This is a genomic window from Paenarthrobacter sp. 10N417 (genome assembly GCF_056394745.1).
Window position 1 is genome coordinate 57,672 of the sequence record NZ_JBFTIL010000014.1, and the last position, 56,307, is coordinate 113,978.

The window sequence follows — 56,307 nt, forward strand, 5'->3', positions numbered from 1 at the left end:
CCAACTCACCCTGCGTCAGGTTCTGCTCCTTCCGTGCGCCCCTGATCGCTGAGCCTAAGGACTTGGCATCGAAGGCTCTAAACCAGACTGTTTCAGACGGTTGTTCCATGGATTGACACTAACCGTCTGGGAGCCAGCCTTTGTTGAAGAACATGAACATTCTGACAAGAACAGCAAAAGTTCAATTTCTGCGACACGGACCGGATCATGTGCTTAGTTCGAGCAAGATAGGGGAACGGTAAGACTCAGGGCACCAAGTCGGGTGGAGCGTAGGCTGTGGAAATGGTTCCTGACGATACGGACAGGCTACGCTTCCGTGAGATGACGCCGGCCGACCTTGAGGTTATGGCCGACATGCTCGGCGATCCTCAGGTCATGGCTTACTACCCGGCTCCAAAGTCACGGGAAGAAGCGGCAGGTTGGATCGCCTGGAACCTGGCCAACTACGTCCGCGATGGGTATGGGTTGTGGATTCTGGAAACGCACGACGGCGGTTTTGTGGGCGACTGTGGGTTGACCTGGCAAACAGTGAATGGACGCCGCGAGCTGGAAGTCGGTTACCACGTGCGATCGGACCTTCAGGGGCGAGGCTACGCCAAGGAAGCTGGTCAAGCCTGCATTGATTTTGCGCGAGACGTAACCCGGGTCGAACGTCTCGTGGCCATCATCCATCCCGATAACATCCCCTCCCGGCGAGTGGCCGAACACATCGGGATGACTCACTTGGAGGAGGACGTCGGCGGCTCAATCGTTCGGATAGTGATGGGGATTGAGCTGAACGCCGTGGCTTCCTGACCTAGTTTGGGCCGAGTTCCAGCGATCCGCGCGTCCGTGTCAGGGTCTTGTCGGGTGCCAAGCATTCCAGCGATTCGGGCTTCGAGAGCTGCAAGGGTCGCTTCCGGAAGGACGATCAGGCCATCGAGTTCCTTGCGTGCACGCTTGTACGCCGTCTGCCGCTCTGCCGGGGTGGCTGCAGAGTCTTCTGCAATGCGTAGCAGCTTTCTCGCCGTTGCCAGTCTTTGACGTTCGGGCCCCGTGAAGTTGCTGTCCTTGATGCGCCTGGCCTCGCGTTCGGCCACGTCGAAAGCGAGTTCGAAGCTATGGACAGCAGCACGGTACTCAGCCAGCCCGACCGGCGTCGTTATGTCCTGGGGAGCGGCCGGGCGCAAACCGTCCGCTTCCTTTTTGGCGCGCAGGAATGCGACAGTAAGGGGTTCGCGAACGTCAGTCATCAGCGGGTAATCGATGAGCTTCCCAACATCCAGCTCGTAGTCCAGCCATTTATGGTTGACGGCATCGTGCGTTGCCATCAACGAGACGACCTCGGCCTGGTTAGCCTGCTCGTGCACCGCAAGCTGGTTCTTCAGCTTGTACAACTCCACCTTGCGGCGATGGCGCTCCTCGCTCGCTTTGGACCACGACCTTGCCCATCCGCCGGCCATCCCGCCAATAGGGAAGATGAGCCACCAGAAGTTGCCAAGGAAGTCGAAGAAGTGTTCCACAAATTCATCCTCCCACTTCGAAGCCCACCTCGTCCGTGGGCTTAGCCTGAGTCAACCGTGCCCGAGCATGAGAGATTCTTGCCCTCAACCGGTTTATTGATAAGACAGTCTGGATCACTCGATAGGCTCCTTCTGACCAGCTTTTCCCTTTGGAAGGACACACATGCCAATCACGAATGACCACAACGACGTGGCATCCGGCACCGAATCTACTCAGCCTCTCAACGTTGTAGTTGCCGGTTCCACCAGCGCGGCGGGTCAAGCAGTGGTCGGCTCGCTAGTTGCCTTGGGAGCCCGCGTCGCCGCCGTAGATCTTGACGCTGCGCGTCTTGAAGCACTCGCGGCCTCCCACGACGGCGTGGTGCCCTACACCTGCAACCTTTCGGACCCGGAATCGGTCGAGGCCCTGGCAGGTTCCGTCAGGAGCGAGTTCGGATCCGTGGATGGGCTTATCCACCTTGTGGGTGGATGGCGTGGCGGTGAGGGAATCGTCGGCCAGAATGACGAGGACTGGGACGTCCTGCACACGAGCATCATGACGACGCTCCGGAACACCTCGCGTGCGTTCTACTCCGACTTGGAAGCATCGCCGCGTGGACGCCTGGCCATCGTCTCGGCTGTCGCTGCAGCCAAGCCCACAGCGTCCGGCGCCAGCTACGCCGCAATTAAGGCCGCTTCCGAAGCATGGGTTATAGGTGTCGCAGATGGCTTCGAGGCAGCCCAGTCCGGCCACAAGACTGAGCCCAAGGAACAGACCTCGGCCGCAGTGGTCTTCGTGGTCAAGGCTCTCCTGGACGACGCCATGAAGGCGGCTGCTCCGCACCGCAAGTTCCCGGGCTACACCCACGTCGATGAGCTTGGCGACTACGTCTCTGCTCTCTTCGCAGCCCCGGCTTCCCACCTCAACGGCGCCCGTCAGCACCTTAGCTAAGTCCCGCCGTCGTACCCTGTCGCTAGCATGTCCGTATGGACCAGCGACTGCATTTCATCACGTTTGCCACCGCGGATCTCGATCGGGCCCGTTCGTTCTATAAGGACGGGCTCGGTTGGGATCCGCTCATGGACGTGCCCGGTGAGATCATTTTCTTCCAGGTTGGACCGGGCTTGATGCTTGGCCTGTTCGATGCTGAAAAGTTCGACGAAGACCTCAACAGCGGCATTCCGACCAGCAGCACCGTTCCGACGAGCAGCGTCAGCGGCGTGACGCTTTCGCATAACGTCGATAGTGCGGCAGAGGTGTCCAGCACCATTGACAAACTGGCAGCTGCCGGCGCGACCGTGCTGAAGCCCGCCCAGGCCAGCGCTTTCGGGGGCATTTTCCACGGCCACGTCAAGGATCCGAACGGCATTGTCTGGGAGATCGCGCACAACCCGGGCTGGAGAATCGACGACGACGGCACGGTGGTTTTCGGATGAGCGTCTTCCCGCCGACCTTCGCTGAGGATGTCATCAATCACGACGCCCGGGCCCAGTTCGATGCATTCCTTGATGAGCATCGGCGTGCACTTTACGAGTCCTTGGACGGGCTAACGGAGGAGCAAGCGCGGCGCTCGTTGGTTCCTTCGCGAACAACGCTTTTAGGGTTGCTGAAGCACGCCACTGTTGTGGAAAAGGTGTGGTTCGATGAGGCCATCTCATGCCGGTCCCGGAGCGAAATCGGCATCCCGGCTACGCCTGACGAATCGTTCATCCTTGACGACACGGACACCATCGCAAGCATTCAGCAGGCCTATCGCGAAGCGTGCGAGGCCTCGCGGCTGGCTGCTTCGGATTTGGGGCTGGACGACCTCGTGCTCGGAAATCGACGTGGCCCGCTCCCCCTCCGCTGGGTGTATCTGCACATGCTGCGCGAGCTTGCACAGCACTGCGGTCATGCGGACATCCTCCGGGAGCAAGTCACTAGCAAATAGCCGATATTTCCCGCGTTTCCTGATTCCAAACCAAGTCGAGCTAAAAATGTCAGACCCTGGTGAGAGGGTTTATTCATGGGAAGTATTGGGGAGATGTTGGCGCGTCGGGCAGCGATGTCTGGCGTCGCGTTGCGCCCCCGACGCGTTCCCCGAGGAAGCCACACCGTTCCTGCCAACGAGCTGGCGGCCCATGAAAGCCCGACGGCGGCAGTCCCCGGTTCGGAGAACGCCAGGGCCATTGCGCTAGTTCGCGGCATTGAACCACGGCCCTTCTCAGACCCTAATGAAGCCGTCCCTGACGTCGAGCCTGCTACCCAAGGACTTGAGGATGCGCCGGGACTTGAGGATGCGCGGGGGCTTGGGGATGCGCCAGCACCTGGGGCTGCGTTGGCACCTGAGCATGCGCCAGTACCTGAGCATGCGCCGGGACTTGGTGATGCGCTGGCTGAAAGCGCTCAGGCGTTGGAATCTCTGCGTTCCGCCACTGCGGCCGGTGCCCTGGTATTCGGCTTTACCGAGGCCGCGGGTTTCGCCGGGCGGCTGGAGGAGATTGCCCGGACCGTGGAGTACCTGCAGGTCATCGCGGCGCACGCCGTGGAGCGGACCCGCACTCAAGCCCAGCAGTCACGGCCCTCATCCGCGGCGGGCACGGGATGGCAGACAGGCTGGACCAACCCCGGAACCACCGGCTCGGACTCAGCCGGGGCTGCTGCTGGATCCGATGTTCCTGGTGGATCCGCTACTACTGCGGGGCCAGGTGTTGTGGCTTCGGCAGTAGTTGTTACTGCGGCAGACGCTGCTGCGGTGGCCGATGATGGCTACCGGAACGCCGCGGAATTCCTGCGCGCGAGCCTGCGGATCAGCAAAAGCGAAGCCAGCCGCCGCCTCGCCCTGGCCTCCCAGGTCCTACCCCGGACCGGAATCGCCGGGCAGGAGATCCCGCCCCGCCGCGAAATCCTCGCCCAAGCCCTCGAAACCACACAGATACCCACCCGGTCCGCGAGCATCATCAGCGCCGCCCTGGACAAAGTACGCCTCCTCACCGACGACGACACCCTCACCCGGATGGAACACGCCCTCACCGCAACAGCAGTGGAAACCGACCCGGACTTCGTCACCAAAATGGCCAAACGCTGGGTCGATTCGATCGACCAAGACGGTCCCGAACCCAGCGAAGAAATCCTCCGCCAACTCCAAGGCGCGTTCTTCCGCCGCCGACGCCGCCACGGGCTCCACCACATCGAAATCTTCGCCACCGCCGAACAATACGAAACCCTCACCACCGCCATGAACACCGCCACCAACCCACGACTCACCACCGGACACAGCAACATCACTGGGGAGGGCGGCGGGACGAACAATGCCAGCGGCGAAGGTGACGAGAGCGTTGACGGGAACGGCGGCGACACCGGCGAAGGCGACGAGAGGGTTGACGAGAGCGGCGGCGGGAACAAACCAGCGGGCGTGGACCTGGACCGGCGTTCCCGGCCCATGAAACTCCTCGACGGACTCGTCGGAGCCTGCGCAGTCGCCATGACGACCGGGAAACTGCCAGCCAACGGCGGACTCCGCCCCCAGGTCACGACCACCATCAACGTGCGCGACCTCTTCCAACAACTCAACGGCGCGGTCAACGCCACCACAACCGGCGCGGCAGCCACCACCCCGCCCGGCGCAGCCACCACCGCCACCACCGGATCTGGCGCGCAACACCCCCGGACCAGCACCGGCACAGCAACGTTCCTGGGTCCGATGCACCCGAACACCATCCGCAAAATCGCCTGCGACGCCGACATCCTCCCCGTCCTGCTCGGAACCGACTCCCGCGTCCTGGACATCGGCCGCACCACCCGGATCTTCCCACCCCACATCCGCAAAGCCATCACCGCCCGCGACGGCGGCTGCGCGTTCCCCGACTGCACCATGCCCGCCCCCTAGTGCGAAGCCCACCACATCACCTACTGGTCACACGGCGGCACCACAGGAACCGAGAACGGCACCCTGCTCTGCAGCCACCACCACGGCGTCATCCACAAAGAACAGTGGCGGATCGACATGAACACCGGCGTGCCCTGGTTCACCCCACCACCACACATCGACCCCAAACAAACACCCCGACGCAACCACCACCACACACCACTCAGAACATAAGAGGTCGTGGTTTGGGTATTGAAGTGCTGCCTATATGGCTGCCGGGAACTTGGCCTCAACAAGTTCAGTAGCGGTCAGGAATTCGTGGACATCAGGTAGACCAACGTGCCCGCAACAAACAGGATCAGCCATGCAGCGGTGAAGCATGCTCAACGCCCCAGCACAGGATGCAGATGCTCACTCTCAATCGCGACCCGGGCTTGAACCGCCCCTGCCTCGAGGGCATCAAAAACTGGTGCGCCCCGCAACGTCGCAGCAAGGAAGCCAGCCATGAATGCATCGCCGGCGCCGTTCGTATCCACTACGTCGGCGGGGACGGCTGGCACCTCATGCTGGGTGCCGTCCGCTTCCAAGGCGACGGCACCTTCCGCCCCGAGGGTACAGACGGCCAGCCGAGGCCCCCGCGCAAGGCAGGAATGCATGAGCGCCCACGGATCATCTGTCCTGTCGTCATTCATGAACACCACGCCGGCCGCCCTCAGGAACGGTTCATGGAAGGCCGAGGATCCGTCGTAGTCATGAAGGTCCACCCATTAAGGCGTCTGGTGAACCTCTTCGCGCTCCAGCAGCAGCACCCCAAATTCACTCAGGTCAATAACGGCAAGATTAGCTGCAGCCACCACGGCAGCCGCCCTAGCAACATCCTCCTCGGCCGGGGCGGAAGGCACCGAGACGTAGAGAGATACCCGGCTGCCGTCGTCGGTCATGAGATTGACGTGGCGCTCAGTTCGGTCGGAGGCAATCTTTTCTACGGTGACGCCGGCGTTGGTGAGCGCGCGGAGGACCCGCCCGCCGTCGTCGTCCGCCCCAAGTGGCGAGCACAAGCGCACGCCGATGCCCAGATCCGCAAGATGCACGGCTTTGCCCGCCGAGGTTCCGCCGACCGTCTCCCAGGCGCGTCGCGCGAACTGCATATGCGGGACGGGCTCGGGAAGGTGGTCCAAAAGGATGAGCTGGTTCCACGAGGCAGGGCCGCATACGGCAACGGTGGGAGTAGCAGGCATGGCACTATCCAAGCACGGTCCAGGTCCACGTTCCCGGAAACAAACCGGCCAGTTCAAAATCGTTGACACGTGACCAAATGGTCACCTATTCTGAAGCCATGGACGCCGTGTTTAAAGCACTGGCAGACCCCACCCGGCGGGAGCTGCTCGATGAGCTGTTCCGCGAGGATGGGCAAACCCTCACCGCCCTCGGAGCCCGGTTCGAGATGACCCGTTTCGGCATCGCCAAGCACCTTAAGTTGTTGGAGGATGCCGGACTGGTGGTCACGCGCCGCCGGGGACGCGAAAAGCTGCATTTCCTGAACCCCGTCCCCATTAGGCTCATCCATGACCGCTGGGTGAGCAAATACGCAGAACCATGGGCCGCTGCACTCAGCGACCTCAAATCCAGATTGGAAAGTCCCATGGAAAAGATCTTCGAGATTTACATCAAGACCACCCCGGAACGGCTCTGGGAAGCCATCACCAACAGCGAAATCCGCAGCAAATACCAGTTCGGGAACACGTTCACGGCGGACTGGACTCCTGGCGGCCGGTTTGAAATGCGGAACGTCAAAGCGGACGAGCCCTTGGGCGAGGGCGAGAACATCGAGGTCGATCCCCCGCGGCGGCTCGTCCAGACGATGCAAGCGCTGTGGGGCGAGGACGTCAAAGCTGAAGGAACATCGCGGATCACCTGGGAAATCGAACCCGTGGGCGATTCGTGCCACCTCACCGTCACGCACGATCAACTCCGCGAAGGCGCCAACGAGCAGCTGTACGGCGGCTGGCCCATGATCCTCTCCGGACTCAAGACCTGGCTCGAAACAGGCGAAACACTGACAACGCCCGGCTCGCTCATGTACGCCTAGCAGGTTAAGCCACGACGACGGCGGAACCTTCCCGCCGTCGTCGTCGCTACTTTTGCCTCCCGCCAGTCAGGCGACGGGAGAAGCCAGCTCCTCTTCAGAGAGCCATGCTGCCTGCATGGTGCCGAGCAGGTGCGGCGCGAAGTCTTCGCCGATTTCCAGCACCACGCGGCAACGCGCACCGCGCTGCTCCGGGAATCCCGCGTACTGGCCACGGAGGTCGCACACGGTCTGGCCACGGCTTGGACCGTTGGTTGTGTCTACCTCAACGCGGACGGTCGGCGCCACGGTCAGCTCCACTCCCCTCACGGCAATGGCAGCAGCCAGGGGATCGTGCATTGCTGAACACGCCCGCCCGAAGATGTCCACATAGAAGCCGAAGTAGTAGCCAAGCATCTCGCCGAGGGCCTGCAAAACGGGGTGCTCGGATTCCAGCAGTTCTTGGCGGTGGGTTTCCTCCAGGACGTTGGTCATGGTGACATCCAGTGGCACCAGCGTCACATTCCAGTCAGCAGCCAGTACTTCCGCCGCAGCCTCGGGGTCGTTGGCGATGTTGGCTTCCGCCACGGGCGTGATGTTTCCCGGGGCCAGGGCCGCGCCGCCCATGATGGTGATTTCGGCGATGAGCTCCGGCAGCTTGGGCTCCAACCTGAGAGCTTCGGCGATGTTCGTCAGCGGCCCGATTGCCACAACTCGCAGTTCCCCAGCATGCTTGTGCGCCAGCTGCACCAGGAGCTCAGCAGCCGTTGCCTTAACAGGCTCACGATCCGACGGAGTAAGCTCCACCCCGCCGATTCCGTTGCCGCCATGGACATGCGGCGCACCACCGTGGAAGGTGCCGACCTGCGGATCGTGCGCGCCGATCGCTACGGGAATGTCCGGGTGCCCGGCCAGTTTCAGCAGGTCCAGGGTGTTCCGGGCACCACCGGCGGCGCTGATATTGCCGCTCACGGTGCCGATGCCCACGAGTTCCGCTCTCGGGGTTGCGAGCAAATAGGCGAGGGCGAGGGCGTCGTCGATTCCCGTATCGCAGTCGAGGTAGAAGGGGGCGGCGGTGCGCTGGGTGGTCATGGTCTCTCGTTTCAGGATGTAGCGGTGTTGGGAAGAGGAGTGGCGCGGCGCGCGGTGCCGCGTGCCGCCGTCGGGCGTTAGATCTTTTCGCCCTTCGGCGCTGTGATGAACAGGCTGACGAGGAAGGCGAGGACGGTGATGGACACCGAAATCCATAGCGCCGCCGAGTACCCGGCTGCGGTGCCCTGACCGGCGAACGGTGCAACAACCACGACGCCGAGGCTCGCCCCGATGCCGAAGGAGGCGCCGTTGATTCCCGGCAGTGCGGCAGGTGCTTCCTTGGGCGAGAGCAGGACGGACAGCCCGTTGATGGCAGTAAGGAAGAAGCCGTTGTAGAAGATGCCCAGGGCCGCGATGGCGATGAGAACGGCCACTTGGTTATCGGCAAACAGTGCAGCAGCAATGGCGCAGACCAGGCTCGTGGCCGTGCCGACGCGGACGGTCTTGATCCAGCCACGGCGGTCGGCAATCCAGCCAGCGAGCGGTGCCGCGAACACGCCGATCAGTGCCGCCGGGGTCAGGAACAGCAGCGCTGCGACCGAGGCCGGCAGGCCGAAGCCGTTTTCCTTGTCCTGGCTGAGGAGCACGACGGTGAAGTTGATGATGGCGAAGATTCCCGCGAGCATCAGCACAGTGGTGGCGATGACCGGCCATACCTGGCGCGAACGGAGATGGTGGACGGCGACCAGCGGCGTGGAGCGTTTCTTCTCGATGAGCCAGAACGCGGTGAAGGAAGCGATGCTGCCAGCCAGCAGGCCAAGCGCGGCAGGTGAGGTCCAGCCGGCCGAAGAACCAGTAGAGACGAAGTAGGTAAGGAAGACCAGGAACACGGACAGGGAACCTGCGCCCCACCAGTCCATGCGACCGGGAGCCACGGCGGATTTCCCGCCCGGGACAACTTTGATGACGCAGACGACGGCGATCGCGGCCAGGGCGAGGACGGCAACGAAGATCGACTGGAAGCCGAGTGTTTCAGCCATAAGCCCACCGAAGTAGCCATCAACACCGCCCACACCACCGTTGATGGCGGCGATGATGCCGATGGACGTGCCGAAGAGTCGGGCGGGCAAGTATTCGTTGAGCACTATGTAGGAGAGCGCGAAGATGGCGCTCGAGACACCCTGCATGAAACGGCCAGTGACCAGCAGAGGCAGGTTCGGGGCGAAGATGCACAGCACAGTTCCAGCGCCCATGATGGCCAGGACCAGCAGCAGTGCGGTGCGGCGGCCGATGAAGTCGCTCCAGCGTCCAATCACGGGTCCGGAGATGGCGCCGGCCAGGAAGAACATCGACTGCACCTGCGCCACAGCTTCGGGCGTTTCGCCAAAGAAGGAGCCGATGTGCGGGAGTGCCGGCGTGATCATGCTGGCGTTGAGCTGGAACGACAATACGGCGAGAACCAGCGTGGTGATCAGCAGGACTGCAGCCCGACCGCCGGGGCGGGTGTCCGACGTCGCTTCTAAGGTTTCGGAAGACTGCGTCTCTACCGCTGTGTTGGGGATATTCACATCAAACTCCTTTGTCCGAGGGCGCTGGCGGCGCCACGAGATGTGAGTTGTTATACAAGCATGTATTACGAGCTTGTGCAACCTATCACATTTTTCGGGTACAGTGTCCGTAACCAAACCCAAGCGAGGCACCCTTGACCGACAATGCCGTCCAGTTCCTGTCCCGACCCATTGCGCCCCAACCCGGCCAGCCTTTGCGCGTTGCGGCATACTCACGCATCGCCGAGGCAATCAGGACCAAGCTCCTCCCTCCTGGCTCGTTGCTCCCCACGGAGACCGAGCTGGGCGTCATGATGGACGTCAGCCGCACCGTGATCCGGGAAGCGCTGATGCTGTTGGAGGAAGACGGACTCACCAGGGCACGGCGGGGAGTCGGACGATTCGTGGCTGACTCACTGCCCCGGATTGGCATCGAACACATCCGTCCGTTCGATCAACTCCTTGGCGGCCCGGACCAGGACATCCAGGTCAAACGCGTTGCTGCGGTCAAACAGCCTGCCTCGGAATTTGTGGCCCCCGGAATCGGCGTGGAGCCCGGCCAGGACGTCTGGTTTTGGGAAAGCGTGCTGATCCGCAATGGCGAACCTGTGGCCCACCTACAGGAAAACGTCGCGCAAGGCATCCCCGAGGCTGAGGCACTCTCAGAAGCAGCCGAAGCTCCCACCCTTTCGGCTTCCACGCTTTTGGAGGTCCTCAGCGGGCTTCCGGGGTCGTCGCTTGGACCTGGCGAATGCGAAATCAGCCTGAGTACGGCCGGTCCCAGCCGCGCAAAGTTGCTGGATCTTCGCCCCTCCGAGCCGGTTCTGGTGCTCACTCAATACGTCCGCCGCAAGGGCTCCCCGTTCTACCTGGCCAAATGCCTCGTGGCTGCCAAGGCCGGTCACCTCTCCGTTATCCAGTCCTCCTGAATCCTCCCGAAAGGGTCCTTCCATGAGCTCCTCCCCTCAGTCTTCCGCGCCCATTTTGCCTCCCACGAGCACCGCCCTCACCGTTGTAGGCAGCATCAACCTCGACATCACGGCTACCGCCAGCCGCCTCCCGACGCCGGGTGAAACCGTTGGCGGCGCCGTCCTCCGTCAGCAGCCCGGCGGCAAGGGCGCCAACCAGGCCGTGGCTGCAGCCCGGCTCGCAGGCACCTCCCGCATGGTGGGGGCAGTAGGCCGGGACGAAGCAGGCCGCAGCCTCCTGAACGCCATGGCGAGTGCCGGCGTCGACGTCCAGGACATCGCGCAGGTGGATGACGCCACAGGGACAGCATTGGTTCTGGTGGACGGCGAAGGCGAGAACCAGATTGTTGTGTGCCCGGGCGCGAATGCCGACGTGTCCGTGGAGGGAGTCTCCTTCGCGGAGGAAGAAGCAGTCCTCTGCCAACTCGAAGTTGACCAGGACGTGGTGCTGGAAGCCGCCCGCCGGACCAAAGGCTACTTTGCCCTCAACGCAGCGCCTGCTGCGCCCATCATTCCGGAGCTCCTGGAGCGCTGCGACCTGGTGATCGTGAACGAGACCGAGTACGCCCTTATCCCTGCCCTTCGCGCGGCGCCCCTGGTTGCCGTGACGTATGGGGGCGAGGGCTCGGCGATCTTTGAGCACGGCGAACGCGTGGCCGAAGCTCCTGCGGTTCGGGTCACGGATATCGCGAACACGATCGGAGCCGGCGATGCTTTCTGCGCCGCGCTGGTCCTGGCCCTCCGCTCCGGACTGGAGCACAGCCACGCCCTGGCAGTGGCCAACGCCGTGGGCGCGGATGCTGTCCGGGATGCTTCGTCACAGCCTGCGCTGAAGTCGCTGGAGCACTACGTTGAGGCGACGCGAACGTCTTTCGGGGCCTGATCAGGCGGTTTAGCCCACGATCCGGAACTCGTCGAACTCCCCCGTGGCATCGGAAACCTCGAATTCAATATTCGCAATGCGACCAGGTGCCCGTGGTGAATGGAGCCAACTCACCAGCGCCTCGGCATCGGCTACGGATCCCTCGGCGACCACCTGCACGGATCCGTCGCGATTATTCCGGACGGTCCCCCTCAGCATGAGCTCATCCGCTTTGCGAGCAGTCCAGTAGCGGAATCCCACGCCCTGAACCACGCCGGTGATGCGGGCTGTGACTCTTAACGTCTCATCGCCATAGCGGTTTTCCAGCGACTCAGTCATGGACCAAATCTAGCCGCGTGCACCCGTGATGCCGAGTGCTTGGCCAACGAAACCCGCCCTTGTCCGCTCTCCTCACCGTACAAGGGCGAGAGGAGCGAACAAGGGCGGGCCTGGCGTGGCTGAAGCGTTTTCTCCAAGTCCCAACTCCAACTTGGAGCAAATTTGGAGGTCGGACTTGGCTCCGCCCACGAAACCCGCCCTTGTTCGCTCTCCTCACCGTTCAAAGGCGGGGGTGGCGAACAAGGGCGGGTTTCAGCGGGAAAGGAGTCAGCCCACCACGATGTCGTGCGTCGCGTGGTCGTACGTGAAGGTGACCGGGCCGCCGTCGTGGTTCAACTCGTGGTTGGCACCGTCCCGGACTCCGAACGCGCCATAGTTCTCATCCCATGAACGGTTCAGCGCGATCTTGTACGTATAGAAACCGGCCGGCAGTTCAGCCGTCAGCGTCCACAGCTGAACCAGCGGGTTGAACTCCATCTGGACTTCGTCGTACTGGGGAGCCCAGTCTTCCGGAGCGCCCAGGATCTTGTTGAAGTCACCCGCGATCGCGACGGCGTCCGGCTGCGGCAGGGTCTCGACGGCGGGAGCCGCCGCTGCCTTCGCAGGAGCCTTCCGTGTGGAAGCCTTCTTCGCGGCCGGCGCAGCCTTGGTGGCGGTCGCTTTAGTAGCGGCAGCCTTCGGCGCAGACACCTTCGCGGCAGCTACCTTCGGTTCTGCGGCAGCCTTCGGAGCTGCAGCCTTCTTCGACGTTGCCGCACGCTTCGTCTTGGCCTTTGCGGGCGGGGCCGTAGGCACGGGAACATCGGCTGGTACCGGTGTTCCGGCGTCGAGGGCCTCGGCGAAAGCCGAAACGTCAGGGAAGGCGACCGTCGCCCGCAGTCCGTCGTCCGGGATGGTCCATCCCGAACGCCCCTTGACCAGCCAGCCGGCCTTGACCAGCTTTGCCGATGCCGACGTCAGGGTTTTGTGGCCGCGGGGAATGCCCCCACTGAGAAGTTCAGCCTCATGGTCGTTGAAAGGAACGCGTCCGATGGCCTCTGCCAGGACTTCCCCTGCGTTCAGCGAGGCTCCAGACCATACGCCCTCAGCGAGGATGTCCAGTACGGCCTTCAGACGAAGGTTGGTGTTCTCGGCGGTGTTGGCGCCCATGCTTCTCCTTCTACGGTGAATAATCCCTTGCAGTTTGCCAATGAATTGTTAATTCGCGCGACTGATATTGGTAAACACCGTGTGTCGTGACCGAGTATGACATTCCCGAGGCCGGAAGTGATCGACGGGTCTCGCCTCGAGCACCATTTCAGCGCTTATTGCGGCGGCACCGACGCCTTGACCCACTCGGTCACTTCGTCCAGCAATACGGCTTTCCGGGCATCGCTGGCGAACGAGGAGCGGATCGAGTTTGCCGCCAAAGTGGCCTGCTCCGGAACCGAGAACTCGAGGACCTTGGCCAGCTGCTCGAAGTTGTCGTCTACATAGCCGCCAAAGTAGGCGGGGTCGTCGGAGTTCACGCAAACGTTCAAACCGATGGCAAGCATCTCCGGCAATGGATGGTCGGCCAGCTTGTCCACCGCACGCAGGCGAACGTTGGATAGCGGGCAAACCGTCAGGGGCACCTGCTCGGCGACGAGCCGCTGCACCACTTCCGTGTCTTCCATGCAGCGGATACCGTGATCAATCCGCTCCACGTGCAGCACGTCCAGGGCCTCGGTGATGTAGGCGGCCGGCCCTTCCTCGCCCGCGTGGGCGATCCTTCGCAACCCGGCCTCACCTGCACGCTGATACAACCGCTCAAATTTCGACGGCGGATTGCCCACCTCTGCTGAATCCAGCCCGATGCCGACGATGGGCGCGTGCATCGCGAGGAGCTGGTCCAGCACTTCAATCGCGGAGTCCTGGGACATGTCCCTGAGGAAGGCCGCTATGAGGAGCGTCGAAACGCCGAAATCTTCCTCTGACGTCGCCAACGCATTCGCGATCCCATTGACGCACACCTCAAGCGGGACACCCCTGGACACATGCGCCTGGGGATCCATCATGATCTCCGCATGGCGCACTCCCCCGGCGGCGGCGCGCTGAAGATAAGCGCGGGTCATGTCGGTAAAGTCCTGCTCGGTCTGCAGGACGGCCATGTTGGCGTAGTACAGGTCAAGGAAGGATTGCAGGTCCGTAAATTCGTACTTTTCCCGCAGTTCTTCGATGTCCTCATACGGCAGTTCGATGCCGTTGCGCTCGGCCAGGGCAAAGATCAGCTCTGGCTGGAGAGTCCCTTCGATGTGCAGGTGCAGTTCGGCAACCGGGGGCGCCGTCGTCGTCGTTTTCTCGCCAAAAGTTTCCACTCGACAACTCTAGGCCCCATATCCGCACGTGTCCCGGAGCACTCAACTTGGTTCTTCGCCGCGGGACCCCCAAACTGAAAGGATGCAGACTTTCCTCCCTTTCGCCGATTTCCGTGAGAGCGCCGCGGCGCTCGACACCTCAAGGCTCGGCAAACAGCGCGTCGAAGCCCTCCAGGTCCTCCGCGCACTGGTCATCCCGGAGTACGGTTGGCAGCAGCACCCGGCCGTCCGTATGTGGATGGGCCACGTCCCCGCCCTCACCATGTACGGCCTGGCAATGGCCGACGAGTGGATCCAGCGCGGCCACCCGGACAACACCCGCAACAATATCGCGGAGTTCGCACCCCAGGCTGCACACCCGGATTACGCCTCCCGGATCATCATGCCGCCGTGGCTGGGCTACGAGGACCTGCACCTCAGCCACCGCTCCAAGCTCATTGGCAAGGACCCCAAGTTCTACGGACCGCTCTTCCCGGGCGTCGAAGAAAAGCTCGAATACATCTGGCCCGAGCCCAAGCACGAATTCCACCCTGAAGACCCTGAAGAGGACCGTCTCTGGATCCTGCGGGCCAATGTGGAAGACATCCGCCCGGAACAGCTCACCACTGTGAGCATGCCTCCTCACGGCAAGGCCAAGGCTGCCGCAGATTCAGAATCCGGCGAGTACCAATTTGTGTACGCGGAAGAGAAGTCCCGCCGCCAGCTCAAGGGCCCCAAAAAGCGTCCTGCCAAGGTACTGGAGAAGAAGCCCACGCGGAAACGCCAAGCCCAGGAAGCTGCATTCAATACTCTTCCCGGCAAGACCGAGATCGCCGTCCCGTTCGACGGCGGCCAGATCTTCGCCGTCGGGCTGGTCCAGGGACGGCCTATCACGGTTGAGGGTAAGTTCGCCCGGAACTTCGAAGTCACTGACGTGGTCAAGCGCTCCGACTTCGATTACCCGGCACTGCTGCAGGATCCGCGGGTCTTCTTCCCGATCCCCGCACCGGCACAGTAACCGCTGGAGACGGCCATGGATTTCCAGCACATCATCGAAGAAGTCGGCCGGTACATGGACTTCGCCGGCGTGGCAGTCATGGTGGTTGGGGCGCTGGTTTCCATCCCACTCGCCTTGCGCGGATACCAACCCAAGCGCGCCAGTGGCCTGGCCCCGTTTTCTCCTTATCGGGCCTACCGGCAATTGCTGGGACGGTCCATCCTCCTGGGCCTTGAGCTCCTGGTGGCCGCCGACATCATTAGGACAGTCGCTGTGACGCCCACGTTTGAGAGCGTGGGCGTCCTGGCGATCATCGTGCTGATCCGGACGTTCCTGAGCTTCTCGCTTGAGTTGGAGATCACTGGCCGCTGGCCGTGGCAGAAGGAAAAGGACCACGACGGCGGCAGTTCAGTTCCGGATGGCTCGTCGGTTCCGTCGTAGTCACTCCGTCGTAGCTTGCTCCGCTGTCAAAACCCGCCCTTGTTCGCCCATCATCCCGTAGTACGGCATGACAGGCGAACAAGGTGGGGTTTCGTCGGCTGCGGCTGGCTACTTCCCGAGTCCTGCCCGACGAAGTGCCTCGGCCATAGCTGTGTTGGCGGGAGCTTCAGACTGCTGCGGCTTGCCCTGGCGACGGTCACCCTGACCCGGCTGGCCACCACCGCGCTGACCAGGCTGACCACCGCCACGCTGACCCGGCTGACCACCGCCGCGCTGACCAGGCTGACCACCGCCACGCTGACCCGGCTGACCACCTGAGCGCTGCCCTCCAGCATCTCGTGCACCCGGGTTACCTCCGCCAGGGTTACCTCCACCCTGAGCACGCCCGCCGGAGCCGCGGCCGCCCGCGGTGCCGGGCTCGTCGTCGAGCCTTAAGGTCAGGGAGATGCGCTTGCGCTCGGGATCGGCCTCAAGCACCTTGACCCGCACTACCTGACCGGATTTCACGATCTCGCGGGGGTCCGAGACGAATTTGTTGGACAGTGCTGACACGTGGACCAGGCCGTCCTGGTGCACTCCGACGTCCACGAAGGCACCGAACGCGGCAACGTTGGTGACTGTGCCTTCCAGGATCATGCCGGGCTTGAGGTCGGAAATCTTTTCAATGCCCTCGGAGAACGAAGCTGCCTTGAACGCGGGCCGGGGGTCGCGGCCCGGCTTCTCGAGCTCGGTCATGATGTCCTTGACGGTGGGCAGGCCGAACGTGCCGTCAACGAATGTCTGCGGATCCAGTGAAGTGGTGGGCCCGCCGCCAGCCGCGACGAGGATCTTGCGGGCAACGGAGTAGGCCTCGGGGTGCACGCTGGAAGCATCCAACGGCTCCGCTCCCCCGGTGATCCGGAGGAAGCCTGCACACTGCTCGAACGCCTTCGCTCCAAGCCGGGGCACCTTCTTGAGGTCGCTCCGCTTGGCAAATGGCCCATTCTCGTTTCGGTACGCCACAATGTTTTCACTCAGCAACGGTCCGACGCCGGCCACACGGCTCAGCAGCGCGGGGGACGCCGTGTTGACGTCCACGCCCACGGCATTCACGCAGTCTTCCACCACAGCGTCCAGTGAGCGGTCCAGCTTGGCGGCGGTGACATCGTGCTGGTACTGGCCCACGCCGATGGACTTGGGTTCGATCTTCACCAGTTCGGCCAGCGGATCCTGAAGCCGGCGGGCAATGGAGACAGCGCCGCGGAGCGACACGTCCATGCCGGGGAGCTCGGAAGCTGCCAGGGCCGACGCGGAGTACACGGAAGCTCCAGCCTCGGAAACAACGAGCTTCTGGACACCCTTGGAACCTGCGGCTTCGAGGGACTTGATGAGCTCGGTTGCCAGCTTGTCGGTTTCACGGGACGCTGTGCCGTTGCCGATCGCCACGAGTTCCACGTTGTACTGCTTGGCGAGGCGGCCAAGGGTGGCCAAAGCCTCGTCCCATTTCCTTGCGGGCGCGTGGGGATAGATGGTGTCCGTGGCAACCACCTTGCCAGTGCCATCGACCACCGCCACCTTAACTCCGGTGCGGAGTCCCGGGTCCAGTCCAAGCGTCGAGCGGTTGCCGGCAGGCGCAGCGAGCAAGACATCACGCAAGTTCGCGGCGAAGACCCGAACAGCTTCATCCTCGGCGTCTGCAAACATGCGTCCGCGAAGATCCGTGGTGAGGCGGTCCAGGATGCGACCGCGCCAGGCGAGCTGGGCAGTCTGGGTGAGCCAGAGGTCGGCGGGACGGCCGTGGTTGGCGACCCCAAGGCACTTGGCCACAGCGTTCTCGTAGCGGCCGCGGGCGGCGGCCAGGGCGTCGTCGTCGGCGGGGTCTGCTTCGGCGAGATCCAGCTCAAGTACGCCATCCTTTTCACCCCGCAACAAGGCGAGCACCCGGTGCGACGGCATTCCGGACGGGACTTGCGTGAACTCGAAGTAATCCTTGAACTTCTGGCCTTCGGCCTCCATGCCCTTCTTGACACGGGAGACCATGCGCCCCTGCTTCCAGAGCCTCTCACGCAGGTCCTCGGCCAAGTCAGGGTCTTGGGCGACGCGCTCCACCAGGATCGCGCGGGCGCCCGCGAGCGCGGCGGCAGAATCCTCAATGGAGTGCTCGGCGTTGAGGTACTTGGCGGCTTCGGTTTCGGGGTCCAGCTGTGGGTTGGCGAGCAGGACGTCGGCCAGCGGCTCCAGCCCGGCTTCGCGGGCAATCTGTGCCTTGGTGCGACGCTTGGACTTGAAGGGCAGGTACATGTCCTCCAGCCGCGCCTTGGTGTCAGCACCGACGACGGCGGCTTCCAGTTCCGGGGTCAGCTTGCCTTGGGCTGCTATCGCCTCGAGAACGGTCCTGCGCCGCTCTTCCAGCTCACGCAGGTAGCGGAGGCGTTCCTCAAGGTCGCGCAGCTGGGTGTCATCGAGCGTCCCGGTGACTTCCTTGCGGTAGCGGGCGATGAAGGGAACGGTGGATCCGGCGTCGAGCAGTTCCACCGCGGCCTTGACCTGCCAGGCCTTCACGCCGAGTTCGTTGGCGATGAGGTCATGGATGGCAGAATCGGCTGACTGGTGCTGGAGAGATTGAGTCACCCTGACAGTTTGCCTCACATGACCGACAGTTTTCAGGTCCGGGTTCCGGAAAGCCTATGCCGGGAGCGCTGTTAGTGCTGTAGTTGGAGCATGCAGGAACTGCTCATCATCCTTCAGGACGGGTTTGTTTCCGATGACGTGAGCGTGACCGTCAACGGCAAGGAAGCTGTGTCCGAACGGGATGTGTCTACCAAGATGCTGTTGGGAATGGCCGACGAAATCACGGTGGAGCTGCCGGCGAAAGGCGCCACGGTGGGAGTTGAAGTCCGCAGCAGAAAGCTCAGCGCAACGAAAAAGCTCGCTGGTAAACCCAGGAGCCTGATTGTCTCCATAGAGGATGACGAACTCGTGCTGCGCGAAGGAACGGGCCGCGAGGCGTTCCTCTGACGGGGAGCGCTTCGCGGCGGCTGGATTACCTGGATTACTGGATTACAGCGGGCCGGTTGGCCGCTAGTGGGACATGTGCTCCTTGGAGGAGATGTGCTCCACCATTTCGCCCACGCGCTGTTCTGCGTAGTGGTTGCGGGCAATATCTCCCTGGCTGATGATGCCTACCAGCTTGTGATCCTTGATGACGGGAAGACGGCGAACCTGATGCTCTTCCATCATGTTGATGGCTTCGTCAACGTTGGCATCAGCGTCAATCCAGTACGGCTTACCGGTGGCGAGTTCGCTTGCCCGGACTTCGCGGGCGTCCCTTCCCTCGGCCAGACACTTGACCACGATGTCGCGGTCAGTGATGAAGCCGGTCAGCCTGCCGTCATTGCCGCAGATGGGAAGTGAACCGCAGTCCAAGTCCCTCATCATGCGGGCGGCGTCCTGAAGAGTCTGGTCCTCCGGAATGCACTGGGCATCCGTCGTCATGAATTCACGTACGACACTCATGGGTCCTCCTTCATCGAATGGGGTTCATCGACGCGGGGTCCTTCGGCTCCGACGCCGATGTTGCCAGCCTACGCTTGGCTGCTGCGGCTGACTAGGCGATCCGGCGGGTTGCCGGGCAGAAAATTTAGATGCCTCCCTAGATATAATCCATTCGGTGGAGTATCCTCGTTTTGGGTTACACACGGCTTCTGGGCATGGCCACTTTCACCCCCTTTGGGACTCCTCACATGCATCGCCCCGCCCTGAACCGTCATGCCGTCCATCTGGTCATCCTGTGATGGACGAACGCATATTGACTGCTTACAGAGCGAGAAAGATCCTCACATGGACACCCCCAACGTCCCCGGCACCCACTACAACCCTGTCCCCAGCAACCCCTCTGACATCCCGTTTCCGTCCGCTTCTAGGCCTGAGGCTTTTGGACCCCACGCTTTTGGGGCCCAGCCCAGCATGTTGACATGGCCCTCCGAAGACTGGTGGCGGTGCTGGCGCTCCGCTCCCGTGAGCGGCCGCTATGAAGGCAACCAGGCAGGCAATGGCCCTGTCGGCAGCGCATTGGATCTCCGCTTGGACGTCGATCCCCGCCAAGGCGTGGAATCTCCGGTGCTGAACAAAGTCAGCGGCGATCTATACAGCACCCGCTGGGTTAAAGCCGGTGGCGTCAACCAACTGGTGAAGACCTATGTGGAGTCATGGATCGTGGATACCCCGATTGTCACCATGACCCGCGCGGAGGCACATATCACGGGAACCGTCCGCTTCTGGAAAGGGACGCATCCCGCCACAACGGTGGAAATCACCGTGTCCTGGTCCCACGGCGCAATCACTGGCGCAGTGGTCACGTTCACGGCGGGCGGCGTTGCCGGGCAGCCATACGCGTGTACCTACCGCTCGGGCTGTTTCCGCGATATGAACCTTGAGCTCGACTACTGCACGTCCGTGGACATCGAACCCAAAGCGCCCGTTTACAACAGCCACTTACACAACAACCGCCCTGCGGACCTGGCGAACCGGACCATCACCATCGAGTCCGCGTACCGCGACGCGGGCGTCGCCGTCACCATCGATCCGGTCCATACAGTGATCGATGACAGTGCTGCCGGCTTCGCCTCGTGGAACGTCGGCGAACTTCACGATGCCATGGAGACCTCCTTCGGCAAGTTCAACTCCGGATGGCCTGCCTGGAACCTTTGGGGCGTGCAGGCAGGTCTCTTCGACACCGCCGGAGTTGGGGGCATTATGTTCGACGCCGCTGCAGGCTTTGGCGGCGCGGGTCGCGGCCCTGATCGCCAGGGTTTTGCAGTTTTCCGTAACCACTCCTGGTTCACCAACCTGGTCTCCAATCCCACCACGCAGGACCAGGCCTGGGCGATGCGCCACTTCCTGTACACGTGGGTCCACGAGGCAGGGCACGCTTTCAACTTCCTGCATGCGTGGGACAAGGCGAGGCCGGATTCCTTGTCGTGGATGAACTACGACTGGAAATACGATCAGCGCAACGGCACGGATACATTCTGGGGCAACTTCCGGTTCAGGTTCGACGACGACGAACTGCTCCACATGCGCCATGGCGACCGCGCATCCGTGATTATGGGTGGAGATCCGTGGGCTTCCGGTGGGCATCTGGAATCCCCTGCCGGCGCCATGACCGTCTCCGGACCAGGCAGCGATATTGAACTGACGCTCTCAGCCAAGAGCCACTTCGACTATATGGAGCCTGTGTCCATTGAATTCCGCTTGCGCAACACCAGCGACGTTCCCGTGGTGGTGGACGGCCGGATGGATCCCAGGTTCGGGAACACCACCGTGTACGTGCAGAAGCCGGACGGAACCGTGGTGCTGCACGAATCCGTGGTCTGCTTCTACGGCCTCCCTGAACCGGTGACCTTGGAACCAGCCGCCGGCGTCACGAGCGATGGCAGCGACCGCTACAGCCAACTGGTACAGCTGGCATTTGGAGTGCAGGGCTTCGCTTTCGATGAGCCCGGCCAGTACCTGGTCCGCGCCATCTATTCCACCGAGGGCATCGTCCAGGCGTCCAACACCTTGCCGTTGCGGGTCGGCTTCCCGGTCACACGGGAGGAGGACCGGTTTGCACCCGAGTTCTTCACGCGGGAAGTAGGGCTCACGCTCGCCTTCGAAGGGTCCATGTCGCCGCACCTGAGCAAAGGGCTGGACGCCCTTACCGAGGCAGCCGAGCGGTTCGGCGGCGAGCCTTTGGGCGTCAAGGCGGCCACCGCCGTCGCGCAATCCGTGGGAGATGACTTCTATCGGCGCAAGGAAGACAAGATGGTGAAGCACCACAGCGCCGATCCTGAGCGGGCACTTGCGCTGACCGATGCCGGGCTTGCGAGCTACCAGGAGGGCAGCAGTGCGGCGAACAACCTGGCGTACCGGAACCTCGTGGAACTGCGGAGAGATCTGCATGTGAAGGCGGATAACACCGCAGCGGCAAAGTCAGAGGTGGAAACCCTCGCCAAAGATCTGGGCTCCCGCGGCGTGAACCCGATTGTCCTGGCCCAGGTCAAGGACCTGATCCCATCAACTCCGGCGGCCCGTTCCCGCCGGTCGGCTCCGAGGAAGCCTGCCAAATAGTCGTCGGATGGCTAGTCGGTAAATGGCTCCCCAGCAGCCGGCGACGGCGGCATCCCGCCCTTGGTGCCGCCGTCGCGCCCTCTTCTGTTGCAGTTATTCCGCGATGTCCTCAGCCCACAGTTCAGGGTGGTCTTCCTGGAACGTACGCATCATGTCCACGCAGCGCGGGTCGTCGAGGACCACGACTTCCACACCACGCGAACGCAGGAGGTCGAATTCGCCCGGGAACGTCTCCGCTTCGCCCACCACGACGCGCGGAATCTTGAACTGGATGATGGTTCCCGTGCACATCGCACAGGGCGCAAGCGTGGTGTAGAGCGTGGTGTCCCGGTAACTCTTTTGCCGCCCTGCCGCGCGCAACGCGGACATCTCGCCATGCGCGATCGGATCGCCATGCTGGACACGCTCGTTGTGCCCACTCGCGATGACCTTCCCGTCGCGGGCCAAAGCGGCGCCGATGGGGATTCCGCCCTCGCTGAGGCTCTTCTGTGCGGCCTCGTAGGCGGCTTCGAAAGCGGGATCGGCTGTGCTACGTGCTGTTTCAGTCATGGTGTTCCGTCCTTGGATGTTCTGGGCCGTTGTCCCAGCCTATCCAGCAGGGTTGCTCCCTCGCGCTCTTCCCCGCACGGGCCAGCGGACGTAGGCTGTGGTTCGGAGAGCCGGGAAGCCTGGTCGGCCCGCTGGCTGTTGGGCCTGCGGAACGGCTCTGGCATCCGCCTCGGTCGTTGGACCGAGGGACAGGATCCGCCATGTCATCAGCATCAGAGCCAGTCATCGACGCCGTACGGCTAGTCAAAACTTTCGGCAGGACCCGTGCCCTTGATGGACTGGATTTGCATGTCCATGAAGGCGAAGTCCACGGCTTTCTGGGCCCTAACGGTGCCGGGAAATCAACAACCCTGCGTGTCCTGCTGGGACTTATGCGCCCCAGCTCAGGAACTGCGCGGGTTTTCGGTTTGGATCCATGGCAGGATCCGGTCCGCGCCCATCGGGACGTTGCGTATGTTCCTGGAGATGTGAGCTTGTGGCCGAACCTTTCAGGTGGGGAAGTCATCGATCTGCTCACCGGGCTGCGTGGAGGCGTCGATGAACGGCTTCGCCGGGACCTCGTTGAGGAGTTTGAGTTGGATCCGCGGCGTAAGGCACGGACGTATTCGAAGGGAAACCGTCAGAAGGTGGCCCTGATCGCGGCGTTCGCCCGCCCGGCGCGCTTGTATCTGCTCGATGAACCCAGCGCCGGTTTGGATCCTGTCATGGAGTCGGTGTTCCGCCGTCAGGTTCAGCGCGTTACCGCAGACGGTGCCACGGTGCTGCTGTCCAGCCACATTCTTAGCGAGGTCGAGCATCTCTGCGAAAGAGTGACGATCATCCGGGCAGGACGGGCCGTGGAATCGGGGACGCTATCGGAGTTACGGCACCTGAAGCTCACCCATTTCAGGGTCGAAGCCACCAACTCGGCGTTGCTGACGGCCCTGCCCGGAGTGCAGGACGCCACAACTGACGGTGACATCGTTGAGTTCGATGTGGACCCGGCCGATCTTGCCACTGTTTTGGAAGCAGCCGCGACTGCCGGGATCAGCGGGCTGACGGTGTCTCCGCCGTCGTTGGAGTCCCTTTTCCTCAGCCACTACAGCAACGCGGACAGCCAGGTGCGCTGATGTCTGGCGTGATGGGACTAATCCTGATCCAGGCACGAAGGGAACGGGTGCTGCTGCCTGTCTGGATCCTGGGTATCGCTTTTCTGGGCTTCATTATCGCCAATGCCGTCGCCACTGAATTTGCTGACGAGGCATCCCGGGAGGCGATCATATCTGTGGCCGGGGCAAGCCCGGCGTTCCTGTTCGTCCGCGGACTGCCCGACGGGACCAGCATCGGAGCGGTGGTGTTCTTCCAGGGCTACGCCTTCACCGCCGTCCTGGCAGGACTGATGAGCACGTTTCTGGTCATCCGGCACACACGCACGGACGAGGAACTCGGACGGGCAGAACTGATCGGCTCTGTCCCGGTCCGCAGAGCAGCGCCCCTGATGGCCACCCTTATCCTGGGCGGGATAGCGAATCTGACCTTGGCGCTCTGTGTGGCGGCCGGTTTCCTTGCCGCGGGACTGCCGGGGTCAGGAGCCTTCACGGCAGGAGCCGCTGTGGGTGCTGTCGGGGCATTCTTCGTTGCCGTCAGTGCGGTGGTGGCGCAGATCATGCCCTCGGGCCGGGCAGCCAACGGCGCAGCCGCCGGACTGGTCGGGGCAGCCTATTTCGTGCGCGGCATCGGGGACGCCTTCGGTACCCCATCCTCTGATCTGACCCATGTGACCAGCGGATGGTTTTCGTGGCTCTCGCCCATCGGCTTGGGGCAACGATCCCGGCCGTTCACGGTCGCAGACCCAACACCGCTGCTGGTCCTGACCGCCGTGAGCCTTGTTCTGGCCCTGGCTGTCCTGGCGCTCAGGAGTCGAAGGGACCTGGGCGAAAGCCTTCTGCCCGAACATGCCGGACGGGACCGGGCAGTACCCGGGGGTAACTCCTTTCTGGGCTTGGCGTGGCGCCAGCAACGGCTGACCTTGCTGGGCTGGTGCATCTTCGCGGCCCTACTCGGCAGCATCGCCGGTGGACTGGGCCCCGTAGTCACCAACGTCATCGGTGGCAACCAGTCGCTCCGGGAGCTGATCGTCCGGCTCGTCCCTGGTGGCCGGGGTGAACTCATCGACGTCTTCACCACGGCGCTTCTGGGCATCGCGGGCGTCCTGGCCGCGGCTGCCGGCATCCAGGTGGTCCTGCGGCTCCGGGCAGAAGAAGCTGAGGGCCGGGCCGAACTTCTCCTTGCCACACCCCATTCCGCGGCACGGTGGCTGGCGGCGAACCTGATCCTCGCCACGGTGTCGGCAGTGGTCGTCGCGGCGGTCGCGGGAACAGCAGCCACCGTGGGGCTTGCCCTCTCAGGCGTCGCAAGCGGGCCGCCGGGCCTGCTGGTTGGTGCCGCCCTGGCTCACGTGCCGGCCGCCGTCGTATTCGTCGCCGTCGCAGCGGTGGCATTCGCAACAATCCCCCGGATGAGTATTGCCTTCGGGTGGGGGTTCCTAGCCGTGGGTCTGGTCCTGGGACAGTTCGGCGAACTGATGCGCCTGCCTGCTTGGCTCCAGGATCTCAGCCCGTTCCGCCACACAGCCGCGATGCCCATCGAAGCGTTCGACCCCGCAGCTGCCCTCACCATGACCGGCATTGCCGTGACCGGAGCAGGACTAGCGGCCTACCTGCTCCGACGCCGGGACCTCACCGCGTGAGATCCGCACAGTCTGCCGCATTCTTTGGGTCTGCCGATGGGGTCCTAAATTGTCGGTGCCCGCTGATAGCTTGGCTTCATGGTCCACTTCGCGTGGGTCATCCGGCAACAGGGAGTAGGTCACGGTGTTCTTTCTCGATTCGGAGATAGCTGGCGCGCCGCAGGATTTGGTGTTCTCGGCCAGCGATCTTGTCATCGCTGCCACCTGTGAGTACCAGCTGCTCCGGAAACTCGACGAAAAACTGGGCCGCTCTCCCAAAGCTGAGTTCGCGGCAGATGCCATGTTGGAGCGCACTGCAAAGCTTGGCGATGTCCACGAGCACAGGGTATTGGACGAGTTCGTGGTTGAGTTCGGGCCGTGGGACCCGGCTACAGGAAAGGGCGTCTACGACGTCGTTCCCGCCTCCGCCATGGACCGCGCCACCCTTTTGGCCAAGCATGCGGAATCCATCGACGCCTTGGGTTCCGGAGCGGATGTCGTGTTCCAGGCTGCATTCTTCGATGGCCAATTCCACGGGCGCTCGGACTTCCTGGTCAAGCGTCCTGGCGGCCAGTACGCCGTCTTCGATACCAAGCTTGCCCGCCATGCCAAGGTCACTGCCCTATTGCAGCTGGCTGCCTATGGCGATCAACTCCTTCAGGCCGGTATTACGCCGGATCCCACGGTCACGTTGGTGCTGGGCAACCGGGTGCACAGTGATCACCCGCTCGCGGAGATTCTGCCGGTTTTCAAAGAACGCCGGGAACGGTTCCTCAAAATGACCACGGCCCACATGGCTTCAGGTCCCGTCGAATGGGGCGACTCCCGTTTCTCCGCGTGCGGCCGCTGCGATTACTGCGCCGAGCAAGTAAAACTGCATCGTGACCTCCTTATGGTTGCCGGTATGCGTATCAGCCGCCGCAAGAAGCTGATGGAAGCCGGGGTCACCACCATCGACCAACTGGCCGCGCTTCCGGAAGGCGGCGACCCCACGCTGCTGCGCCTTCGGGAGCAAGCCCAGCTCCAGACGGGCACAGGAACCCCTGATGGGACCGTGAACTACACGGACAAAGCCGGGGAAGCCAAGGCCGTGAGCTACAAGGTGCTGCCGGACAACACTCTCGGCAGGCTCCCCACGCCGGACCCCGGGGACATCTTCTTTGACTTCGAGGGCGATCCCCTCTGGCAGGATCCAGCCACGGGCAAATGGGGTCTAGAGTACCTCTTCGGAGTCATCGAAAACCCCGTGGAGCCTGGCGCTGAACCGGTTTTCCGCCCGTTCTGGGCACATTCGCGGGCTGAAGAAGGCCAGGCATTCATAGACTTCCTGGAGTATGTTGCCAAGCGCCGTGCCAGCTACCCCGGCATGCATATCTACCACTACGCGGCCTACGAGAAGACGGCACTGCGCAACCTGTCCTTGACGCACGTGGTGGGCGAAACCGCCGTCGACGATCTTTTGCGCCAAGGCGTCCTGGTGGACCTCTTCGATACGGTCCGGCACAGCATCCGCGTGTCCGAGAATTCGTACAGCATCAAGAAGCTCGAGCCTCTGTATATGGGCCAGCACCTGCGCTCCGGTGACGTGACCGACGCAGGAGCCTCCGTGGTTGCTTACGCGGACTACTGCACGGCGCGGGACACCGATAACCCTGAGCAGGCTGCGGCCATCCTCGAAAGCATCAGGGACTACAACGAGTACGACTGTCTCTCAACCTTGGAGCTGCGCAATTGGCTTCTTGCCCGCGCCGCCGAGCGGTCCATCGTGCCGCAGGGCTCGGCCCCAGCAGATGCCGAACCGGACCAGACGGAACCGGACCGGTATGAGGCGGCGCCGGAAGAGAAAGCACTGTTCGACTACATCGCCGGACTGCCCGAGGACAAGAGAGCCACCCCCGATTCCCGGGCCATAGCGATTGTGGCAGCGGGCGTTGGATATCACCGGCGTGAGGACAAGCAATATTGGTGGGGGCACTTCGACCGCCTGGAAAAGCCCGTGTCTCAGTGGGAGGACGCACGCGATATATTCACGGTGGAGCGGGCTGAAGTGCTGCAGGACTGGGCTAAACCAACGCCTCGCAGTCGCCCTGCCCGGATCGTGAAGCTGCTCGGCCGTTCCGGGGACGGCGCGGGATTGGAGCCGGGCAAGACGTACTTCCGCATGTACGGTCCGCCCCTGCCCGATGCGTTGGTGGCAAATGAATCCTCCGTGCTCGGCCGTGCTGGCTGGTGGGGCACGGACGTCATTGAGGTCGGGGAGACGGACGACGCCGAGACAGTCACCATCTGCGAAGGACTTCGCAAGGACTCCACGGAGTTTAGCCAGCTACCAATGGCGCTAACGCCAGACAATCCGATTCCGACGAACGGCCAGAGGGCTGCTCTTGCAGCATTGGCCAGCAGGCTAAGGGATTCCCTGCCGGAATGGCCCCAAGATCCAGCGTTGGACCTGGTGCGAAGGAAGCCGCCAAAACTGCGCAGCCTGGAATCCCTGCCCGCCGTGGGATCCGGCCCTGATGGCTACATCGACGCCATCACTGCGGCAGTAAAGGACCTGGACCATTCCTACCTGGCCGTCCAGGGCCCTCCCGGCAGCGGCAAGACCTACGTGGGGGCCCACGTCCTGGCCCGGCTCGTGGCAGATGGCTGGAAAGTCGGCGTCGTGGCGCAGTCCCATGCCGTGGTGGAGCACATGCTCTGCGCTGCCGTGGAGAAAGCGGGCGTGGATCCAGAACGCGTGGCCAAGGAAGTGAAACACGGTGAACCGGTGCCGTGGAGTGCGTGCGCCAAGGCCGACGTCAGCGACATCTTGTCCAAACCGGGCGGTGCTCTGGTCGGCGGTACTGCGTGGGCCATGGTAGGTAAGGAAGTTCCCGCTGGCTCGCTGGATCTGCTGGTCATTGACGAGGCCGGACAGTTCTCCCTGGCGAATACGATGGCCGTGAGCCGCGCAGCAAAACGCCTCCTGCTGTTGGGTGACCCCCAGCAACTACCGCAAGTCACCCAGGGCAAACACCCTGAACCCGTGGACGAATCTGCGCTGGGGTGGTTGTCGGATGGTTACAACACGTTGCCCCCCGAACTCGGATATTTCCTCGCGTTGTCCTGGCGGATGCATCCGGCCCTGTGTGACGCAGTCTCCGAGCTCTCCTATGACAACCGACTCGAAGCAGCGCCGGCCGCATCGCTTCGCCACTTGGAAGATGCCAGCCCTGGCATCTCCTGTGTTTACGTCTCTCACACAGGCAACTCCACGAGCTCGCCCGAGGAAGCCGCAGAGGTTGTCCGGCAGGTCCAGGCACACGTGGGCCTGCCGTGGACTGACCCCTCTGATACCCCGGCGAGCCGGCCTCTCGAGGAAACCGACATCTTGGTGGTCGCGGCTTACAACGCCCAAGTACAACTGATCAAGCACGAGCTCCGTGCAGCAGGGTTGGCAAAAGTGCGGGTAGGAACAGTAGATAAGTTCCAAGGCCAGGAAGCGCCGGTGGTCATCGTCTCCATGGCAGCCTCAGCCGCAGGGGAAGTACCGCGCGGCATGGAGTTCCTGCTCTTACGCAACCGAATCAACGTGGCGGTGTCGCGCGGGCAGTGGCGTGCCGTCGTCGTGCGTTCGCCTGAACTGACCAACTACCTCCCGACGCATCCGGAGGGTCTGGAAAACCTTGGCGGCTTTGTGGCCCTATGCCAGCGCGGGGTCGCCTAAGCGCACACCCGGCCCAAGTAGCTGGCATTTGTGGTTGTTCCCAGCACTGGGAACAACCACAAATGCCAGTCAGATGGGGAGGGCGAGGGCCTCATCCAGCACACGGCCGAAATTCGTGGCGTCGTGCGCGAAGCGGCCCAGGAAGAGTCCGGAGACACCATCCAGCTGCGGCAGCAGACCGGGCTTGGCCGAGCCGCCATAGATGATGGGCAGCTCAGCCAATCCGTGGGCAGCAAGTAATGCCCGCAGAGCAGCTACAATCTGGGACACATAAGCGGCCGACGCCGGCTCTCCAGCACCGATGGCCCACACGGGTTCGTAGGCGATCACCAATTGGGAAGCGATGGACCAGTCTCCGGACACGGCCGCCTTGACCTGACCAAAGACGGTAGGGGCGGCATCTTCAGGGTCAGCAAGAACGGCCTCCCCGACGCACAGCAATGGCGTCAGGCCGGCATCGACGGCGGCACGAACTTTCAGGGCCACCATGGCATCGTCTTCGGCAAAGTACCGGCGCCGTTCGGCATGGCCGATCTCCACCAGGCCCACACCAAGTTCGGCCAGCATCGACGGTGAGACTTCGCCAGTCCACGGCCCATCCGACCAGCCACAGTTCTGGGCCCCGAGGACCAACGGCGAACCCTGAATCATCGCGGACGCTGTGGGCAGCACCGGGAATGACGGGATCACAAACGGGACCACCCGCCCGGCCCGAAGGGCCGGACGGGCGTCCACTTCTGCCAGCAACTGCTCCAGCCACGCCAGACTCTGCGCATAACCCATGTACATCTTGGTACTGACCCCAATAAACAAGGGGCCTGTAAGGGCAGCATTACTCACGGCTACTTGTCCAGCAACTCGTCGGCCTTGTTGGTGAAGGCCCGGGTGCCGAACATCATCACCGCGGCCAGGAACGGCAGGACACCCAGAGCGTAGACACCCATGGTGCCCGTGTCCGAAGCTGTGACCTGGTTGACCGTGGTGCGAAGGATCGGTGCGACGAAACCGCCGAGGTTGCCCAGGGAGTTGATCAGCCCGATACCCGCAGCCGCAGCAGTTCCGGTGAGGAACGCCGTCGGATATGACCAGCAGATAGGACCGGTCGACAGGAAGCTGCACACCGCGAGGCTGATGAAGATGATGCCGAGCGCCGGAAGGTGGTTGGCGCCGGCCCAGGCTGAACCGAAGATGCAGAGCCCTGTGGACACGAACAGTGCCGTGCCCCAGCGGCGACGACGTGCCACCGTGTTTGCAGCCTTGCCCACGAAGTAGCAGGCAAAGATCCCGAAGAACCACGGGATAGCGGCCAGAAGTCCGACGGCGAGCCCCACCTTTTGGCCGGTGAGCTGGGACACCTGCTGCGGCAGGTAGAACGTGACGCCGTAGACCGCGATCTGCAGGCAGAAGTAGATGACGGTGAAGTACCAGACACGGCCATTGCGCATGGCAGCCAGGACGCCGCGCGGACCTGATTCTTCCTTGACGGTGTCTTCCAGTGCCATGACATCTGTCAGGGCAAGCTTCTCTTCCTTGCTCAGGAACTTGGCATCCTGTGGGCTGTTGATGAGGAAGAAGAAGGACGCGATGCCTGCAACAATGGCCAGCGAACCTTCTACGAAGAACATGACCTGCCAGCCTGCGACACCGGGAACCTGGTCACCAATATTGATGAGCCAGCCGGACAGCGGAGCTCCCAGCATCTGGGAGAGAGGCTGAGCCAGGTAGAAGATGGCGAACATCTTCACACGGACTTTGTTGGGGAACCAGGCGGCGAGGAACATGATGACGCCTGGGAAGAGTCCTGCCTCGGTGACACCCAGCAGGAAGCGGAGGATGATGAACGACGTCTCGCCTTGCACGAAGGCGAAGCACGCGGACACTATGCCCCAGGTGATGGCGATGCGGGCAAGCCAGACTTTGGCGCCGAACTTGGTAAGCAGCAGGTTGCTGGGGATCTCGAACAATGCGTAGCCGATGAAGAAAATACCGGCACCCAGGGCATAAGCACCTGCTGTGATGCCTTTGTCCACCCCAAGGGCGGCTTCGGCGAAGCCCACATTGGTGCGGTCAAGGAATGCCACCACATACAGGATGACGAGCATCGGCATCAGCCGCCGAGAAGCCTTGGATATGGCCGACTTCAGAATCGGCGAATCCAGCAACTCCTTAGTGGAAGTTGAGGCAACGGACATTGAAACTCCTCTTTGAGCAATCAGTTGGGGTTGAGATGGCTAACGCAGCGCGCCATCAGCGCGGGAAGAAAATGAGCACCATGCCCACTGCGCAGGCAAGGATGCCCACGGCAAGGTAGATCTTGCGTTCTCTGGTCCAGGCCTTCATATCGTCAGGGTCTTCATATCGGGGAAGCCCTAGTGCATGTACAGACCGCCATCCACATTCAGCGTCTGGCCGGAGATGTATCCGGAGTCCTCGCTGATGAGGAAGGCGATGGCGGCGGCGATGTCCCTGGTGGAGCCCACGCGGTTCACCACGAGGTCCTTGGTCAGTTCGTCCTTGCGCTCCTGGCTCAGAGTGCCACCCATGATGTCGGTGTCGATGGGGCCCGGTGAGATCGCGTTGACGGTGATGTCGTATTCACCAAGTTCCCGGGCTGTGGCACGGGTCAGGCCGATAACACCGGCTTTGGCAACAGAGTAGGGCGTCTTGGAGAACGTTCCGCCACCGCGCTGGGCAGAGACCGAAGAGATGTTCACGATGCGGCCGATCCGGTTCTTCACCATGGATTCGGCCACCCGGCGGGTGGCGTAGTGGACACCGTTGAGGTTGATGCTCAGCACGCGATCCCACTCAGCAGGTTCGAGTTCCAGGTAGCCGATGGGCGAACTGACGCCGGCAACATTGGCCAGGGCGACGATCTGCGGCAGCTCGGCTTCCAGTTCATCGATCGCAGCCCGGACTTCGGTTTCGCTCGCGACGTTCGCGCCGACTCCGTGGGCCTGGACCCCGTATTCTGCAGCGACTTCCTTCGCTGCAGCCTTGCAGGCGGCGTCGTCAAGATCGATGATGCCGATATTCCAGCCTTGGGCGGCCAGGTAGTTCACAGTGGCGCGGCCGATGCCGCGCTCGGAAACAGCGCCGGTGACGATGGCGGTGCGTTCAGCGGGGAAAGTGCTCATGAAGGATCTCCTAAAAACGAACTAGTTGATGGGTGCCGGGCCAAGCTCTTCAATGAGCTTTTGCATGGCGACGTAGGCCTTGTTCCGATATGCGATGAGTTCCGGCGTGCGCTCGGCCGGGACGTTGAGGAACCCTGCGCCGGTCTTGGTGCCGAGCTTGCCTGCCTCAACGAGGTCCGACAGGATCTTCGGCGTCGCAAACCGCTCCGGGAAGCCGGTCTGCAGGGACTTGTAGCAGAAGTTGTAGACATCCAAACCGGCCATGTCCGCGATCGCGAAGGGACCAAAGAACGGCAAGCGGAAGCCGAACGTCGTACGCACCAGGGTGTCGACGTCGTCCGCTGTTGCGATGCCCTGCTCCACCAGTTGCGCAGCTTCGTGGAACAGCGCGTACTGCAGGCGGTTGAGCACAAAACCCGTAACGTCCTTCACGACGGCGGTCTGCTTACCCGCCGCGTGAACCAGCTCGCGGGAGGCAGCTACAGTGGCGGCGTCAGTGCCTGCGTGCGGAATGACCTCGACGCCCGGAATGAACGGCGACGGGTTGGAGAAGTGAATGCCCAGGAACCGCTCCGGGTTGCTCACGGCTTCTGCCAGGGCGGCAATGGAAATGGTGGAGGTGTTGGAGCCGATCAGGGCGTCCGGCCGGGCGGCGGCGCTGATCCGGGCGAGCGTCTGGTGCTTGATCTCCAGGACCTCGGGAACGCATTCTTCGATGAAGTCGGCATCAGCAACGGCTTCCTCGATGTCCTTCGCAGCCCACAGGTTCTGCTTGAGGATTTCAGTGGATCCCGCCGGGAACAGACCATCGGCGATGAACTGATCGGATTCGACCAGCAGGCGGTCGAAGTTCTTCTGCGCGATCTCGGCAGAGACGTCCGCCAACGCCACGCGCGCCCCACCGAGCGCCAGGACCTGGGCAATGCCGCCGCCCATGTAACCGGAGCCGACGACGGCGATCTTCCGGGCTGCGTTTTCCACTGTGCCTTCGGTTGCTTCAGAAACGGTCATGATCAAACTGCCTTCGTGTAGTCGGGCTCGTAGGAGCAAATGGCGTCCACCTTGGCGGCGGAGGATGAATTTTGGTCAAAGCGGTGGCCGAGCCATTCCCCTACGAGCTTCTTGGCCAGTTCCAAGCCAATCACCCGTTGCCCGAGCGTGAGGACCTGCGCGTTGTTGCTTAGTACGGATCGTTCCACCGAGTAGCTGTCGTGGGCCGTAACCGCACGGATTCCGGGGACCTTGTTGGCCGCGATGGCCACGCCCAGCCCGGTGCCGCAGATCAGGAGGGCTCGATCGAAGTCACCGTCAGCTACCTTGCGGGCGGCGTCAACGGCGACGTGGGGATAGGCCGTGGAATCGTCGGCACCCACTCCGACATCGGTCACAGATGCAACGCGCGGGTCGGATTCCAGCAGTGCCAGAAGTGCCTGCTTATATTCCACTCCGGCTTCGTCATTGCCGACGACGATGCGCCAGCCTTGCGTAGTGCTCATTTTCAGGCTCCATTTCCGGCCGGAGCCGCTGAAGCAGCGCTGGCCAGTAGTGAATCGATGTGTTGGGAGATCCTCGTGGCGATCAGGCCAAAGGAGACTGCGCCGGGATCCGGGTGGCCAAGACTTTTCTCGGCAAGTGGGCGCGCCCGGCCCTTGAGCGGCCGCAGTTCAGCGGTCTGCGCGGCAGCCAATTCAGCAGCCGCAGCGGCTGCTGCCAGTGCCCGATCCACGGGCGCACCGCCGTGGAGCTCGGTCAGGAACGCATCCCGGAACGGCAAGAGGGCGTCCACCATGGTCTTGTCTCCGGGCTCGGCCTTGCCGAGTTCGGTAATGGCCAGGACAAAGGCATTCACCGCGTCGGCGGCATCCGAGGAGCTGTACGTTTCACGGTTCCCGAGCGACTGCCCGGCCGCAATGACCGCCGAGCCCCACAATGCGCCCGAAGTTCCGCCAGCCCGTTCGCTCCATGCTTCGCCGGCCGCGAGGAGGATTCGCGCTACCGAGGAGCCGGATGCGGATTCGCCTGCCGCAGCCGCAGCGTCGACGCCGCGACGCATGCCGATTCCGTGATCACCATCGCCGGCGATAGCGTCCAGCTTGCCGAGCTCGTCTTCGTGTTCGACGACGACGTCACGCACCTGGGCGAGGATGGCCACGGCCTGCCGCCCGAGTTCCGCTGCCGCCGGGGTGGGCTGTTCGACGTCGGCGGTTTCGGCGTCGACGATTGCTGCCTCGGCGCGTGCTGCACGGGGTGCCATGCTGCCCTTGCGGAAAGCGGGGGTATCGGCGGGCGCGGCCCAATACTGTTCGAGTTCATCGTCCAGCCAGAGCAGTGTCAGGGACAGTCCGGACATGTCCAAACTGGTCACTAGCTCGCCGCACTCCGGTTCAACAACGGTGAGACCAGCGCCGGTGAGCAGCTTCTCGAGCTTGCCGAACAGCAGGAAGAGCTCGTCATACTTCACTGTGCCCAGGCCGTTCACGATCGCCACCACGCGGTCCCCGGCGTCGTCGGGCTTGTCCGCGAGCAGCTTGGAAACCAGAAGCTCTGCAAGCTCGGACGCGGTGGGCATCGGGTGCTCGGAGATGCCGGGCTCACCGTGGATTCCGAGGCCCAGCGACATCTGCCCGGCAGGAACGTGGAACAGCGGATCCTTGGCACCCGGAAGAGTGCAGCCGTCGAAGGCCACGCCCAGCGAGCGAGTGCGGTAGTTGGTTTTGATGGCCAAACGCTCGACGTCGTCGAGGTTCAGTCCCGCTTCGGCGGCGGCGCCGGCGATCTTGAAGACTGTCAGGTCGCCTGCGATGCCGCGGCGCTTCTCGAGTTGATCGATCGGCGCGCTGGCGATGTCGTCCGTGACGGTGACAGTGCGCGTTTCGATGCCCTCGGCGTTGAGGCGGAGTTGTGCCTGGCCGAAGTGAAGGACATCGCCAGCGTAGTTGCCGTAGCTCAGCAGGACTCCGCCTCCAGCATTGGCCGCTTTGGCCACGCGGTACACCTGGCCAGCTGCGGGGGAGGCGAACATGTTGCCGCAGGCCGAGCCCGTTGCGAGCCCGGGGCCGACCAGTCCAGCGAAGGCCGGGTAGTGCCCGGAACCGCCGCCGACCACCAGAGCAACTTGCCCGGCAGGCACCTCGGTGGAGCGGACCACGCCGCCATCTACCCTGGCAACATAGCCGCGATTGGCAGCCACGAAACCGTCCAAGGCTTCATCGGCAAAGTCTGCCGGGTTGTCGAAAATCTGTGTCATTTCCTAGACTCCTGCGAGCTGGTTTACCGGTGTCTGGCGTCCTTGGGCTACTTCGCTCTTGCCGAGTTTGTAACCCTCGGTCTTCGGCAGGACGTGGCGGCGCAGGTATTCCTGGTTGCTGGCCGTGACGCTGAGTCCGTCGCCACCGTAGTGCTCGGTGCAGAGGATGCCTTGGAATCCGACCGAGAGTGCGAACTTGAATGCCTCGCGGTAATTGATCAGGCCGCTTTCCATCGGTGCCGGCATGGTGATGTAGCTGTCGCGGGCCACATCTTCGTCGCGGATGTAATTCTTCATGTGCCAATAGTTGGAGTACGGCAGGGTCTTGGCCACCATCTCGCGCCAGTCCTCGATAGGACGGTGCAGGCGGATCAGGTTGCCCAGGTCCGGGTTGAGGCCGACGTTGTCCAAACCGATGTCCTGGACCAGCTGCACTGATGAATCCGCGGTGCCGAGGTAGGTGTCCTCGTACATTTCCAGGGAGATGAGGATGCCCGCCTCTGCTGCATGCTTGCCAAGTTCACGAAGTCGGGAGACGGCGCTGCCCCACATTTCCTTGTCCTCTACCGGGTCCTTGTAGCCCTCCACCGTCCAGAACCACAGCTGCTTCTGCTGCTCCGGAGTGAGGGCCTGGTGAAGACCAAAAGACACGACCTCGCAACCAAGCTCTGCAGCGGCGTCGATGGTGCGGTGGCTGTAGGCGAGATTGTCGGCCCAGTCCGTCTGGTGGATGACGCTGCTGCGGATTGCGGAAATCACCGGCACTCCGATGCCCACTTCGTCAGCCGTCTGCTTGAACTCGGCCAGGCGCTCGTTGCTGAGATCACCCGGACGGACCCAGCTGTCCGTGAGGTCGGCGTTGGCAAAGCCCGCCTCCTTCACTTCCTGCAGGACGGCAGCCCAAACGGAAGCATCGGCGTCGTTCACGTGTTGTCCTGCAGCGTCTGCCCCGGGGAACTGCAGGAGGGCCGCGGTGATGGGCCAATTCTCGGCGGTATACGCCATGATGATCACTCCTTCGTGGAATCCTGTTTCCTATAGGATTTACGATCCAAGCAAAGCTGTCAACCCTTTTCGCGAAACTTCCTAGATCCTATATGTCTTACATATGTCTGTGAAGGGGCTCACTCAGCGCATGAAAAAGGCCCGCCGCACCAGCGGCGAGCCCTTATCAAGCAGCAGTATTCAGTCCTCCGGCGCGTCAGTAATGGCCCGACCCCGCACCTTTTCCACGTGATTGACCATTGCGTCGGCCGCTTTCCCGGGGTCCCCGCTCGTCATCGCGTCGAGGACGGCTTGGTGCTCGGCGATAGCCTGCTCTGCATCTGTGATCCCCACTCCCCCAAACAACCTGAAGCGCTGGATCTGCCCGCCCAAAGTGTTGTAAGCGGCGAGCAGGAACTGGTTCCTGGCTTGCGCCGCGATCAATTGGTGGAAGCGCTCGTCAGCCTCAAGGTAGCTGCGGTACTCAGCAAACGTGCCGCCCCGGGGTGCAGTCTTGAGATCCTCGACCGCTTGCTTCAGGGCGTCCAGGCCCTCGGAAGTCATGCGCTCGCACGCAAGGCGGGCATTCACGGGCTCAATCGAAAGCCGGGCTTCCATGAGTTCAGCGAAATCCTCGCGTGTGAACACGGGAGCTACCCGATACCCTTTCAACGCCACGCGCCGCACCATGCCCGTATGCTCCAGTCGCGCCAACGCTTCACGCACCGGGGTGGGAGAAACGTCCAGTTCCCGCGCCATTCCGTCGATGCTGACGGCGGCCCCGGGTTCGAGCCGACCATCCATGAGCCACTCGAGGAGGGCTTCATAAACGTGATCGGCCAACACCTGGCGGCTGACGGGAAAGCCCGGGCGGGGAAGAGCCGGCGAAGGTTCAGACATGCCACAAATCCTATAGGAAGCAGGACGTGACTTACCCAAGTAAGTCGCAGTTGAGCGCCTTCTGAGCACTCAAAACGCGCTCAACTGCGACTTACTTGGGTGGCCACACGTTAAACCACGACGTCGGCACTCCGGTGAGTGCCGACGTCGGATTTTGCCTGGGGTGCTGCGCTTTAGTTCGCGTAAAAGGGGTAGTCCGTGTAGCCCTCGGCGCCCTCGCCGTAGAAGGTGGAGGCATCGGGCTCGTTGAGCGGGAGGCTTTCACGCCAGCGGCGGGCGAGGTCCGGGTTGGCAATGGCCGGGCGGCCCACCACAACGGCATCGGCGAGGCCATCGGCGACGATTGCCAGGGCTTCATCGCGTGTCGTGATTTCGCTGAAGCCGGTGTTCACCAGGAACGTGCCATTGAAGCGCTGGCGAAGATCCTGGACCAAGGTGCCCTGCGGGTTGTGGTGCAGGATGCTCAGGTACGCCAGGTTAAGCGGCGCAATGGTCTCCACCAGCACTTCGTAGGTGGCGCGGACGTCCGCGGCATCCGTCTCGGCGATGCCCTGCACATTGTGTTCCGGGGAGATCCGGATGCCCACGCGGTTGGCGCCCAGTGCCTCGACCACGGCATTGACGGTCTCGATCACGAACCGGGCGCGGTTCTCCGGGGAGCCACCGTAGCTGTCGGTCCGGACGTTCGAGTTGGGCGCAAGGAATTCATGCAGCAGGTAACCGTTGGCGGAGTGGAGTTCCACGCCGTCGAATCCTGCCTCAATGGCGTTCTTCGAGGCGGTCACAATCTCCTGGATGACTCCCGGAAGCTCGTCCGTGCGGAGCTCGCGCGGCACCGGGTATGCCTGCTTGCCGTTCGGAGTGCGGACATCGCCGTCGATGGCAACGGCACTCGGGCCCACGATTTCGTGGCCACCCGTGATGTCCGCGTGGGAAACGCGTCCACCGTGCATGATCTGGGCAAAAATACGTCCGCCTTCAGAGTGAACGGCGTCGGTGACCGTCTTCCAGCCTGCAATCTGCGCTTCCGTTACCAGTCCCGGCTGACCCGGGTACGACTGACCGGCCGGCGTCGGGTACGTTCCCTCGCTGACAATCAGCCCAAGGGAGGCGCGTTGCTGGTAGTGCTCGGCGATCAGTGAACCCGGAATTCCGTCGGCGCCGGCCCGCAGCCGGGTCAGCGGCGCCATCACCAGTCGGTTGGGAAGTTCCAGCTCACCAAGGGCCAAGGGGGAAAACAGCATGCGCAGTTCCTTTCAGAATGAATCGGGGTTCACTCTGGGCAACTGTGCAGCGTATGCAACTATTCCGAATGAGTGGCAGATCACATGGCTTAGCCCTGGCCGCGCAGCCTCATAGAGTCGTCGAAGCACTCGCAAAGAGCCAGGACGGCAACCAGATGCGCTTCTTCGGCATGGGGCGGATCCGTGTCGATGCAAATTGCTTCGTTGACAGCCTGGGCAAGGTCCTTGGACTCCTTGCCAGTCAACGCCCACACCCGCGCTCCGGCAGCTTTCGCCGCGGCAGCGGCCTCGCGGAGATCGTCCGTGATTCCCTTGGCGGCGAGCAACACTACGATGTCGCCGCGCCGGACCAAGCCTGGAATCTGGTCACTGATGCTTCCGCGGGCCCCGTCGTTGGGGCTATTGCTGACAGATATGGCCTTGAAGGCAGAACCATCTCTGGGGTCGTGGGCCGCCAGTTCGGAGGTGAATCTCTGTGCTTCGTGCGCAGAGCCATCGCTGCCGGCAGCAAACACGCTGCCGCCACGAAGACGGACACGGGCCAGTTCTTCTCCCCATTCAGCGAGCCGCGACGATTCACGACGCAGGGCCGCTACTGCTGGGCCGATCTCGCCCAAATGGCCAAGAACAACGTCAACTGCATGCCTGTTCTGCCTTGAATCCATCGAGCGCACCTGTCCCGGTCGCCTTACCACGATGCTCACTTCCTGCCTCCGTTTCACCGTAGGAACTTACACGTTCCTATCTCCGTCCCGCCTGGAACCGTCCCGCACAGAACCGTCCCGGGTAGAGCCCTCCCGCGTAGAGCCTTCCCTCGTAGAAGCCTCCCGCAAAGGCTCTTCCCTGACGGCGCCTTCCCGTGCCGAGCGATCCCGTGTCATCCGTTCGTCGCTTGTATCCATGTCCCGTGTATCCATGTCACGGTCACGTCCACGATCCGTATCGTGCTCCCGGTCGCGGCCAGTCCTGACATCGGGATCCACTTTGTCGGCGTGGCGCAGGTGCTCCTCAACGCGCCCGCTGGCTTCTTGGGCCTTCTCCGCGTGCCGGTCTGCTTCGCGCCGGAGCCGGTTAGCCTCGACTTCCGCCTGAACCGCCGCTGCTTCGGCTTGTGCCGACTGGGCCTTCGCCTGATGTGCGCCGACGGCTTCCTGGTCTGCCTTCTCGCGCAATTCCCCTGCGCGACGGCGATTGACTTCGGCCTTCTTCTTGCGCCCAACTACCACCGCAATGATCACAGCTGCGACTACGACGACGGCCAACACGATGATCAATACCAGTTGCCCCGTATCCATGTGGATTGCCTCCCTCGTGAACGGCTTTGTTTGGGCGCCGTCCCTAGCCCACGCTGTGCTTAGTACCCAAAGTTGTACCCATCCCGTGTTCGTTCCAAACGCTTTCTGATCACGTGGACAGTTATCTCCTACCAGCTTAACACCAATTATCAGGTTACTTACTAAATCGAAGGCGCAGGTGACCGACGCAGTCACCGGAGGGCCGCCGTCGTCCGCTGTTTGATTGCCTAGAAGCGAGTTTAGCTACCCGTCGGCTCTGGATGCTCCCTGGCGCGCTTCTCCTCCGGCGTCTCGCCGCTTTCATCGGGGATGAACGTAGGGTCCACTTCGGTAGTGAAGTCACCCGTCCCGCGGCTGCTGTCCTCATGCTCGACGTCGGCAGGTGCCGCGGGTTTTGAAGCTTCAGTAGGCGCTGAGGTTTCGGAAGGTGTTTGATCCGGTTCGCTCGATTCTTCGCTCATAGCCATCAATGTAGGCCGGGCATCAGGGGCTGTCGAGGCTACTGGAGACCTTGTGCGCCGCTGCCAACTCTGCTTCGCTGGGAAGGTCTCCTGCAGCGCGGGACACCTCCAGCCCCCAAAGCAGGGAGAGCGATTGTGAAAGCAGTGACGTGGCAGGGAAGGCGCTCGCTGAGCGTTATTGATGTCCCCGATCCCACCATCCAGGAACCAACGGATGTGATTGTCCGAATAACATCTTCAGCCATTTGCGGCTCGGACCTGCACCTCTACGAAGTCCTCGGCCCGTACATGCACAAGGGCGACGTCATCGGCCACGAACCCATGGGAATCGTCGAAGAAGTGGGCTCAGAGGTCCACCGGCTCCAGAAGGGCGACCGGGTAGTTGTGCCCTTCAACATCTCCTGCGGTCGGTGCTATATGTGCAACCAAGGCCTTCAATCGCAGTGCGAAACTACGCAGGTCAAAGCCAAGGGCACAGGGGCTGCGCTCTTTGGATACTCAGAACTCTATGGCTCCGTCCCAGGCGGCCAGGCACAGTACCTGCGTGTACCTTTCGGCGACTATGGGCCCATCAAAGTAGATTCCGACCTCCCCGACGAACGCTACCTGTTCCTCTCGGACATCCTTCCCACTGCATGGCAGGCCGTCGAATACGCCAACGTCCCCGAGGGCGGCACCTTGGCAGTGCTGGGACTCGGTCCTGTGGGCCAGTTCGCCTCCAGAATTGGCGTCCACAAGGGTTTCCGAGTCATTGGTGTGGATCCCGTTCCTGAGCGCCGGGCAATGGCGGAAGCACACGGAGTGGAGACCATGGATTACAGCCCGGACGTCGCCGCGCAGATCCGCGAGGAGACCCTCGGCCGGGGCCCGGACGCGGTGGTGGATGCCGTGGGCATGGAAGCCCACGGCTCACCAGTGGCCTCATTCCTGCATCGGGCCGTTTCCCTGCTCCCTGACAAGCCGGCACAGGTAGCCATGGAGACCATGAGCGTGGACCGCCTTGCTGCCCTCCACACGGCAGTGGATCTGGTGCGGCGCGGCGGGACTATTTCGCTCAGTGGCGTTTACGGGGGCCAGGCCGATCCCATGCCACTGATGACCATGTTCGACAAACAAGTTCAACTCCGCATGGGGCAATGCAACGTCCGCAGGTGGACTGACCAGCTGCTCCCCTTGGTAGAGGACGACGCCGATCCGCTGGGAGTCATGCATCTGGTCACCCACACAGGTGGTCTGGACGATGCACCTGACTTGTACGAGAAATTTCAGAAGAAGCAGGACGGCTGCATCAAGGTGGTGCTCAAGCCCTGACTTCTTGGACGATCCTCTTGACCGGAGGGAACCGGTGGCTGGCGGCTTAGGCGAGGTGCTTTCCGCCGGTCACTCCAATGACTGATCCGGAAATGTAGCTGGACTCGTCTGTTGCCAGCAGGACATACGTGGCGGCAAGTTCAGCAGGCTGACCGGCCCGGCCGAGAGGTGTGTCCTGGCCGAACTTTACGATCTTCTCCTCCGGCTGTGTTGGTGGCTGCAAGGGCGTCCACACCGGCCCGGGAGCTACGGCATTGACCCGGATTCCCTTGGGGCCCAGGGATTCTGCCAACGAGAACGTCATGCTGTTGATGGCTGCCTTGGTGGCGGCGTAATCGATCAGCGAGGGACTCGGATGGTAACCCTGGATCGATGAGGTGTTGATGATCGAGGCCCCTGGCTGCAAGTGCGGCAGGGCCGCTTTGGTAAGCCAGAAGAGTGCATAGACATTGCTCTTAAAGGTCCGGTCGAACTGTTCGCTGCCAAGGTCTTCGATCCCCTGGCTCGTAGTCATTTGGAACCCTGCGTTATTCACCAGGACGTTCAGGCCATCGAATTCTTGGAGGGTTTGGGCGATGACTTCCTGACAGAATTCCTCGTCCCGCAGATCCCCTGGAAGCGCGAGGGCACGGCTGCCCGCGGCCTCGATCAGCTGGACGGTCAATTCGGCGTCCTGCTCCTCTTCCGGCAAATACGTGAACGCCACATCTGCACCTTCACGGGCGAAGGCAATGGCCACGGCTTTCCCGATCCCGCTGTCGCCGCCCGTAATCAAGGTCCGGAATCCCATCATGCGATGATGGCCCACATAGCTATGCTCCCCGTGGTCCGGCCGCGGGATCATTGCCTCGGTCCAGCCCGGATAGTCCTGGGTTTGCGGCTCGAACTCCCCCGACGGATACATAGTCCGTGGATCCGACGCATCTTCAGGATCCTCCGCCGGGTTAAGGACGTGGTTTTCCAAAGCCATGGCGATGTCTTCGTCGAGGTCAGTTGTTGACTCGGCGTTCTCGGATTCCTCGGTCGGCCCTGTCTCTTCGTTGCGCTCGTCCTGTGCCATGCCTCATTCTAAGCATCCTGACTATTCGTGCGCAGCGTCAGCCCAACTAGGGGACAGCAATCGTCGCTATGAGGGCTCATAGGAACATGTGCTGTCCCCCAGTTGGGTCAAGCGCGCCTATTTCTGAGCTGGCAGCACCAGGGCGCCCGACTTGTCCGTAGACAAGGCGAGGGAAGAGATGAAGCGGGGTTCGCCGTCGGGCCCATCCTGGCCTGAGCGGAGCATGTCCGGGCGTTCGAACTCAAGGCCGGTGACGTGGCAGAGGAGCTTCTCGTCGCTGGGGTTTCCATCGGCGTCGAACATGGGCAGATCAATTCCGTCGTCGGTGCGGCGCAGGTAGTAGCGGCCACGCGTCGCCAAAGCCAGGACCGGCGGAAGTACCAAAGCCAGGCCGACGGCGAAGATCGGCGAATACGGTTGGACTCCAACCCCGAAAGCCCCAAAGAAGACCGCGATGGAGATGCCTGCGGACACCAGCATCGAAACGAAACCGACCGGGTTGACGGCGTAGAGCATGCCCCGGCGGAACTCAGGAACCTTGGGCGAGATCTTCAAGAGATACTTGTTGATCGCGATATCCGACGCCACAGTGACCACCCAGGCCATGGCACAGTTCGCGTAGAACCCCAGGATCGTGTTGAGGAACTCGAACATGTTCGACTCCATGAGGATCAACGCAATCACCAGGTTGACCACCACGAAAACCATCCGGCCGGGGTAGGTCTTGGTGATGCGGGTGAACGAATTGGTCCAGGCCAGCGAGCCGGAATAGGCATTGGTGACGTTGATCTTGATTTGCGAAATAACCACCAGCACAACGGCAAGGGACATCGCGAGCCACGCCGGCATCATCTCCTGGTACACGCCCAGGAACTGGTGGACGGGTTCGTTGGCGTGGACGGAGGCGGCGGGATCGAGCCTGGCGATCAAGTAGATCGCAATGAACATGCCCACAATCTGCTTGATGGCACCGAAAATAACCCAGCCGGGTCCTGCAAGAATTACGGCACGCCACCAAGCACCCTTGTTCTCGGCGGTCTTGGGTGGCATGAAACGCAGGTAATCGATCTGCTCTGCTATCTGGGCCATCAGGGAGAGGCAGACGCCGGCAGCCAGCATCACAGAGGCGAGATTAGTACCGCCCTCGCCCGAAGCACCGGTGTAAGCAAAGAAGGCGTCGATGCTTTCAGGGTGTGAGAGCAGCAGGTAGCCAACGGGAACCACCATGAGCAGCAACCACAAGGGCGTGGTCCACACTTGCAAAGTAGCCAGCGTCTTCATCCCGTAGATCACCAGCGGAATGATGATGATGGTGGACACCGCATACCCAAGCCATTGCGGGACGCCGAGCCCCAGTTGCAGGCCCTGAGCCATGATGGAGCCTTCGAGGGCAAAGAAGATAAAGGTGAAGGTCGCGAAAATGATGTTCGTGACCACTGAACCGTAATAGCCAAAGCCTGACCCGCGGGTGATGAGATCGAGGTCGATGTTGTAGCGGGCGGCGTAGTAAGCGAGTGGAAAGCCCGTGGCGAAGATGATCACCGCGGCCACGATGATGCCGAAAATGGCGTTCACGGTGCCGTAGGCGATGCCGATGTTTGCCCCGATAGAGAAGTCAGCCAGGTAGGCGATCCCGCCAAGAGCACTGGTTGCCACTACACCGGCGCTCCACTTCCGGTAAGAGCGTGGGGCGAACCGGAGTGTGTAATCTTCCAGGCTCTCCTTCGCTGCGCTCATCGCATCGGCGTTCCCCGCCGTCGTAGTTCTTTGGGTGTCTGTCAGAACGTCGCTCATCCGTGCTCACTTTCGAGATTCGTGGTCGGTGCTTCGCCAACGACGCTAGTCACGCAGCGGGTCAAATCAGTCACAACGATGTTTCACAGCTGTAACTTCTGCACCAGCCGTCTCGCCCACGAGCCATAAGGGCGCTCCAAAATCCGCGACGCCACTTTGTGCGGACCCCACAAAATCGCGATGCGCGCTCGCGGATACCGTCAAGTCCATGACGACCCAACTGACCCAAGAGGCCTCTGCCTACGCCATCCTGGACATCGCACGCGAGCAGGTCCTTGAGCGTGGTGAGGGCCTCAACGAAGCCCAGCTTGTGGAGATCCTCCAACTTCCAGACGAAGCAATTCCGGCTGCCATGCAGCTCGCCCACGAGGTCCGGCTGAAGCACTGCGGCGAGGACGTGGAGGTTGAGGGCATCATCTCCATCAAGACCGGCGGCTGCCCCGAAGACTGCCACTTCTGCAGCCAGTCCGGGCTCTTTGACAGCCCGGTAAGAGGCGTGTGGTTGGACATCCCGGAGCTGGTGAAGGCCGCCAAGGAAACAGCCGCCACCGGTGCCACCGAGTTCTGCATCGTCGCAGCTGTGCGTGGCCCCGACATCAAGCTCATGAACCAAATCAAGTTCGCGATCGACCGCATCAACGAGGAAGTTGATATCAACATCGCGTGTTCCCTGGGAATGTTGACCCAGCGCCAGGTTGACCAGCTGGCCGAGTGGGGCGTGCACCGATACAACCACAACCTCGAAACCGCCCGCAGCTACTTCCCCGAGGTCGTCACCACGCACAGTTACGAGGAACGGCTGGACACCTGCAACATGGTCAAGGCCGCCGGCATGGAATTGTGCTGCGGCGCCCTGATCGGAATGGGTGAAACCCTGGAACAGCGGGCTGAACTCGCCGCCCAGTTGGCCGTCCTGGAACCTCACGAAGTTCCCCTGAACTTCCTCAATCCGCGTCCGGGAACGCCGCTGGAAAACCAGGGCATCATGGACGGCAAGGACGCCCTCCGCGCCATCGCCGCCTTCCGGCTCGCCATGCCACGGACGGTGCTCCGCTACGCTGGCGGCCGCGAACTGACCCTAGGCGACCTCGGCACCCGCGAAGGCCTGCTCGGCGGCATCAATGCCGTGATCGTCGGCAATTACCTCACCACCCTGGGCCGCCCGGCCACCGCCGACCTCAACCTCCTGGTGGAGCTCAACATGCCCATCAAGGAACTCCAGAAGTCGCTATGACCGCGGCGGACGCCGTGACGGCGGAATACTGCGGGCACTGCGGCGGGACTGTTAGCCAAGGCACCGCTGATAAAGGCACCAACGGCGAGCGCCCGACGTCGGACCCGCACCCGACGTCGGACCCGCACCCGACGTCGGACCCGCACCAGGGCTGCCAGCAACGCTTGGCGATGGAGCCGCCCCGCTATTGCATGCAGTGCCGCCGCCGGATGAAGGTTCAGGTGACGCCGCTGGGTTGGTCGGCGGAGTGCTCACGTCATGGACGGGTGTCCCAATGAGTTCGCTGATCGAGCGCGACCGGGCGAGCCTGTGGCATCCTTACGCTCCGGCGTCCGGGACGCTGCCGCTCTGGGAGGTTGAAGCGGCCGACGGCGTGGCGTTGAGACTGCGGGACGAGGACGGCCGCACGCATGAGGTGCTGGATGCGATGTCGTCGTGGTGGTCGGTGATCCATGGGTACCGCCATCCTGTGCTGGACGCCGCGGTTCAGCGTCAGCTGGGCTCCTTCAGCCATGTGATGTTCGGCGGATTGACGCATCAGCCTGCCGTGGATCTTGCCGAGAATCTGCTGGCGCTGGCACCCGGCGAGCCTGGCCGTCAGTTAGAGCGTGTGTTTTTGGCTGATTCCGGTTCCATCTCGGTGGAGGTTGCTCTGAAGCTGGCGGTGCAGTTCCAGACGGCCTCGGGGCGTCCTCAACGGCAGCGTTTCCTGACGGTCCGCAGCGGTTATCACGGCGACACGTTCGCGGCGATGGGCGTCTGTGATCCCGTTGACGGTATGCATTCCGCGTTCCCCGGTTTGCTGGCGCGCAACGTCTTTGCGCCGCGTCCCCCAGCCGCGGCGACTGCCACACCAACAGACATCAGTGAGTGGCGATCGTCTGTTGAGGCGCTGGCACGTGAGCATTCCCATGAGCTTGCGGCGGTCATTGTGGAACCTGTCCTGCAGGGGGCCGGCGGGATGTTCATTTACCCGGCGGAGTGTGCGCGGATCCTGCGTGAGATAGCTGATGCGCACGGCTTGCTGCTCATTCTGGACGAGATCGCCACGGGCTTCGGGCGAACGGGAGAGTTATTCGCGGCGAACCATGCCGACGTTGTCCCGGACATCCTGTGCGTCGGCAAGGCCCTCACCGGTGGGTACATGACTCTGGCTGCAACGTTGTGCACAGCTGAGCTTGCCCGCGTGGTCTCTGGCGGTGGTGCTGGTGCGCTGCTCCACGGCCCCACGTTCATGGGCAACCCGCTCGCCTGCGCCGTGGCCAATGCGAGCCTCGGACTGCTGCGGGACGGGGATTGGCGGGGGGACGTTGACCGCATCGGCCAAGGGCTCGCGGAGGGCCTGGCCCCTGCGTTGGCGCTCGACGGCGTGATGGACGTCCGCACTATCGGCGCGGTGGGCGTCATTGAGTTGGTGGACGCAGTGGACGTCGCTGCAGTGACCCGGGCTGCGATCGAGCGGGGAGTGTGGATCCGCCCCTTCCGTAACCTCGTCTACACGATGCCGCCGTACATCAGCTCCACGTCCCAGATCAGGACCATCACCGCGGGCATGGTGGCGGCAGTCTCCGCGGCCGCAACCAGGCTGGGGGCACGAGCATGAGCGTCTCCATGACCGCTTGGCTGGAGCAGCAGGCAGAGGTCCGTGAGCGCCGCGGGCTGGTGCGGAAGCCGACGGTGCGTGGCCCGCAGGGCGCCGCGGGAAAAGAGGGCGGACAGCGCAAAGACGGAGCCCCGGGCAAAGAAGGTGGGCACCGCCTGATGATCGACCTCGCCAGCAACGATTACCTGGGCCTGTCCACGGATCTACGACTGGCAGAGGCTGCCACGGACGCGATCAGGCGCTGGGGCACTGGCGCTGCATCGTCCCGGCTGGTCACCGGCACCACGGAGTTGCATCTTGAGTTGGAGCACCACCTTGCCCTGTTCACGGGAGCCGAGGCCGCGCTGGTGTTCTCCTCCGGCTACCTCGCCAATCTGGGTGTCACCACGGCTTTGGGTGGTCCCGGAACGTTGATTGTGGCGGACGAGCACTGCCATGCCTCCTTGATCGATGGCTTTAGGTTGAGCCGCTCCGAGGTCCGGGACTTCAAGCACAATGACATTGCCGACGCGGCACGCCTCCTGGAGGGACGGACACAGCCACGAGCCCTTGTTGTGGTGGAGTCCATCTACAGCGTCGGCGGCGACGCTGCTCCACTACAGGAGTTGTTCAGCCTCGCCCAGAAACACGATGCAGTGCTGCTGATCGACGAGGCCCACAGCCTGGGAGTTGCCGGCCTTGGACCCTTTCAAGGGCGCGGCGCGGTAGCTGGCACCAGCCTGGCGGACCATCCGGGCGTCGTCCGCACCGCCACCCTGTCCAAAGCCTTGGGCAGCCAGGGCGGCGCGGTGCTCGGTTCCCGCCTGCTGCGGGAGCACTTGGTGAACCGTTCGCGGAGCTTCATTTTCGACACCGCGTTGGCCCCGCCCGCAGCGGCCGCTGCCATGGCCGCCGTCGGGATCATCCAGCAGGAACCCTGGCGTGCCGCGGCTGTCCACCACAACGCAGCCGCACTCGCAGCCCAACTCCAACCCGCGCTGGGACGCTCAACCGCCGTCGAACGCTCTGCCGGAGCAGTTCAATCCATCCCCATGCCTTCAGCGGAAGCCGCCTTGGCTGCGAGCCAGGCCGCGTACGCTGCCGGCGTCCAGGTGGGATGTTTCCGGCCACCTTCAGTGCCCGACGGCGTCTCCCGCTTGCGACTCACAGCCCGGGCAAACCTCACCCCTACCGACCTCGACCACGCCTGCGCAGTGCTGCGCGACATCCTGGAGCGAACCTCATGAAACTTCCCCGCATCATCCTGGTGACCGGTACCGATACCGGCGTCGGGAAGACCATTACGACGGCGGCACTCGCCACAGCCCTCAAGCAGCGCGGTTGCTCGGTGGCGGTCTACAAGCCCTGCCAAAGCGGCAACGTCGACGGCGATTCGGACTGCACGGAAGTAGTGCGGCTTGCCGGCCCCCTCACAGCTGAGGCTGGCGTCGTGCTGGAACAGCCACTGGCTCCCGTCCCCGCTGCTGCCTGTGACGAGGTGGTGCTGCCGGCTCTTGCTTCGCATGCCCAGCGAATCCGTGCCTTAGCCAACACGCATGACCACGTCCTCGTGGAAGGTGCCGGCGGGGTGCTGGTGGAGTTGGACCACGACGGCGGGACGCTGGCTGACCTCGGAACCCTCCTGGGTGATTCGGCTGGCTTCGCCGTTGTGGCGCGGCCGTCGCTGGGCACGTTGAACCACACGGCGCTGACGCTCGAAGCCCTTGATCGGAGGGGCCTGCCGGTGCTCGGTGTTGTGCTTGGCAGCTGGCCCGCGGTCCCCGGCGCAGTGGAGCGAAGCAACCGTGCCACCATCTCCGACTGGCCTGTCCCCCTGCTGGGTGCCATCCGGCATGAAGCCGCTGGCATGGATCCCGAGGTCTTCCGCGAACAGGCAGCCTTCTGGCTTGCGGGGGTGCCGGCATGAGCACCATCACCACCTGCCCCTACAACGTGCTGCGCGATCCGGATACCGTCCGCGAGGTCCTTCATCGGCCTGACGACTTCAGCCCAGCCAACGCGCTCCTGGCCGTGACGCCCCTGACCGGTCAGGCCCTCCGCGTCCTGCAGAAGGCACGCTTCGCCCTTCCACCCGTCCTGGCCAGCAACGCCTCCCCATCGCATGCTGCCACCCGCAAGGTGGTTGCGGGCTTCTTCACTCCCGCCAAGGTTGCTGCCATGGAACCGCGCATTAGGCAGCTCTCGCGGGAGTCAGCCGCGGCCGCAGCCCAGCTCCTCAACTCTGCAGGACACGTTGACCTGGTTCAGGCAGTGGCCGCCTATCCCCCGGCAATCATCATGCTGGAAATGCTGGGCCTTCCCGTCCGCGACCTCCCCCAGTTAAAGGCGTGGAGCCTGGACTCCCTTGAGCTGTTCTGGGGATGGCCGGATCCCGGACGGCAACTCGAGCTGGCCCACACCGCGGCGGACTTCTACACCTGGCTGCGCGAACTGGTCCTTGAGTCCGTAGCCGCCCCGGAACCAAACCTGTTCAGGGCACTCTCAGACCATGGGCTTAGTACGCCGGAGATCTGTTCGTTGGGCTACTTCCTGCTCATCGCGGGTCAGGAAACCACCACGCAGCTCATCAGCACAACGCTCTTCCGTCTGGCCGAGGGCTCCCGGGGAATTTCCTGGGACGAGGCCTCCTCCGGCGCCAAGGCGCGGGACATTGTTCGGCATGTGCTGGCCACTGAATCTTCCGTGCCTACGTGGCGCCGGGTGGCCGCCCGCGATACCGAGCTCAACGGTGAGCGCATTCATGCGGGGGAAGAAATCCTGGTGGAGCTGACAGGGAACCACGGCTTTCCGTGGGCAGCCGGGGAAGGCACTGGAGAACCTGCCGGGGAAGGCACCGACCATCAGGGACCCACCCCCTACGGCCTGGCTTTTGGCTCAGGAATCCATCGCTGCCTAGGTGCGAAACTGGCGGAACTGGAGGCCGCCGTCGTGGTTCAGGAGACAACCGCGGCACTCAAGGGGGTCCGGCTCCTGGACCCCAACCCGGAATGGCTGCGGCTGCTGTCATTCCAGGCTCCACGGACGGTCAGCGTCACCCACCCATAGCGAATTTGGGTGGGTAGGCTGGACTTTATGGGCGAGAGCCGGGACTTGCTGACGCCGGAGCAGCGCAGCCGAAACATGTCCAGGATCAGGGGCAAAAACACCAAGCCCGAGTTACTGGTCCGGAAACTCCTGCATGCCAAGGGGTACCGCTATCGGCTGCACGGGCAAGCTGGTGGGAGCAAGCTGCCGGGCCGGCCTGATTTGGTGTTCTCGAGCCGTCGCAAGGTCATTTTCGTCAACGGCTGCTTCTGGCACTTCCATGATTGCAAGGTGGGCCTGCATGCGCCCACTGCCAATGCGGAGTTCTGGGAGACCAAGCGCACTCGGACCCGTGAACGCGATCTTGCTCAGAGGGAACAATTGCGCTCTACCGGTTGGGACGTGTTGACGGTGTGGGAGTGCGAACTGCGGGATAGCTCCGTGCTCGAAGAACGGCTGACTGCGTTCTTGGAGGGGTATGTGGAGGGCAGTCCGCCCTACGGTGCCTTGGAGCCGACACTCCCGGCAGTCCCAGAAGTCCCAGCGGAGTCTGAGTGATCATTGCCGGCGTGGGAGCCCTGCTCCCACAACGCATACGCTGACGTTCCACCAATACCCAGCAGGACCGTCAGGCACAACACGATGATGACCATGAGACCCAGCGAGGGTCGAACACCACCGTTCATGCTGATTTCCATTCCTTTACCCACGCCTTGATCCCCCGATCCAGCGATTACTCCATTTCCTTTACTTACTTTCGGGGGCTTCGATCAAGACTCCCTCTGAGTCCGCTCAAGATTGGATCAAGCTTTGCTTTTCCGGCGCCCCCAGAGTTCCCCGGAGCCTACTGTTGAATCGTGAATCTATTGTTCGGAGGCGGGAGGGGTTTGGTGTCTGAGTATGACGAGTGCACAGACTCACTGGTTGATCCCACCATCCTCACCGAACTCCAGGCAGAACTTGGCGGAGACCCATCCATCGTCAGAACGTTCGTCCGCAACTACATAGATCTCCTGCCGTGGCGGGTTGATCGGCTGCATCATGCCCTGAACAACCTGGACATGGAAGATGCCATGGACGCGGTGCTGAGCCTGAAGACATCAAGCCACATGGTGGGCGCCATCTGCATGCGCCGCTTGGCCACCGAACTGGAAATCAGCATCAGGCTCCTCCCCAACGCCGGGCACCTTCAGGAACTTCGGCCGCAGGTGGAGCTGATTGAGGCCTTCGTTTTCGGAACGATCTGCGAACTCCAACCCTCGCTTTCGTAAAGATCTTCACGAAAATAAAGAAAACCATTGACTCGCTAAAAATCTTCACTATAGTTGTGTGAGTTAGCTCACCAACGAAGGATGCGGCAATGACTACCGAGACTCCTGCACCGCCAGCCACCAGCGAAYTGCTGGCAACTGTGGGGAACAAGGTGCGCACCATGCGCAAGGCAAAGGGCATGACCCTCGCCCAGCTCTCGGACATCACCGGCCTCAGCCAGGCGATCGTCAGCCAAATCGAACGGGGAATGGCCAACCCTTCCTTCACCACGCTGGCCCAATTGGCCCACGGCCTGGACATCCCCGTAGGGAGATTCTTCATAGGCCAGGACCAGTCCACCTCACCGGTGGTCCGCAGATCCGAGCGACGCAACCTGAAGAACGTCACCCGTGAATCCGTGGGCGAAGCCGTACACGAACTGCTGACTCCCAACCGCGACGGAAGCATCGAAGCGCAGTGGATCAGCACGCCCCCAGGGCACGACACCAGCGCAACCCCTTTTACCCACAGCGGTGAAGAGTTCTGCTACATCATCTCCGGCCGTAAGGACGTCTATCTGGACGGCGTCTGCTACAGCCTTGAAGAGGGCGACTCGATCACCTACTCCTCAGAGATCCCCCACTGGTACAAAAACAGCTACGAAGAGGTATGCGTAGCCATCTGGGTCAACGCACCACACGCGTGGTAACACTGCTGCCCCTCAACGGCGCCAGCGTTTTCCCTTAACTGTCCGGACACGAACCGTGGCCGCAGACAATCCTTGCCACTTTCGCACAAGACGCCTCTTCCAACAGGCGTTCCTGCGTCATACCCTCCCACGCCCTCCGGGGCGTCAGCGTAAGGACACTTCCATGCTCAACACCCAAACGACGGACAACGTCGTCCCGTCACCAAGCACCAGCAACTCCGCCCCCACACGGAGCCCAAAGTTCACTCCCCAGGTCCGCAAAGGACTGCTGGGTCTGGGCCTCGGCAACGCGCTTGAATGGTACGACTGGATGGTCTTCGGCCTCCTATCAGCCTTCATTGGACCGAACTTCTTCCCCAACACAGAGCCACTCTCCGCCACACTGAACGCACTGGCCGTGTTCGCCGTCGGGTTCGCCTTCCGTCCCTTGGGCGGCATTCTGCTCGGGACGCTCGCAGACCGAATCGGCCGGCGTCGAGTAATGCTCTTGTCCATCATGCTCATGGCCGGCACCACGCTGATCATTGCCATCACGCCCAACTACGCCACTATCGGCGCCTGGGCCGGCGTCATCCTGCTGGTGTGCCGCGTCCTGCAGGGTATCTCCACAGGAATCGAAGCCCCACTCTCCACCTCCCACGCCGTTGAGCTCGCCCCGGAAGGCCGCGAAGGCTACGTGGCCGGCATCATGTCCTTCTACGTGAACATCGGCATCCTGCTGGCCTCGCTGGTGAGTTTCCTCTGCAGCCTTGTCCTCGGCGGCGCAGCCATGGCCGATTGGGGCTGGCGCGTACCGTTCATCATCGGCGCTGCCTTCGGTTTTGTCGTCCTCTATCTCCGCCGCTCCCTGCCGGAAACCCTCAAGGCCGAGGAAATGGCCACCAACACTCCCCGTGCCGTGTGGTCCGGAGTCCGTAAGCACTGGCTCTCCGTCCTTGCCATCATCTTCGTGGTCGGGGCAGCACAGGCCTACAACTACGCCTGGAACGTTGGCCTTCCCACCGCAGCCCGCAGCGGTTTCAAGGAAGATCCCACCGCGGTCTTCGCCCTCACCACCATCCTGGCCATCATCCTCGTAGTAGGCAGTTGGATCATCGGCAAGCTGGCCGACGGCAAAGCAATGTCCCGCTGGTTCCTGGTGACCCGCATCCTCGCCATCCCGTCCGTGTTCCTGATGCTGATGTACGTCCAGCCGGGCATTGGCGGATTCGCAGCAGTCCTCCTGGGCGGCTCAATCGTCCTGGTCCTGAACATGACCCTCTACAACGTGGTCAGCTCATCCCTGATGCCCAAGAATATCCGCGGCACCGGCGTCGCCTTGGGCTATGGCATTGGCGTGGCACTGTTCGGTGGCACCGCCTCCTACCTTCTGGTCTGGTTCCAGTCCCTGAACCTCACCTGGATCTTCCCGGTCTACGTGGCCGCCCTCTCCATCCTCAGCATCGTTTTCTACCTCGCCGCGCGCCGGTCCAACGGCATCTTCGTCGGAAAGTAAGGAACCTCCCATGAATACCCTTGAACTCAGCACTACGACGGCGGACCTCACCGCCCCGGTCATCTCACGATCCGACGTCCTGGTAGTCGGCGGTGGTCCCGCAGGCGTCGCCGCGGCGGTTACCGCGGCCCGCTCAGGAGCCAAAGTAACGCTCCTGGAACGCTACTCATCCTTAGGCGGCCTGGCTTCCGGCGGTATGGTCCTGGTTCTCGATGACATGATCAACGGCCAGGAAATCACCGTCACAGGCATCGTCTCCGAGTACGTGGAGCGCTTGCAGAAGCTCGGCCTGGCAATCGTTCCGCCCGCCGATGACCGCAAGACCTCCGAGGAACTCTGGAACAAGTGGGGCCGCTACGGCACCTTCGATTTCCACTCCCACACCAACCCCAAGCCCATCTGTTACGCCGCTGCTTTCGATCCAGACGGCTGGAAGCGCGTCTCCAACGACCTCGTGCGCGAGGCCGGCGTGGACCTCCGCCTGCACTCCTGGTTCTCCCGTCCCATCGTGGACAACGGCGTGATCAAGGGCGTCATCTGCGAAACGAAACTTGGCCCGCAAGCGTTCATGGCCGACGTCGTGATCGATACCACCGGTGACATCGACGTCGCCTCCCGCGCCGGTGCCAGCTATGCCAAGGACAACTACATCACCACGCTGGTTTTCCGGCTTGGCAATGTGGACACCAATGCCGCCGAAGCCTTCGAACAGGCCAACCCCAAGGAAGCGCGCGCCATCAACCGCAAGATCAAGCGTCTCCTCGGCGGCGCGTGGGAACTCTGGTGGCTCAAGACCCCCATCGACGGCGTGGTCTGGTGCAACGCGCCGCACATGAGCGGATTCGACGGCGTTGACCCCGCGGACATGACGGCTGCGGAGTTCGCAGCCAGGGACCGCATCTCCGAGGCCGTGGACTACGTCCGCGCCAACCTTCCCGGCTTCGAAAATTGCTACATGCTGGACGTCGCCTCCCAGATGGGTGTCCGCCAAACCCGCCTTCTGCAGGGCGAGTATGTCATGACCAAGGACGACGTCACCCAGCGCCGCCAATTCGCGGACACCGTTGCCCGCGGCCGTGACTACTACTACCCGTACCGCTCGCTGCTCCCCAAGGAAGTGGACCAGCTCCTGGTCGCCGGTCGCCACTATTCCGCCACCCCCGAGGCACAGAAAATGTCGCGCGAGATCCCGCCCTGCATGGCCATGGGACAGGCCGTCGGCGTCGCAGCCGCCCTCGCCGTGGAAAACAACGTGTTGGTGCGCGACGTTTCCGCGCTGGATATCCAGCAGGGCATGCGCCGGCATGGTGCAGACCCAGGCGACGTCCCGTCGTCGAACGCTACCGTGGACTCAAACGAGGCGGTGCCGGCATGAGCACTGTCCTCCTCGACCAAGCTGAAAGCACGACGGCGTCCCCCGCCGCCGCTGCCACCGGCGTCTCAGCGGCTCCGGCAGTTACACCGCTGCCGCTGGACGGCATCAAGATCGTGGACTTCACCCAGGTGTTCATGGGCCCGTCCTGCACCCAGCTGCTGGGCGATTACGGTGCAGACATCATCAAGGTGGAACGCCCCGGCGCCGGCGACATTTCACGCAATTCCTTCCCGGACCAGGACGGCCAGGACAACCCGATTTTCCTGTCCATCAACCGGAACAAGCGCAGCGTGTCTGTGGACACCCGCACCGACGAAGGGCGTGAGGTGCTGCACCGGCTCATGGCTGACGCAGACGTGGTGGTCAGCAACTTCCGGTCCGGAGTCATGGAACGGATGGGCTTCGGCTACGAGGACCTGAAAGCTGCGAACCCGGGAATCATCTGGGCTTCGGGCACGGGCTTCGGCCCTGAGGGGCCCTACGCCCACAAAGGTGGCCAGGACGCGATCGCGCAAGCGTATTCCGGGGTGATGTGGCGCCGGGAATCCGATGACGCCAAGCCCTCCATCTACCCCACCACCCTGTGCGACTACATCACCGGCATGCACCTCATGCAGGGCATCCTTCTGGCGCTGCGCACACGCGAGGCATCGGGAGTGGGCCAGAAGGTGGAGGTGACGATGTACGATTCCATGCTGCACCTGCAGATGCAGGAAGCGTGCATGCAGCTCAACCGTGGCTACGAGGTCAACTGGGGCGCCATGCCGCTGAGCGGCGTCTTCGAAACTACCGACGGCGCGGTGTGCATGGTGGGTGGTTTCACCCCTGATCCGCTGGCCAGGATTTCTGAAGCACTTGGCCTGGACGAAGACCTCACCGAGCGGCCCGAATTCTCCAACCTTGAGCAGCAATTCAAGAACAAGCCGGCATTGCAAGCCATCTTCCGCGAGCGCATCGCCACGAATACCACCGAGTATTGGACCCACCAACTTGAGGAGCAGGGGCTGCTGAATGCTCCGGTCCACACCCTGGAACAGGCACTGGCGGATGCGCAAACAGCGGCCAACGGGATGATCGTGGAAGCAGAGCACCCCGGCGTCGGCACTGTCCGGATGCTGAACGCTCCCATTCGGCTCTCCGCTACTCCGCCCACTATCCGCCGGGCTGCGCCGCGACTTGGGGAGCACAATGTGGAGGTCCTGCTGGAGAACGGCTTCGACCAAGAGGCGATCGAGC

The 56,307-nt window shown here is 62.8% G+C and carries 55 protein-coding genes (2 of these 55 running past the window's edge); 29 read left to right on the forward strand and 26 right to left on the reverse strand.

Features of this window, described 5'->3' with window-relative positions:
* On the reverse strand, positions 1-109 hold the 5' portion of the coding sequence (locus AC1DCM_RS17010; protein ID WP_477519124.1) for a helix-turn-helix transcriptional regulator. 149 nt of this gene lie to the left of the window's left edge; 109 of the gene's 258 nt are visible here — the first part of the coding sequence; the start codon lies at positions 107-109; its stop codon lies beyond the left edge, outside the window.
* A 173-nt stretch (positions 110-282) separates the two neighbouring features.
* Here AC1DCM_RS17010 and AC1DCM_RS17015 point away from each other — a divergent pair, with 173 nt between their 5' ends.
* Entirely contained in the window at positions 283-795 is a 513-nt protein-coding gene (locus AC1DCM_RS17015; protein ID WP_477519125.1) for a GNAT family N-acetyltransferase, read from the forward strand.
* Here the strand turns inward: AC1DCM_RS17015 and AC1DCM_RS17020 are convergent.
* Positions 720-1,502: a hypothetical protein gene (locus AC1DCM_RS17020; protein WP_477519126.1), complete on the reverse strand. Its 783-nt coding sequence runs from the start codon at positions 1,500-1,502 to the stop codon at positions 720-722. The two genes, AC1DCM_RS17015 and AC1DCM_RS17020, sit on opposite strands and share 76 nt — an antisense overlap.
* Positions 1,503-1,665: 163 nt before the next feature.
* On the opposite strand from AC1DCM_RS17020, the gene AC1DCM_RS17025 reads away from it, so the two are divergent.
* The 5 genes from AC1DCM_RS17025 (at position 1,666) to AC1DCM_RS17045 (ending at position 5,563) form a co-directional block, all read left to right on the forward strand.
* A complete protein-coding gene (locus tag AC1DCM_RS17025) occupies positions 1,666-2,433 on the forward strand; it encodes an SDR family oxidoreductase (RefSeq protein ID WP_477519127.1) in 768 nt (255 codons plus the stop codon).
* A 35-nt stretch (positions 2,434-2,468) separates the two neighbouring features.
* Positions 2,469-2,918, forward strand: coding sequence for a VOC family protein (locus tag AC1DCM_RS17030; RefSeq protein WP_477519128.1), 450 nt, complete (start codon positions 2,469-2,471; stop codon positions 2,916-2,918).
* Positions 2,915-3,412 carry a DinB family protein gene (locus tag AC1DCM_RS17035; RefSeq protein ID WP_477519129.1) on the forward strand — a complete coding sequence of 166 codons (498 nt, stop codon included), beginning with the start codon at positions 2,915-2,917 and terminating at the stop codon, positions 3,410-3,412. The genes AC1DCM_RS17030 and AC1DCM_RS17035 overlap by 4 nt, the downstream gene beginning before the upstream one ends.
* Positions 3,413-3,487: 75 nt before the next feature.
* Positions 3,488-5,350 (forward strand): DUF222 domain-containing protein, encoded by a 1,863-nt coding sequence (locus tag AC1DCM_RS17040; RefSeq protein WP_477519130.1) that lies wholly within the window; start codon positions 3,488-3,490, stop codon positions 5,348-5,350.
* 15 nt (positions 5,351-5,365) lie between these two features.
* A complete protein-coding gene (locus tag AC1DCM_RS17045) occupies positions 5,366-5,563 on the forward strand; it encodes a hypothetical protein (protein ID WP_477519176.1) in 198 nt (65 codons plus the stop codon).
* 149 nt (positions 5,564-5,712) lie between these two features.
* On the opposite strand, the gene AC1DCM_RS17050 is transcribed toward AC1DCM_RS17045, so the two are convergent.
* Together AC1DCM_RS17050 and AC1DCM_RS17055 are read right to left on the reverse strand one after the other, a co-directional pair.
* Positions 5,713-6,093, reverse strand: coding sequence for a carbohydrate kinase family protein (locus AC1DCM_RS17050; protein ID WP_477519131.1), 381 nt, complete (start codon positions 6,091-6,093; stop codon positions 5,713-5,715).
* Positions 6,094-6,096: 3 nt separating this feature from the next.
* A complete protein-coding gene (locus AC1DCM_RS17055; RefSeq protein ID WP_477519132.1) occupies positions 6,097-6,567 on the reverse strand; it encodes a PfkB family carbohydrate kinase in 471 nt (156 codons plus the stop codon).
* 98 nt (positions 6,568-6,665) lie between these two features.
* Here AC1DCM_RS17055 and AC1DCM_RS17060 point away from each other — a divergent pair, with 98 nt between their 5' ends.
* Positions 6,666-7,418 carry an ArsR/SmtB family transcription factor gene (locus AC1DCM_RS17060; RefSeq protein ID WP_216926161.1) on the forward strand — a complete coding sequence of 251 codons (753 nt, stop codon included), beginning with the start codon at positions 6,666-6,668 and terminating at the stop codon, positions 7,416-7,418.
* Positions 7,419-7,484: 66 nt separating this feature from the next.
* Here AC1DCM_RS17060 and AC1DCM_RS17065 read toward each other — a convergent pair whose 3' ends face one another.
* Together AC1DCM_RS17065 and AC1DCM_RS17070 are read right to left on the reverse strand one after the other, a co-directional pair.
* Positions 7,485-8,486 (reverse strand): nucleoside hydrolase, encoded by a 1,002-nt coding sequence (locus AC1DCM_RS17065; protein WP_477519133.1) that lies wholly within the window; start codon positions 8,484-8,486, stop codon positions 7,485-7,487.
* 77 nt (positions 8,487-8,563) lie between these two features.
* Positions 8,564-9,994, reverse strand: a complete 1,431-nt coding sequence (locus tag AC1DCM_RS17070) for an MFS transporter (protein ID WP_477519134.1) — start codon at positions 9,992-9,994, stop codon at positions 8,564-8,566.
* 134 nt (positions 9,995-10,128) lie between these two features.
* Here AC1DCM_RS17070 and AC1DCM_RS17075 point away from each other — a divergent pair, with 134 nt between their 5' ends.
* A complete protein-coding gene (locus AC1DCM_RS17075) occupies positions 10,129-10,902 on the forward strand; it encodes a GntR family transcriptional regulator (RefSeq protein ID WP_477519135.1) in 774 nt (257 codons plus the stop codon).
* Between the two features lie 22 nt (positions 10,903-10,924).
* Positions 10,925-11,824, forward strand: a complete 900-nt coding sequence (locus AC1DCM_RS17080) for a ribokinase (RefSeq protein WP_477519136.1) — start codon at positions 10,925-10,927, stop codon at positions 11,822-11,824.
* A gap of 9 nt (positions 11,825-11,833) precedes the next feature.
* On the opposite strand, the gene AC1DCM_RS17085 is transcribed toward AC1DCM_RS17080, so the two are convergent.
* From AC1DCM_RS17085 to AC1DCM_RS17095, 3 genes are all read right to left on the reverse strand, one after another.
* On the reverse strand, positions 11,834-12,142 hold the full coding sequence (locus AC1DCM_RS17085) for an acylphosphatase (protein ID WP_477519137.1): 309 nt from the start codon (positions 12,140-12,142) through the stop codon (positions 11,834-11,836).
* Between the two features lie 267 nt (positions 12,143-12,409).
* A complete protein-coding gene (locus AC1DCM_RS17090) occupies positions 12,410-13,291 on the reverse strand; it encodes a pullulanase X25 domain-containing protein (protein WP_442002493.1) in 882 nt (293 codons plus the stop codon).
* Positions 13,292-13,446: 155 nt separating this feature from the next.
* Entirely contained in the window at positions 13,447-14,478 is a 1,032-nt protein-coding gene (locus AC1DCM_RS17095) for an adenosine deaminase (protein WP_477519138.1), read from the reverse strand.
* Positions 14,479-14,560: 82 nt separating this feature from the next.
* On the opposite strand from AC1DCM_RS17095, the gene AC1DCM_RS17100 reads away from it, so the two are divergent.
* Together AC1DCM_RS17100 and AC1DCM_RS17105 are read left to right on the forward strand one after the other, a co-directional pair.
* Complete coding sequence (locus AC1DCM_RS17100; protein WP_477519139.1) at positions 14,561-15,475, forward strand: MSMEG_6728 family protein; 915 nt, start codon at positions 14,561-14,563, stop codon at positions 15,473-15,475.
* Positions 15,476-15,490: 15 nt separating this feature from the next.
* The gene (locus AC1DCM_RS17105) at positions 15,491-15,895 is read left to right on the forward strand and encodes a DUF1622 domain-containing protein (protein WP_442002490.1); all 405 of its coding nucleotides are present in this window, start codon (positions 15,491-15,493) and stop codon (positions 15,893-15,895) included.
* 108 nt (positions 15,896-16,003) lie between these two features.
* Here the strand turns inward: AC1DCM_RS17105 and AC1DCM_RS17110 are convergent, their stop codons facing one another.
* Entirely contained in the window at positions 16,004-18,505 is a 2,502-nt protein-coding gene (locus AC1DCM_RS17110) for a Tex family protein (RefSeq protein ID WP_477519140.1), read from the reverse strand.
* A gap of 90 nt (positions 18,506-18,595) precedes the next feature.
* Here AC1DCM_RS17110 and AC1DCM_RS17115 point away from each other — a divergent pair, with 90 nt between their 5' ends.
* Complete coding sequence (locus AC1DCM_RS17115) at positions 18,596-18,892, forward strand: hypothetical protein (protein ID WP_216926150.1); 297 nt, start codon at positions 18,596-18,598, stop codon at positions 18,890-18,892.
* 63 nt (positions 18,893-18,955) lie between these two features.
* Here the strand turns inward: AC1DCM_RS17115 and AC1DCM_RS17120 are convergent, their stop codons facing one another.
* Positions 18,956-19,390 (reverse strand): CBS domain-containing protein, encoded by a 435-nt coding sequence (locus AC1DCM_RS17120; RefSeq protein ID WP_442002488.1) that lies wholly within the window; start codon positions 19,388-19,390, stop codon positions 18,956-18,958.
* A 324-nt stretch (positions 19,391-19,714) separates the two neighbouring features.
* Between AC1DCM_RS17120 and AC1DCM_RS17125 the strand changes: the two genes are divergently transcribed.
* A complete protein-coding gene (locus AC1DCM_RS17125) occupies positions 19,715-21,985 on the forward strand; it encodes a hypothetical protein (protein WP_477519141.1) in 2,271 nt (756 codons plus the stop codon).
* A gap of 93 nt (positions 21,986-22,078) precedes the next feature.
* Here the strand turns inward: AC1DCM_RS17125 and AC1DCM_RS17130 are convergent, their stop codons facing one another.
* Positions 22,079-22,534, reverse strand: coding sequence for a nucleoside deaminase (locus AC1DCM_RS17130; protein WP_477519142.1), 456 nt, complete (start codon positions 22,532-22,534; stop codon positions 22,079-22,081).
* A 200-nt stretch (positions 22,535-22,734) separates the two neighbouring features.
* Here AC1DCM_RS17130 and AC1DCM_RS17135 point away from each other — a divergent pair, with 200 nt between their 5' ends.
* The 3 genes from AC1DCM_RS17135 to AC1DCM_RS17145 all read left to right on the forward strand — a co-directional run bounded on the left by AC1DCM_RS17135 (position 22,735) and on the right by AC1DCM_RS17145 (position 28,947).
* The gene (locus AC1DCM_RS17135) at positions 22,735-23,643 is read left to right on the forward strand and encodes an ABC transporter ATP-binding protein (protein ID WP_477519143.1); all 909 of its coding nucleotides are present in this window, start codon (positions 22,735-22,737) and stop codon (positions 23,641-23,643) included.
* Positions 23,643-25,262 (forward strand): ABC transporter permease, encoded by a 1,620-nt coding sequence (locus AC1DCM_RS17140; RefSeq protein WP_477519144.1) that lies wholly within the window; start codon positions 23,643-23,645, stop codon positions 25,260-25,262. The genes AC1DCM_RS17135 and AC1DCM_RS17140 overlap by 1 nt, the downstream gene beginning before the upstream one ends.
* A 124-nt stretch (positions 25,263-25,386) precedes the next feature.
* The gene (locus AC1DCM_RS17145; RefSeq protein WP_477519145.1) at positions 25,387-28,947 is read left to right on the forward strand and encodes a TM0106 family RecB-like putative nuclease; all 3,561 of its coding nucleotides are present in this window, start codon (positions 25,387-25,389) and stop codon (positions 28,945-28,947) included.
* A 69-nt stretch (positions 28,948-29,016) separates the two neighbouring features.
* On the opposite strand, the gene AC1DCM_RS17150 is transcribed toward AC1DCM_RS17145, so the two are convergent.
* From AC1DCM_RS17150 to AC1DCM_RS17205, 12 genes are all read right to left on the reverse strand, one after another.
* Positions 29,017-29,787, reverse strand: a complete 771-nt coding sequence (locus AC1DCM_RS17150; RefSeq protein ID WP_477519146.1) for a triose-phosphate isomerase family protein — start codon at positions 29,785-29,787, stop codon at positions 29,017-29,019.
* Between the two features lie 2 nt (positions 29,788-29,789).
* Positions 29,790-31,139: an MFS transporter gene (locus AC1DCM_RS17155; RefSeq protein ID WP_442002481.1), complete on the reverse strand. Its 1,350-nt coding sequence runs from the start codon at positions 31,137-31,139 to the stop codon at positions 29,790-29,792.
* Positions 31,140-31,316: 177 nt separating this feature from the next.
* A complete protein-coding gene (locus AC1DCM_RS17160; protein ID WP_442002480.1) occupies positions 31,317-32,084 on the reverse strand; it encodes an SDR family NAD(P)-dependent oxidoreductase in 768 nt (255 codons plus the stop codon).
* Positions 32,085-32,105: 21 nt separating this feature from the next.
* On the reverse strand, positions 32,106-33,095 hold the full coding sequence (locus AC1DCM_RS17165) for a 3-hydroxyacyl-CoA dehydrogenase family protein (RefSeq protein WP_477519147.1): 990 nt from the start codon (positions 33,093-33,095) through the stop codon (positions 32,106-32,108).
* Between the two features lie 2 nt (positions 33,096-33,097).
* Positions 33,098-33,580: a ribose-5-phosphate isomerase gene (locus AC1DCM_RS17170; protein ID WP_477519148.1), complete on the reverse strand. Its 483-nt coding sequence runs from the start codon at positions 33,578-33,580 to the stop codon at positions 33,098-33,100.
* Positions 33,581-33,582: 2 nt separating this feature from the next.
* Positions 33,583-35,331 carry a dihydroxyacetone kinase subunit DhaL gene (gene dhaL, locus AC1DCM_RS17175; RefSeq protein ID WP_477519149.1) on the reverse strand — a complete coding sequence of 583 codons (1,749 nt, stop codon included), beginning with the start codon at positions 35,329-35,331 and terminating at the stop codon, positions 33,583-33,585.
* 3 nt (positions 35,332-35,334) lie between these two features.
* The gene (locus AC1DCM_RS17180) at positions 35,335-36,336 is read right to left on the reverse strand and encodes a sugar phosphate isomerase/epimerase family protein (RefSeq protein WP_477519150.1); all 1,002 of its coding nucleotides are present in this window, start codon (positions 36,334-36,336) and stop codon (positions 35,335-35,337) included.
* A 180-nt stretch (positions 36,337-36,516) separates the two neighbouring features.
* Positions 36,517-37,215 carry a GntR family transcriptional regulator gene (locus AC1DCM_RS17185; protein WP_477519151.1) on the reverse strand — a complete coding sequence of 233 codons (699 nt, stop codon included), beginning with the start codon at positions 37,213-37,215 and terminating at the stop codon, positions 36,517-36,519.
* A gap of 173 nt (positions 37,216-37,388) precedes the next feature.
* Entirely contained in the window at positions 37,389-38,459 is a 1,071-nt protein-coding gene (locus AC1DCM_RS17190; protein ID WP_477519152.1) for an alkene reductase, read from the reverse strand.
* Positions 38,460-38,548: 89 nt separating this feature from the next.
* Positions 38,549-39,124, reverse strand: coding sequence for an SIS domain-containing protein (locus AC1DCM_RS17195; protein ID WP_477519153.1), 576 nt, complete (start codon positions 39,122-39,124; stop codon positions 38,549-38,551).
* Positions 39,125-39,190: 66 nt separating this feature from the next.
* Positions 39,191-39,754 carry a hypothetical protein gene (locus tag AC1DCM_RS17200; protein WP_477519154.1) on the reverse strand — a complete coding sequence of 188 codons (564 nt, stop codon included), beginning with the start codon at positions 39,752-39,754 and terminating at the stop codon, positions 39,191-39,193.
* Between the two features lie 239 nt (positions 39,755-39,993).
* A complete protein-coding gene (locus tag AC1DCM_RS17205) occupies positions 39,994-40,215 on the reverse strand; it encodes a hypothetical protein (protein ID WP_477519155.1) in 222 nt (73 codons plus the stop codon).
* A gap of 135 nt (positions 40,216-40,350) precedes the next feature.
* On the opposite strand from AC1DCM_RS17205, the gene AC1DCM_RS17210 reads away from it, so the two are divergent.
* On the forward strand, positions 40,351-41,526 hold the full coding sequence (locus AC1DCM_RS17210) for a zinc-dependent alcohol dehydrogenase (RefSeq protein WP_477519156.1): 1,176 nt from the start codon (positions 40,351-40,353) through the stop codon (positions 41,524-41,526).
* A 46-nt stretch (positions 41,527-41,572) separates the two neighbouring features.
* Here AC1DCM_RS17210 and AC1DCM_RS17215 read toward each other — a convergent pair whose 3' ends face one another.
* Together AC1DCM_RS17215 and AC1DCM_RS17220 are read right to left on the reverse strand one after the other, a co-directional pair.
* Positions 41,573-42,586: an SDR family oxidoreductase gene (locus AC1DCM_RS17215; protein ID WP_477519157.1), complete on the reverse strand. Its 1,014-nt coding sequence runs from the start codon at positions 42,584-42,586 to the stop codon at positions 41,573-41,575.
* 117 nt (positions 42,587-42,703) lie between these two features.
* On the reverse strand, positions 42,704-44,380 hold the full coding sequence (locus AC1DCM_RS17220; RefSeq protein WP_477519158.1) for a purine-cytosine permease family protein: 1,677 nt from the start codon (positions 44,378-44,380) through the stop codon (positions 42,704-42,706).
* A 208-nt stretch (positions 44,381-44,588) separates the two neighbouring features.
* On the opposite strand from AC1DCM_RS17220, the gene bioB reads away from it, so the two are divergent.
* The 12 genes from bioB to AC1DCM_RS17280 form a co-directional block, all read left to right on the forward strand.
* Positions 44,589-45,614 (forward strand): biotin synthase BioB, encoded by a 1,026-nt coding sequence (gene bioB / locus AC1DCM_RS17225; RefSeq protein ID WP_477519159.1) that lies wholly within the window; start codon positions 44,589-44,591, stop codon positions 45,612-45,614.
* 191 nt (positions 45,615-45,805) lie between these two features.
* Positions 45,806-45,892 carry a biotin synthase auxiliary protein BsaP gene (bsaP, locus tag AC1DCM_RS17230; protein ID WP_477519177.1) on the forward strand — a complete coding sequence of 29 codons (87 nt, stop codon included), beginning with the start codon at positions 45,806-45,808 and terminating at the stop codon, positions 45,890-45,892.
* Positions 45,889-47,217: an adenosylmethionine--8-amino-7-oxononanoate transaminase gene (gene bioA, locus AC1DCM_RS17235; RefSeq protein WP_477519160.1), complete on the forward strand. Its 1,329-nt coding sequence runs from the start codon at positions 45,889-45,891 to the stop codon at positions 47,215-47,217. Before bsaP ends, bioA begins: the two co-directional genes overlap by 4 nt.
* Positions 47,218-47,225: 8 nt before the next feature.
* The gene (locus AC1DCM_RS17240; RefSeq protein WP_477519178.1) at positions 47,226-48,443 is read left to right on the forward strand and encodes an 8-amino-7-oxononanoate synthase; all 1,218 of its coding nucleotides are present in this window, start codon (positions 47,226-47,228) and stop codon (positions 48,441-48,443) included.
* A complete protein-coding gene (bioD, locus tag AC1DCM_RS17245) occupies positions 48,440-49,123 on the forward strand; it encodes a dethiobiotin synthase (protein WP_477519161.1) in 684 nt (227 codons plus the stop codon). Before AC1DCM_RS17240 ends, bioD begins: the two co-directional genes overlap by 4 nt.
* Positions 49,120-50,262: a cytochrome P450 family protein gene (locus AC1DCM_RS17250; protein ID WP_477519162.1), complete on the forward strand. Its 1,143-nt coding sequence runs from the start codon at positions 49,120-49,122 to the stop codon at positions 50,260-50,262. The genes bioD and AC1DCM_RS17250 overlap by 4 nt, the downstream gene beginning before the upstream one ends.
* 27 nt (positions 50,263-50,289) lie before the next feature.
* Positions 50,290-50,799: a very short patch repair endonuclease gene (locus AC1DCM_RS17255; protein WP_477519163.1), complete on the forward strand. Its 510-nt coding sequence runs from the start codon at positions 50,290-50,292 to the stop codon at positions 50,797-50,799.
* 332 nt (positions 50,800-51,131) lie between these two features.
* Complete coding sequence (locus tag AC1DCM_RS17260) at positions 51,132-51,512, forward strand: Hpt domain-containing protein (RefSeq protein ID WP_477519164.1); 381 nt, start codon at positions 51,132-51,134, stop codon at positions 51,510-51,512.
* An 89-nt stretch (positions 51,513-51,601) separates the two neighbouring features.
* A complete protein-coding gene (locus AC1DCM_RS17265) occupies positions 51,602-52,201 on the forward strand; it encodes a helix-turn-helix domain-containing protein (protein WP_223936112.1) in 600 nt (199 codons plus the stop codon).
* A 163-nt stretch (positions 52,202-52,364) separates the two neighbouring features.
* Positions 52,365-53,696 (forward strand): MFS transporter, encoded by a 1,332-nt coding sequence (locus AC1DCM_RS17270; RefSeq protein WP_477519165.1) that lies wholly within the window; start codon positions 52,365-52,367, stop codon positions 53,694-53,696.
* Between the two features lie 10 nt (positions 53,697-53,706).
* A complete protein-coding gene (locus AC1DCM_RS17275) occupies positions 53,707-55,071 on the forward strand; it encodes an FAD-dependent oxidoreductase (protein ID WP_477519166.1) in 1,365 nt (454 codons plus the stop codon).
* Positions 55,068-56,307, forward strand: the 5' portion of a protein-coding gene (locus tag AC1DCM_RS17280; RefSeq protein WP_477519167.1) for a CaiB/BaiF CoA transferase family protein. It continues 29 nt past the right edge of the window; only the first 1,240 of its 1,269 coding nucleotides appear in the window; it begins with the start codon at positions 55,068-55,070; its stop codon lies beyond the right edge, outside the window. The genes AC1DCM_RS17275 and AC1DCM_RS17280 overlap by 4 nt, the downstream gene beginning before the upstream one ends.

What these genes read in the sequence shown, in the direction of transcription:
- AC1DCM_RS17275 (WP_477519166.1), top strand. Translation starts at nt 53,707, where the DNA reads ATGAATACCCTTGAACTCAGCACTACGACGGCGGACCTCACCGCCCCG.
- AC1DCM_RS17190 (WP_477519152.1), bottom strand. Translation starts at nt 38,459, where the DNA reads ATGCTGTTTTCCCCCTTGGCCCTTGGTGAGCTGGAACTTCCCAACCGA.
- AC1DCM_RS17250 (WP_477519162.1), top strand. Translation starts at nt 49,120, where the DNA reads ATGAGCACCATCACCACCTGCCCCTACAACGTGCTGCGCGATCCGGAT.
- AC1DCM_RS17200 (WP_477519154.1), bottom strand. Translation starts at nt 39,754, where the DNA reads ATGGATACGGGGCAACTGGTATTGATCATCGTGTTGGCCGTCGTCGTA.
- AC1DCM_RS17115 (WP_216926150.1), top strand. Translation starts at nt 18,596, where the DNA reads ATGCAGGAACTGCTCATCATCCTTCAGGACGGGTTTGTTTCCGATGAC.
- bioA (WP_477519160.1), top strand. Translation starts at nt 45,889, where the DNA reads ATGAGTTCGCTGATCGAGCGCGACCGGGCGAGCCTGTGGCATCCTTAC.
- AC1DCM_RS17055 (WP_477519132.1), bottom strand. Translation starts at nt 6,567, where the DNA reads ATGCCTGCTACTCCCACCGTTGCCGTATGCGGCCCTGCCTCGTGGAAC.
- AC1DCM_RS17270 (WP_477519165.1), top strand. Translation starts at nt 52,365, where the DNA reads ATGCTCAACACCCAAACGACGGACAACGTCGTCCCGTCACCAAGCACC.
- bsaP (WP_477519177.1), top strand. Translation starts at nt 45,806, where the DNA reads ATGCAGTGCCGCCGCCGGATGAAGGTTCAGGTGACGCCGCTGGGTTGG.
- AC1DCM_RS17100 (WP_477519139.1), top strand. Translation starts at nt 14,561, where the DNA reads ATGCAGACTTTCCTCCCTTTCGCCGATTTCCGTGAGAGCGCCGCGGCG.
- AC1DCM_RS17140 (WP_477519144.1), top strand. Translation starts at nt 23,643, where the DNA reads ATGTCTGGCGTGATGGGACTAATCCTGATCCAGGCACGAAGGGAACGG.
- bioB (WP_477519159.1), top strand. Translation starts at nt 44,589, where the DNA reads ATGACGACCCAACTGACCCAAGAGGCCTCTGCCTACGCCATCCTGGAC.
- AC1DCM_RS17165 (WP_477519147.1), bottom strand. Translation starts at nt 33,095, where the DNA reads ATGACCGTTTCTGAAGCAACCGAAGGCACAGTGGAAAACGCAGCCCGG.
- AC1DCM_RS17160 (WP_442002480.1), bottom strand. Translation starts at nt 32,084, where the DNA reads ATGAGCACTTTCCCCGCTGAACGCACCGCCATCGTCACCGGCGCTGTT.
- AC1DCM_RS17130 (WP_477519142.1), bottom strand. Translation starts at nt 22,534, where the DNA reads ATGACTGAAACAGCACGTAGCACAGCCGATCCCGCTTTCGAAGCCGCC.
- AC1DCM_RS17255 (WP_477519163.1), top strand. Translation starts at nt 50,290, where the DNA reads ATGGGCGAGAGCCGGGACTTGCTGACGCCGGAGCAGCGCAGCCGAAAC.
- AC1DCM_RS17105 (WP_442002490.1), top strand. Translation starts at nt 15,491, where the DNA reads ATGGATTTCCAGCACATCATCGAAGAAGTCGGCCGGTACATGGACTTC.
- AC1DCM_RS17035 (WP_477519129.1), top strand. Translation starts at nt 2,915, where the DNA reads ATGAGCGTCTTCCCGCCGACCTTCGCTGAGGATGTCATCAATCACGAC.
- AC1DCM_RS17015 (WP_477519125.1), top strand. Translation starts at nt 283, where the DNA reads ATGGTTCCTGACGATACGGACAGGCTACGCTTCCGTGAGATGACGCCG.
- AC1DCM_RS17085 (WP_477519137.1), bottom strand. Translation starts at nt 12,142, where the DNA reads ATGACTGAGTCGCTGGAAAACCGCTATGGCGATGAGACGTTAAGAGTC.
- AC1DCM_RS17180 (WP_477519150.1), bottom strand. Translation starts at nt 36,336, where the DNA reads ATGGCGTATACCGCCGAGAATTGGCCCATCACCGCGGCCCTCCTGCAG.
- AC1DCM_RS17195 (WP_477519153.1), bottom strand. Translation starts at nt 39,124, where the DNA reads ATGGATTCAAGGCAGAACAGGCATGCAGTTGACGTTGTTCTTGGCCAT.
- AC1DCM_RS17205 (WP_477519155.1), bottom strand. Translation starts at nt 40,215, where the DNA reads ATGAGCGAAGAATCGAGCGAACCGGATCAAACACCTTCCGAAACCTCA.
- AC1DCM_RS17170 (WP_477519148.1), bottom strand. Translation starts at nt 33,580, where the DNA reads ATGAGCACTACGCAAGGCTGGCGCATCGTCGTCGGCAATGACGAAGCC.
- AC1DCM_RS17120 (WP_442002488.1), bottom strand. Translation starts at nt 19,390, where the DNA reads ATGAGTGTCGTACGTGAATTCATGACGACGGATGCCCAGTGCATTCCG.
- AC1DCM_RS17030 (WP_477519128.1), top strand. Translation starts at nt 2,469, where the DNA reads ATGGACCAGCGACTGCATTTCATCACGTTTGCCACCGCGGATCTCGAT.
- AC1DCM_RS17185 (WP_477519151.1), bottom strand. Translation starts at nt 37,215, where the DNA reads ATGTCTGAACCTTCGCCGGCTCTTCCCCGCCCGGGCTTTCCCGTCAGC.
- AC1DCM_RS17125 (WP_477519141.1), top strand. Translation starts at nt 19,715, where the DNA reads ATGGACACCCCCAACGTCCCCGGCACCCACTACAACCCTGTCCCCAGC.
- AC1DCM_RS17215 (WP_477519157.1), bottom strand. Translation starts at nt 42,586, where the DNA reads ATGGCACAGGACGAGCGCAACGAAGAGACAGGGCCGACCGAGGAATCC.
- AC1DCM_RS17060 (WP_216926161.1), top strand. Translation starts at nt 6,666, where the DNA reads ATGGACGCCGTGTTTAAAGCACTGGCAGACCCCACCCGGCGGGAGCTG.
- AC1DCM_RS17040 (WP_477519130.1), top strand. Translation starts at nt 3,488, where the DNA reads ATGGGAAGTATTGGGGAGATGTTGGCGCGTCGGGCAGCGATGTCTGGC.
- AC1DCM_RS17135 (WP_477519143.1), top strand. Translation starts at nt 22,735, where the DNA reads ATGTCATCAGCATCAGAGCCAGTCATCGACGCCGTACGGCTAGTCAAA.
- dhaL (WP_477519149.1), bottom strand. Translation starts at nt 35,331, where the DNA reads ATGACACAGATTTTCGACAACCCGGCAGACTTTGCCGATGAAGCCTTG.
- AC1DCM_RS17065 (WP_477519133.1), bottom strand. Translation starts at nt 8,486, where the DNA reads ATGACCACCCAGCGCACCGCCGCCCCCTTCTACCTCGACTGCGATACG.
- AC1DCM_RS17240 (WP_477519178.1), top strand. Translation starts at nt 47,226, where the DNA reads ATGACCGCTTGGCTGGAGCAGCAGGCAGAGGTCCGTGAGCGCCGCGGG.
- AC1DCM_RS17220 (WP_477519158.1), bottom strand. Translation starts at nt 44,380, where the DNA reads ATGAGCGACGTTCTGACAGACACCCAAAGAACTACGACGGCGGGGAAC.
- AC1DCM_RS17155 (WP_442002481.1), bottom strand. Translation starts at nt 31,139, where the DNA reads ATGTCCGTTGCCTCAACTTCCACTAAGGAGTTGCTGGATTCGCCGATT.
- bioD (WP_477519161.1), top strand. Translation starts at nt 48,440, where the DNA reads ATGAAACTTCCCCGCATCATCCTGGTGACCGGTACCGATACCGGCGTC.
- AC1DCM_RS17025 (WP_477519127.1), top strand. Translation starts at nt 1,666, where the DNA reads ATGCCAATCACGAATGACCACAACGACGTGGCATCCGGCACCGAATCT.
- AC1DCM_RS17090 (WP_442002493.1), bottom strand. Translation starts at nt 13,291, where the DNA reads ATGGGCGCCAACACCGCCGAGAACACCAACCTTCGTCTGAAGGCCGTA.
- AC1DCM_RS17080 (WP_477519136.1), top strand. Translation starts at nt 10,925, where the DNA reads ATGAGCTCCTCCCCTCAGTCTTCCGCGCCCATTTTGCCTCCCACGAGC.